The 52,302-nt window shown below is 72.7% G+C and carries 52 protein-coding genes, 1 tRNA gene and 1 pseudogene; 29 read left to right on the forward strand and 25 right to left on the reverse strand.

The window, feature by feature from the left end; all coding sequences use genetic code 11:
• Positions 1-180 precede the first annotated feature (180 nt).
• Positions 181-780, reverse strand: a complete 600-nt coding sequence (locus ACIHIX_RS12380) for a methyltransferase domain-containing protein (protein ID WP_329337275.1) — start codon at positions 778-780, stop codon at positions 181-183.
• 172 nt (positions 781-952) lie between these two features.
• On the opposite strand from ACIHIX_RS12380, the gene ACIHIX_RS12385 reads away from it, so the two are divergent.
• From ACIHIX_RS12385 to ACIHIX_RS12420, 8 genes are read left to right on the forward strand one after another with little or no spacing between them, the layout of a single operon-like run.
• Positions 953-1,210, forward strand: coding sequence for an acyl carrier protein (locus ACIHIX_RS12385; RefSeq protein ID WP_399953629.1), 258 nt, complete (start codon positions 953-955; stop codon positions 1,208-1,210).
• Positions 1,211-1,238: 28 nt separating this feature from the next.
• Positions 1,239-2,510 carry a beta-ketoacyl-[acyl-carrier-protein] synthase family protein gene (locus tag ACIHIX_RS12390; protein ID WP_399953632.1) on the forward strand — a complete coding sequence of 424 codons (1,272 nt, stop codon included), beginning with the start codon at positions 1,239-1,241 and terminating at the stop codon, positions 2,508-2,510.
• A 26-nt stretch (positions 2,511-2,536) separates the two neighbouring features.
• On the forward strand, positions 2,537-3,826 hold the full coding sequence (locus ACIHIX_RS12395; protein WP_399953803.1) for a ketosynthase chain-length factor: 1,290 nt from the start codon (positions 2,537-2,539) through the stop codon (positions 3,824-3,826).
• Positions 3,827-3,882: 56 nt separating this feature from the next.
• Positions 3,883-4,146 carry an acyl carrier protein gene (locus ACIHIX_RS12400; RefSeq protein WP_399953805.1) on the forward strand — a complete coding sequence of 88 codons (264 nt, stop codon included), beginning with the start codon at positions 3,883-3,885 and terminating at the stop codon, positions 4,144-4,146.
• Positions 4,143-4,937, forward strand: coding sequence for an SDR family NAD(P)-dependent oxidoreductase (locus ACIHIX_RS12405; protein WP_399953635.1), 795 nt, complete (start codon positions 4,143-4,145; stop codon positions 4,935-4,937). The genes ACIHIX_RS12400 and ACIHIX_RS12405 overlap by 4 nt, the downstream gene beginning before the upstream one ends.
• A gap of 18 nt (positions 4,938-4,955) precedes the next feature.
• The gene (locus tag ACIHIX_RS12410) at positions 4,956-5,948 is read left to right on the forward strand and encodes an SRPBCC family protein (protein ID WP_399953638.1); all 993 of its coding nucleotides are present in this window, start codon (positions 4,956-4,958) and stop codon (positions 5,946-5,948) included.
• Positions 5,945-6,880 (forward strand): MBL fold metallo-hydrolase, encoded by a 936-nt coding sequence (locus tag ACIHIX_RS12415; RefSeq protein ID WP_399953641.1) that lies wholly within the window; start codon positions 5,945-5,947, stop codon positions 6,878-6,880. Before ACIHIX_RS12410 ends, ACIHIX_RS12415 begins: the two co-directional genes overlap by 4 nt.
• The gene (locus tag ACIHIX_RS12420) at positions 6,868-7,560 is read left to right on the forward strand and encodes a 4'-phosphopantetheinyl transferase (RefSeq protein WP_399953644.1); all 693 of its coding nucleotides are present in this window, start codon (positions 6,868-6,870) and stop codon (positions 7,558-7,560) included. The genes ACIHIX_RS12415 and ACIHIX_RS12420 overlap by 13 nt, the downstream gene beginning before the upstream one ends.
• Positions 7,561-7,611: 51 nt before the next feature.
• On the opposite strand, the gene ACIHIX_RS12425 is transcribed toward ACIHIX_RS12420, so the two are convergent.
• Entirely contained in the window at positions 7,612-8,640 is a 1,029-nt protein-coding gene (locus tag ACIHIX_RS12425; RefSeq protein WP_399953647.1) for an acyltransferase domain-containing protein, read from the reverse strand.
• Between the two features lie 178 nt (positions 8,641-8,818).
• On the opposite strand from ACIHIX_RS12425, the gene ACIHIX_RS12430 reads away from it, so the two are divergent.
• From ACIHIX_RS12430 to ACIHIX_RS12440, 3 genes are read left to right on the forward strand one after another with little or no spacing between them, the layout of a single operon-like run.
• Positions 8,819-9,751, forward strand: a complete 933-nt coding sequence (locus ACIHIX_RS12430; protein ID WP_399953649.1) for a DUF6081 family protein — start codon at positions 8,819-8,821, stop codon at positions 9,749-9,751.
• A gap of 48 nt (positions 9,752-9,799) precedes the next feature.
• Positions 9,800-10,705, forward strand: coding sequence for a nitroreductase/quinone reductase family protein (locus ACIHIX_RS12435; RefSeq protein WP_399953652.1), 906 nt, complete (start codon positions 9,800-9,802; stop codon positions 10,703-10,705).
• 12 nt (positions 10,706-10,717) lie between these two features.
• Positions 10,718-11,782 (forward strand): aldo/keto reductase, encoded by a 1,065-nt coding sequence (locus ACIHIX_RS12440; RefSeq protein ID WP_399953808.1) that lies wholly within the window; start codon positions 10,718-10,720, stop codon positions 11,780-11,782.
• An 80-nt stretch (positions 11,783-11,862) separates the two neighbouring features.
• Here the strand turns inward: ACIHIX_RS12440 and ACIHIX_RS12445 are convergent, their stop codons facing one another.
• Complete coding sequence (locus tag ACIHIX_RS12445; protein ID WP_399953654.1) at positions 11,863-12,972, reverse strand: DUF6081 family protein; 1,110 nt, start codon at positions 12,970-12,972, stop codon at positions 11,863-11,865.
• Positions 12,973-13,192: 220 nt separating this feature from the next.
• Here ACIHIX_RS12445 and ACIHIX_RS12450 point away from each other — a divergent pair, with 220 nt between their 5' ends.
• From ACIHIX_RS12450 to ACIHIX_RS12465, 4 genes are all read left to right on the forward strand, one after another.
• Positions 13,193-14,125, forward strand: a complete 933-nt coding sequence (locus ACIHIX_RS12450) for a pseudouridine-5'-phosphate glycosidase (protein WP_399953657.1) — start codon at positions 13,193-13,195, stop codon at positions 14,123-14,125.
• Positions 14,126-14,350: 225 nt separating this feature from the next.
• Entirely contained in the window at positions 14,351-14,815 is a 465-nt protein-coding gene (locus ACIHIX_RS12455) for a hypothetical protein (RefSeq protein WP_399953660.1), read from the forward strand.
• A complete protein-coding gene (locus ACIHIX_RS12460) occupies positions 14,812-15,549 on the forward strand; it encodes an HAD family hydrolase (protein ID WP_399953663.1) in 738 nt (245 codons plus the stop codon). The genes ACIHIX_RS12455 and ACIHIX_RS12460 overlap by 4 nt, the downstream gene beginning before the upstream one ends.
• Complete coding sequence (locus ACIHIX_RS12465; RefSeq protein ID WP_399953666.1) at positions 15,549-16,547, forward strand: DUF6081 family protein; 999 nt, start codon at positions 15,549-15,551, stop codon at positions 16,545-16,547. The genes ACIHIX_RS12460 and ACIHIX_RS12465 overlap by 1 nt, the downstream gene beginning before the upstream one ends.
• 56 nt (positions 16,548-16,603) lie before the next feature.
• Here the strand turns inward: ACIHIX_RS12465 and ACIHIX_RS12470 are convergent, their stop codons facing one another.
• Both ACIHIX_RS12470 and ACIHIX_RS12475 read right to left on the reverse strand, forming a co-directional pair.
• Positions 16,604-17,791, reverse strand: coding sequence for an acyl-CoA dehydrogenase family protein (locus tag ACIHIX_RS12470; protein ID WP_399953669.1), 1,188 nt, complete (start codon positions 17,789-17,791; stop codon positions 16,604-16,606).
• 177 nt (positions 17,792-17,968) lie between these two features.
• A complete protein-coding gene (locus tag ACIHIX_RS12475; protein WP_399953672.1) occupies positions 17,969-19,510 on the reverse strand; it encodes an MFS transporter in 1,542 nt (513 codons plus the stop codon).
• Between the two features lie 103 nt (positions 19,511-19,613).
• Here ACIHIX_RS12475 and ACIHIX_RS12480 point away from each other — a divergent pair, with 103 nt between their 5' ends.
• The 3 genes from ACIHIX_RS12480 to ACIHIX_RS12490 all read left to right on the forward strand — a co-directional run bounded on the left by ACIHIX_RS12480 (position 19,614) and on the right by ACIHIX_RS12490 (position 21,609).
• A complete protein-coding gene (locus tag ACIHIX_RS12480) occupies positions 19,614-20,093 on the forward strand; it encodes a MarR family winged helix-turn-helix transcriptional regulator (RefSeq protein ID WP_399953675.1) in 480 nt (159 codons plus the stop codon).
• Positions 20,094-20,218: 125 nt separating this feature from the next.
• Positions 20,219-21,139, forward strand: a complete 921-nt coding sequence (locus ACIHIX_RS12485) for an SDR family oxidoreductase (RefSeq protein WP_399953678.1) — start codon at positions 20,219-20,221, stop codon at positions 21,137-21,139.
• Positions 21,136-21,609, forward strand: coding sequence for a nuclear transport factor 2 family protein (locus ACIHIX_RS12490; RefSeq protein WP_399953680.1), 474 nt, complete (start codon positions 21,136-21,138; stop codon positions 21,607-21,609). Before ACIHIX_RS12485 ends, ACIHIX_RS12490 begins: the two co-directional genes overlap by 4 nt.
• Before the next feature lie 64 nt (positions 21,610-21,673).
• Here the strand turns inward: ACIHIX_RS12490 and ACIHIX_RS12495 are convergent, their stop codons facing one another.
• The 3 genes from ACIHIX_RS12495 to ACIHIX_RS12505 all read right to left on the reverse strand — a co-directional run bounded on the left by ACIHIX_RS12495 (position 21,674) and on the right by ACIHIX_RS12505 (position 24,150).
• The gene (locus tag ACIHIX_RS12495; protein ID WP_399953683.1) at positions 21,674-22,636 is read right to left on the reverse strand and encodes a 3-hydroxyacyl-CoA dehydrogenase NAD-binding domain-containing protein; all 963 of its coding nucleotides are present in this window, start codon (positions 22,634-22,636) and stop codon (positions 21,674-21,676) included.
• Positions 22,633-23,418, reverse strand: a complete 786-nt coding sequence (locus ACIHIX_RS12500; RefSeq protein WP_329337302.1) for an AfsR/SARP family transcriptional regulator — start codon at positions 23,416-23,418, stop codon at positions 22,633-22,635. The genes ACIHIX_RS12495 and ACIHIX_RS12500 overlap by 4 nt, the downstream gene beginning before the upstream one ends.
• Before the next feature lie 126 nt (positions 23,419-23,544).
• On the reverse strand, positions 23,545-24,150 hold the full coding sequence (locus ACIHIX_RS12505) for a DNA-binding response regulator (protein ID WP_399953686.1): 606 nt from the start codon (positions 24,148-24,150) through the stop codon (positions 23,545-23,547).
• A gap of 331 nt (positions 24,151-24,481) precedes the next feature.
• On the opposite strand from ACIHIX_RS12505, the gene ACIHIX_RS12510 reads away from it, so the two are divergent.
• Together ACIHIX_RS12510 and ACIHIX_RS12515 are read left to right on the forward strand one after the other, a co-directional pair.
• Complete coding sequence (locus ACIHIX_RS12510; RefSeq protein ID WP_399953811.1) at positions 24,482-25,390, forward strand: beta-ketoacyl-ACP synthase 3; 909 nt, start codon at positions 24,482-24,484, stop codon at positions 25,388-25,390.
• Entirely contained in the window at positions 25,387-25,908 is a 522-nt protein-coding gene (locus ACIHIX_RS12515) for a flavin reductase family protein (RefSeq protein ID WP_399953689.1), read from the forward strand. The genes ACIHIX_RS12510 and ACIHIX_RS12515 overlap by 4 nt, the downstream gene beginning before the upstream one ends.
• Positions 25,909-26,213: 305 nt before the next feature.
• On the opposite strand, the gene ACIHIX_RS12520 is transcribed toward ACIHIX_RS12515, so the two are convergent.
• From ACIHIX_RS12520 to ACIHIX_RS12565, 10 genes are all read right to left on the reverse strand, one after another.
• On the reverse strand, positions 26,214-29,606 hold the full coding sequence (locus ACIHIX_RS12520; RefSeq protein WP_399953691.1) for a hypothetical protein: 3,393 nt from the start codon (positions 29,604-29,606) through the stop codon (positions 26,214-26,216).
• The gene (locus ACIHIX_RS12525) at positions 29,599-29,757 is read right to left on the reverse strand and encodes a hypothetical protein (protein WP_399953694.1); all 159 of its coding nucleotides are present in this window, start codon (positions 29,755-29,757) and stop codon (positions 29,599-29,601) included. Before ACIHIX_RS12525 ends, ACIHIX_RS12520 begins: the two co-directional genes overlap by 8 nt.
• 45 nt (positions 29,758-29,802) lie before the next feature.
• Positions 29,803-31,701 (reverse strand): carbamoyltransferase, encoded by a 1,899-nt coding sequence (locus tag ACIHIX_RS12530; RefSeq protein ID WP_399953697.1) that lies wholly within the window; start codon positions 31,699-31,701, stop codon positions 29,803-29,805.
• Positions 31,702-31,733: 32 nt separating this feature from the next.
• Positions 31,734-33,986, reverse strand: coding sequence for an iron-containing redox enzyme family protein (locus ACIHIX_RS12535; RefSeq protein WP_399953699.1), 2,253 nt, complete (start codon positions 33,984-33,986; stop codon positions 31,734-31,736).
• Positions 33,987-34,141: 155 nt separating this feature from the next.
• The gene (locus ACIHIX_RS12540) at positions 34,142-35,173 is read right to left on the reverse strand and encodes an IopA (RefSeq protein ID WP_399953702.1); all 1,032 of its coding nucleotides are present in this window, start codon (positions 35,171-35,173) and stop codon (positions 34,142-34,144) included.
• A 76-nt stretch (positions 35,174-35,249) separates the two neighbouring features.
• Positions 35,250-36,485, reverse strand: coding sequence for a sensor histidine kinase (locus ACIHIX_RS12545; protein ID WP_399953705.1), 1,236 nt, complete (start codon positions 36,483-36,485; stop codon positions 35,250-35,252).
• A 264-nt stretch (positions 36,486-36,749) separates the two neighbouring features.
• Positions 36,750-36,834: transfer RNA gene (locus ACIHIX_RS12550), tRNA-Ser, on the reverse strand.
• 56 nt (positions 36,835-36,890) lie between these two features.
• Positions 36,891-37,316: a tRNA adenosine(34) deaminase TadA gene (tadA, locus tag ACIHIX_RS12555; protein WP_399953814.1), complete on the reverse strand. Its 426-nt coding sequence runs from the start codon at positions 37,314-37,316 to the stop codon at positions 36,891-36,893.
• 56 nt (positions 37,317-37,372) lie between these two features.
• Positions 37,373-37,915, reverse strand: coding sequence for a hypothetical protein (locus ACIHIX_RS12560; RefSeq protein WP_399953817.1), 543 nt, complete (start codon positions 37,913-37,915; stop codon positions 37,373-37,375).
• 232 nt (positions 37,916-38,147) lie between these two features.
• A complete protein-coding gene (locus tag ACIHIX_RS12565; RefSeq protein WP_399953708.1) occupies positions 38,148-38,330 on the reverse strand; it encodes a hypothetical protein in 183 nt (60 codons plus the stop codon).
• A 128-nt stretch (positions 38,331-38,458) separates the two neighbouring features.
• On the opposite strand from ACIHIX_RS12565, the gene upp reads away from it, so the two are divergent.
• The gene (gene upp / locus ACIHIX_RS12570; RefSeq protein ID WP_399953710.1) at positions 38,459-39,094 is read left to right on the forward strand and encodes a uracil phosphoribosyltransferase; all 636 of its coding nucleotides are present in this window, start codon (positions 38,459-38,461) and stop codon (positions 39,092-39,094) included.
• 92 nt (positions 39,095-39,186) lie between these two features.
• Here the strand turns inward: upp and ACIHIX_RS12575 are convergent, their stop codons facing one another.
• Entirely contained in the window at positions 39,187-39,834 is a 648-nt protein-coding gene (locus ACIHIX_RS12575; protein ID WP_399953713.1) for a LytR C-terminal domain-containing protein, read from the reverse strand.
• Positions 39,835-39,932: 98 nt separating this feature from the next.
• Complete coding sequence (locus tag ACIHIX_RS12580; RefSeq protein WP_003999914.1) at positions 39,933-40,229, reverse strand: type II toxin-antitoxin system VapB family antitoxin; 297 nt, start codon at positions 40,227-40,229, stop codon at positions 39,933-39,935.
• A gap of 104 nt (positions 40,230-40,333) precedes the next feature.
• Here ACIHIX_RS12580 and ACIHIX_RS12585 point away from each other — a divergent pair, with 104 nt between their 5' ends.
• The gene (locus ACIHIX_RS12585; RefSeq protein WP_399953716.1) at positions 40,334-41,956 is read left to right on the forward strand and encodes a helicase HerA-like domain-containing protein; all 1,623 of its coding nucleotides are present in this window, start codon (positions 40,334-40,336) and stop codon (positions 41,954-41,956) included.
• A gap of 24 nt (positions 41,957-41,980) precedes the next feature.
• On the opposite strand, the gene ACIHIX_RS12590 is transcribed toward ACIHIX_RS12585, so the two are convergent.
• The 5 genes from ACIHIX_RS12590 to ACIHIX_RS12610 form a co-directional block, all read right to left on the reverse strand.
• Positions 41,981-42,106: a hypothetical protein gene (locus ACIHIX_RS12590; protein WP_399953719.1), complete on the reverse strand. Its 126-nt coding sequence runs from the start codon at positions 42,104-42,106 to the stop codon at positions 41,981-41,983.
• A 54-nt stretch (positions 42,107-42,160) separates the two neighbouring features.
• Positions 42,161-42,454 carry a hypothetical protein gene (locus ACIHIX_RS12595; protein WP_399953721.1) on the reverse strand — a complete coding sequence of 98 codons (294 nt, stop codon included), beginning with the start codon at positions 42,452-42,454 and terminating at the stop codon, positions 42,161-42,163.
• A gap of 69 nt (positions 42,455-42,523) precedes the next feature.
• On the reverse strand, positions 42,524-43,189 hold the full coding sequence (locus tag ACIHIX_RS12600; RefSeq protein WP_399953724.1) for an HdeD family acid-resistance protein: 666 nt from the start codon (positions 43,187-43,189) through the stop codon (positions 42,524-42,526).
• A gap of 54 nt (positions 43,190-43,243) precedes the next feature.
• Positions 43,244-43,846 carry an HhH-GPD-type base excision DNA repair protein gene (locus tag ACIHIX_RS12605; protein ID WP_399953726.1) on the reverse strand — a complete coding sequence of 201 codons (603 nt, stop codon included), beginning with the start codon at positions 43,844-43,846 and terminating at the stop codon, positions 43,244-43,246.
• A gap of 38 nt (positions 43,847-43,884) precedes the next feature.
• A complete protein-coding gene (locus ACIHIX_RS12610) occupies positions 43,885-44,589 on the reverse strand; it encodes a siderophore-interacting protein (protein WP_399953728.1) in 705 nt (234 codons plus the stop codon).
• A gap of 78 nt (positions 44,590-44,667) precedes the next feature.
• On the opposite strand from ACIHIX_RS12610, the gene ACIHIX_RS12615 reads away from it, so the two are divergent.
• From ACIHIX_RS12615 to ACIHIX_RS12645, 7 genes and pseudogenes are all read left to right on the forward strand, one after another.
• Entirely contained in the window at positions 44,668-46,740 is a 2,073-nt protein-coding gene (locus ACIHIX_RS12615; RefSeq protein WP_399953731.1) for a penicillin acylase family protein, read from the forward strand.
• Entirely contained in the window at positions 46,733-47,326 is a 594-nt protein-coding gene (locus ACIHIX_RS12620; protein ID WP_399953734.1) for a GNAT family N-acetyltransferase, read from the forward strand. The genes ACIHIX_RS12615 and ACIHIX_RS12620 overlap by 8 nt, the downstream gene beginning before the upstream one ends.
• Positions 47,323-47,790, forward strand: coding sequence for a cupin domain-containing protein (locus ACIHIX_RS12625; protein WP_399953737.1), 468 nt, complete (start codon positions 47,323-47,325; stop codon positions 47,788-47,790). The genes ACIHIX_RS12620 and ACIHIX_RS12625 overlap by 4 nt, the downstream gene beginning before the upstream one ends.
• Positions 47,787-48,545, forward strand: a complete 759-nt coding sequence (locus tag ACIHIX_RS12630; RefSeq protein WP_399953740.1) for an SDR family NAD(P)-dependent oxidoreductase — start codon at positions 47,787-47,789, stop codon at positions 48,543-48,545. Before ACIHIX_RS12625 ends, ACIHIX_RS12630 begins: the two co-directional genes overlap by 4 nt.
• A gap of 100 nt (positions 48,546-48,645) precedes the next feature.
• Positions 48,646-50,376 carry a copper resistance CopC/CopD family protein gene (locus ACIHIX_RS12635; protein ID WP_399953820.1) on the forward strand — a complete coding sequence of 577 codons (1,731 nt, stop codon included), beginning with the start codon at positions 48,646-48,648 and terminating at the stop codon, positions 50,374-50,376.
• A 230-nt stretch (positions 50,377-50,606) separates the two neighbouring features.
• Entirely contained in the window at positions 50,607-51,905 is a 1,299-nt protein-coding gene (locus ACIHIX_RS12640) for an ABC transporter substrate-binding protein (RefSeq protein ID WP_399953743.1), read from the forward strand.
• Positions 51,902-52,302, forward strand: a pseudogene (locus tag ACIHIX_RS12645) (sugar ABC transporter permease); the annotation flags it as partial. The gene ACIHIX_RS12640 and the pseudogene ACIHIX_RS12645, both read left to right, overlap by 4 nt.

Genomic DNA, 52,302 nt, shown 5'->3' on the forward strand with positions numbered 1-52,302 from the left:
CCCTGTTCTTTGCCGGGCCCGGGGGTGGTTGCCCCGGGGCCGGGGCGTAGTGGTGGGGGGGTGGGAAAACCGGGGGGGGGGGGGGGCGGGCCCGCCCCCCCCCCCCCGACGGCTGCCTCACCATGGCTGAGGCAGTGTGCCGCCCGCGGGTCACGCCTGCGGCACACGATCCAGGAGCGGCTAACCCGCCCGGCGGGCGAGGATGCCGACTGCGGCGCGGCCCATGGTGCGGCCCTGTATGTCGAGGGTGACGTCCTCGAAACCGGCCTTCACCAGCTCGTCGTGGAGCTGTTCCGGCGTGGTGTTCATGGTGTGCCGGTGGTGCACGATCACCAGACGGCCACCGGGACGCAGCACGCGTTGCAGCTCGGCGTAGGCCGCCGGGCGGTCCCACAGGGTCACGTTGTTCACGGAGAGTGCCGCCGACACGGACGCGTCGGGCAGACCGGTGGCATCGGCGGTGCCCTCCTTGATCGACGCGTGCCCGGTGGCGAGATGCAGGGCGCAGTGCTGCCGGGCCATGGAGCGCATCGTGGCCGAGGGGTCCACCCCGATCGCCCGGCCGCCCGGCGCGACCGCCTCGGCGGCCAGCGCGAGCCCGATGCCGGGCCCCGGGCCCACCTCAAGGACCTGGTCCCCGGGCTTGAGATCGGCCTGTTCGACCGCCCAGGCCTCCTGTTCGGCGTTTCCGCGCTGCATGATCGCGCCTCCGATGAGCCCCGGAATGCCGCTGGGGCGTCCGAAGATCGGGCCGAGGACCGCCAGTAGGAGCGAGTTCATTCGGTCGGCATTCCCGTCTCTGTGAGTGATGGTGCTGGTGGCCACAGAGCGTCGGAGCCGGGACTAGAGGATCACTGGAGAACTCTGCGTGATCGCCGGGCGTCCAGCGAGGCTCGACCGTTCGTCTAGCACCCCCGCCGACCTTGGCGGCCCGTCGAACGGAAGGGGAGTCATGAGCGGGTTCACCCTCACCGAGTTCCGCAAGGTCGTGGAGGCGTGTCTGGAGGGGGCGGATGCCGCCGCCCTCGACGAGTCCGCCGTGGACACCGACTTCGGCGACCTGGGATACGACTCCCTGGTCGTCTACGAGATCGCCATGCGGGTGCAGGACGAGTACCGGGTCACCATCCCGGACGAGGCCTTCGACGACCTGCGCACGCCGGCCGCCTTCATCGCCTACGTGGACGCCGGACTGCCGGCGGACCGATGACGGCCCTGCCCTGCGAGGAGCTGTTCCAGTGAGCCGAACCGTCGCCATCACCGGAATCGGCGTGATGGCCCCCAGCGGAGTGGGCCGCAAGGCGTTCTGGGATCTGCTGATCTCCGGACGCACCGCGACCCGCACGATCACCAGTTTCGACCCCGCCCGATTCCGCTCCCGGATGGCGGCGGAGGTCGACTTCACCGCCGAGCAGAGCACCCTCACCCCCCGCGAGCTGCGGCGCCTGGACCGGGCCGCGCAGCTCGCGGTGCTCAGCACCCGGGAGTGCCTGGAGGACAGCGGGATCGAGCTCGACACCCTCGACCCCGGCCGGATCGGCGTCAGCGTCGGCACCGCGGTCGGCGGGACGACCAGTCTGGAGCGCGAGTACCTGGTGCTCAGCGACAGCGGCCGGCTGTGGGAGGTCGACGGGAGCTATCTGTCGCCCCATCTGTACGACGCCTTCGTGCCCAGCTCGTTCGCCGCCGAGATCGCCCTGATGACGGGGGCGGAGGGTCCCGCGGCCGTCGTCTCGACGGGGTGCACCTCCGGCATCGACGCCGTGGGCCATGCGCGCGACCTCATCGTCGAGGGCACGGTCGACGTGATGATCGCCGGTGGCACGGACGCGCCCGTCTCCCCGATCGCGGTGGCCTGCTTCGACGCGATCAAGGCCACGTCCCCGCGCAACGACGACCCGGAGCACGCCTCCCGCCCCTTCGACCGCACCCGGGACGGCTTCGTCATCGCCGAGGGCGCCGCCATGCTCGTACTGGAGGAACTGGAACACGCGCGGGCCAGGGGCGCCCATGTGTACGCGGTCATCGACGGGCACGCCTCGCGGTGCAACGCCTTCCACATGACCGGGCTGAAGCCCGACGGACGGGAGATGGCCGACGCGATCACCAGCGCGCTCGACGAGGCGCGGCTCGCGCCGGAGGCCGTCGACTACGTCAACGCGCACGGGTCCGGCACCAAGCAGAACGACCGGCACGAGACGGCGGCCTTCAAGCTGGCGCTCGGCGAGCACGCGTACCGGACGCCGGTGAGCTCCATCAAGTCGATGGTCGGGCACTCGCTCGGCGCCATCGGCTCCATCGAGATCGCCGCCTGCGCGCTGGCGATCGAGTTCGGAGCCGTGCCGCCCACGGCGAACCTGCACGAGGCCGACCCCGAGTGCGACCTGGACTACGTCCCCCTGGAGGCGCGCCCGCGCGACCTCGGCACGGTCCTGACCGTCGGGAGCGGCTTCGGCGGGTTCCAGAGCGCCCTGGTGCTGTCGCGCGAGCCGCGGGGGGTGAGGGCGTGACCGCGGCCTCGGTGACCGGGGCCCCCGTGACCGGGCTCTCCCTCGGCACCGCCCCACCCGTCGTCACCGGAATCGGGGTCGTCGCGCCGAACGGGCTGGGCGTCCAGGAGTGGTGGGACGCGACCCTGCGCGGCGAGTCAGGCATCCGGCTGGTCCCGGGGTACGACGCCGCCCGCTATCCCTCGCCGCTGGCCGGCGTGGTCACCGGCCTCGACGCGGCCGCGATGCTGCCGGGGCGGCTGCTGCCGCAGACGGACCGGGTCACGCGGCTCGCGCTCGTCGCCGCGCAGTGGGCGTTCGAGGACTCGGGGGCCGATCCGGCGGCGCTGCCCGAGTACACGACCGGGGTGGCGACCTCGAACGCGACCGGCGGTTTCGAGTTCACCCACCGCGAGGTCCGCAAGCTGTGGACCGAGGGGCCGGGACGGGTCAGCGTCTACGAGTCGTTCGCCTGGTTCTACGCGGTGAACACCGGCCAGATATCCATCCGGCACGGACTGCGCGGCCCCGGCAGTGTGCTCGTCGCCGACCAGGCGGGTGGTCTGGACACCTTCGGCCAGGCCCGGCGGATGCTGGGCAAGGGCGCGGCCCTGGTGGTGTCGGGCGGGGTCGAGTCCGCCCTCGATCCCTGGGGGCTGCTCTCGCACCACTCCGGCGGGCGGCTCTCGGGGGTGCGCGACCCGGCCCGGGCGTATCTGCCGTTCGACGAGGCCGCCGCCGGGCACGTACCCGGGGAGGGCGGCGCGCTGCTCGTCGTCGAGAGCGCGAGCGCCGCCGCCGCGCGGGGCGCCCGGCAGGTGTACGGGCAGCTGGCCGGGCACGCCTCGACCTTCGACCCGCCGCCGGGCTCCGGCCGGCCGCCGGGGCTGGCCCGGGCCGCACGGCTCGCGCTCGCCCAGGCGGGGGTGGCACCGGCGGACGTCGACGTGGTCTTCGCCGACGCCGCGGCGCGGCCGGCGCTCGACGACGCCGAGGCCGCGGCCCTGGAGGAGTTGTTCGGCCCGTACGGCGTGCCCGTCACCGCGCCCAAGACCCTGACCGGACGGCTGACCGCGGGGGGTCCGCCGCTGGACGTCGTCGCCGCGCTGCTCACCCTGCGGCACGGACTGATCCCCCCGACCGCTCATGTGGAGCGCCCCGTCCCACGGCATCGGCTCGACCTCGTCCGCGGCGAGCCCCGCCCCGCCCGGGTGCGCACGGCCCTCGTCCTGGCCCGTGGCCACGGGGGCTTCAACTCGGCCCTGGTCGTCACCGCCCCGCCCGCCGCGCCGGACGCGGACCGCGGCTCACGAACAGAAGAGGAAGGCATCGCGTGAACGACATCGTCCTGCCGGAGCACTCCGGCCCCGAACTGCACCTCGACGGCCCGCGATTGCAGCTGGCCGATCTACGGAACGTCCTCGTCGAATGCGCCGGCGACCTGGACGACGTGGAACTCGGCGAAGCGGCGCTCGACCGGCTCTTCACCGATCTCGGCTACGACTCGCTCGCGATCCTGGAGACCGCCGCGGCGGTCGGGCAGCGCTACGGCGTCGAGCTGCGCGACGAGGACGTGGCCGAGGCCGTGACACCGCGGGCGTTTCTGCTGCTGGTCAACCGGACCCTGGCGACCGCGGCCCAGGGGACGCCGTCATGACCGGCACGCGGGCCGCCGAGCCCGGTCCCGCCCTGGTCACCGGTGCGACCCGGGGCATCGGCCGCTCCGTGGCGCTGACCCTCGCCCGCCGGGGGCACCCGGTGTTCCTGTGCGCGCGCGACGCGGATGCCGTCGCCGCGGAGGTCAAGCGCCTCACCGACCTCGGTCACACGGCCGCGGGTGCCGCCTGCGACGTGACCGACGCGGCCCAGGTGCGCGCCTGGGTCGGGGCCGCCGTGGACCGCTTCGGTCCGGTGCGGGTCCTGGTCAACAACGCCGGCCGCAGCGGTGGCGGGCCGACCGCCCAGTTGTCCGAGGACCTCTGGGACGACGTGATCGCCACCAATCTGAAGAGCGTCTTCCTGGTCACCCGCGAGGTGCTGACCACGGGCGGCATGACCGGCCTGAACAGCGGACGCGTCATCAGCATCGCCTCGACCGGCGGCAAGCAGGGCGTCGTCCTCGGCGCCCCGTACTCCGCCTCCAAGCACGGGGTGGTCGGGTTCACCAAGGCCCTCGGCCTCGAACTGGCCAAGACCGGCATCACCGTGAACGCCGTCTGCCCCGGCTATGTGGAGACGGAGATGGCGGCGGAGGTGCGCAAGGGCTACGCCGGTCTGTGGGAGACCGACGAGCAGACGGTCCTGGAGCGGTTCCAGGCGAAGATCCCGATCGGCCGCTACACGGAGCCCGAGGAGGTGGCCGCGTTCGTCGGCTTCCTCGTGGGCGACGAGGCGGCCGCCATCACCGCGCAGGCGCTCAACGTCTGCGGCGGGCTCGGAAACTACTGACACGGGGAGGGGTCGGCCGTGCCGATCGAATCGACCACCACAACGCCCGTTGCCACGACGGCTGCTGAGCACACGGCCCGGTACCCCGGGTCGGCCCGGCGCGGCTACGGGCTGATCGCCGACGTGACCCGCTGGCCGGTGCTCTTCCCGCCGTGTCTGGCGGCCGAGGTGCTGGAGAGCGACCGTGACTCGGAGCGGATCCGGCTGTGGGCCGTCGCCGGTTCCGAGATCCGTACCTGGACGTCCCTGCGCAAGCTGGACGAGGAGCGGCTGCGGATCGACTTCCGGCAGGAGGCGCCGGGACCGCCGCTGGAGTGGATGAGCGGGCACTGGCGGTTCGAGGAGCGTGCCGGGCGCACCGAGCTGGTCCTCGGACACGAGTGGATCCTGGAGCCCGGGGCGGAGAGCGCGCGGACGACGGTCGCCGAGGCGCTGGGCCGCAACAGCGAGGCCGAGGTCGCGGCCGTGGCCCGCTGGGCGGGGCGGGACGCAGGTCCGGAGGAGCTGCTGTTCACGGTCCGCGACGAGTACGTCGTACCCGGACCGCCGATCGCGGTGTACGACTTCCTGTACCGGGCCGACCTGTGGCCGCAGCGCGTCCCGCACGTCGCCGAGCTCGACCTCCAGGAGGACGAGACGGCGCTGGTCGGCGGTGCCCGGGTGCAGACGCTCGACATGCGGACCAGCGGCGCCGACGGCTCCGTGCACGGCACCCAGTCGGTGCGGCTCTGCTTTCCCGGCGAACGGCTCGTCTACAAGCAGACGACCGTGCCGCGCGGGCTGCTGGGGCACAGCGGTGCCTGGCTACTGGCGGAGGCGGAGTCGGGGGACGCCACCCGGGTGGTCAGCGTCCATCAGGCCGCCCTCGACCCGGACGCCCTCGACACCGTCTTCGGCGCAGGCACCACGCTCGCCGGGGCCCGGGACCGGGCGGCGGCACTGCTGGCCGGCAACAGCCGCCGCACCCTGGAGAGTTGCGGGACGTATCTGACGGCGGAGGCGCGGCGGTGAGCGCGTCCCGTACGGCGGCGTCCGCGTCCGCGGTCCTGGAGGAGATCGCGGACGGGGTCCACGCCTATGTGCAGGAGACCGGCGGCTGGTGCGTCAACAACGCGGGCGTGCTGCTCGACGAGGGCCGGGCGCCGGTCGTCGTGGACACCGTCGCGACCGAGGCACGGGCCCGCCGGTTCGGCGAAGCGGTGCGCCGGCTCGGCGGGGCGGCACCCCGGGTGCTGGTCAACACGCACTTCCACGGGGACCACACCTTCGGCAACGCGCTGGTCGGCGGCCCCGACACGGTGATCGTGGCGCATGAGCGGGCCCGGCAGGAGATGGCGGCGGCGGGCCTCGGGCTCACGGGTCTGTGGCCGGGGGTGGAGTGGGGCACGATCGAGCTCAGGCTGCCGGACACGACGTACGACCGCCGTATGGAGCTGCACATGGGCGGGCGTACGGTCCAGCTGCTGCACCCCGGACCTGCGCACACCACCGGGGACACGGTCGTGTGGCTCCCCGCCGACCGGGTGCTGTTCGCGGGGGACGTCGTCCTGCCCGGGTGCACGCCGTTCCTCCTCATGGGGTCCGTGCGCGGTTCCCTGCGGGCTCTCGCCGAGCTGCGCGCGCTGGCCCCGCGCGTCGTGGTCGGTGGGCACGGGCCGCTCGCCGGGCCCGAGGCGATCGACGAGACGGAGCGGTATCTGCGCTGGCTGCTGCGGACCGCCGAGGACGCGCGGGCGGCGGGCCTCGCACCGCTGGAGGCGGCACGCCAGCTCGGCACCCACCCGTTCCAGGACTGGACGGACCCCGAACGCCTGGTGGGAAACCTGCACCGCGCCTACGCGGAGGCGGCCGGCGGCCCGGAGAGCGAACCCCTGGACGTGGTGCGCGTCTTCGGCGAGATGGTCGAGTTCAACGACGGCAGACTGCCGACGTGCCACGCGTGACGGCCGGGACGCCGGTGCTGGGAGGACTGCTTCCCCGCTGGGCCTGTGTCGTCGAGATGTACGTCGACGTACCGGTCACGGCGTTGTACGACGAGGAGCGTCAGCTCCTCGCCCCGGCGGCGGTGGAGCGGCGCCGACGTGAGTTCGCCACCGGGCGGGTCTGCGCCCGGCAGGCCCTCACCGCCCTCGGGGTGCCGTCGTCCGGTCCGCTGCTGCGCGGGCCGGACGGCGCGCCGACCTGGCCCGACGGCGTGCGGGGCAGCATCACGCACTGCCCCGGCTACCGCGCCGCGGCGGTCGCGTCAGCCACCGACGCCCGGGCGTTGGGGATCGACGCCGAGCCGCCCGGACCGCTGTCGCCCACCGCGACGGCGGCACTGACCACGGCCGCCGAACGCGGGGCGCTTCCGTCGCCGCACGCCCAAGTCACCTGGGAGAAAGTCCTGTTCAGCGCGAAGGAAGCGGCGTACAAGGCATGGGCGCCGACGCTCGGACCGGGCCGCTCCCTCGCTCTGCGGGACGCGCGGGTGCGCCTGGTCCCGGTCACCGCGGACTCCGGTCGTGTGGAAGTCCGGCACGGGCGCGGGGAGTTGCCCCGACTGGAGGGTGCCTACCGGCTGACGTCGGACCTGATCGTGACGGCCGCCTATCTGCCGACCGATGCGGTCGCGGGCGACTGAGCGCCGCCGGGCGCAGTGCCGGCGCTCCTCCTGTCTGCGGTGCGCGACGGCTCATCGGTCCACACCGTCGAGCGCGGGCGAGCGAGGTGCCGCGTACGCCCTGACGGTCGCCGTCGCCCGGTCGAACGCCTCGACGTCCGCCGGGCCACCGGTGTGGGCGGCCGGGGCGAGCAGGGGCAGTACCTGTGAGGCGCCGCTGCGCACGGCGGGGTGGCGGCGGGCCGCGGCGCCGAGGGAGCGGTCGGGTGACGCGTCGAGCAGCAGCAGCCCCGGATCGGTGCCCGAGGCGTCGAGCAGCGAGGTGAGCGCGGGCCAGTACCGCACGGGCAGCGCGATCTGATCGCCCCAGAACGCCGGGTCGACGGCCTCGCTGTCGCGCAGGGGCCGTGCCGTACGGCAGGACACCAGCGTCGCGCGGGCGGGCGCCGGGCGCAGGGCCGCCACCTCCCGGGTGAAGCGCCGTGCCGTGGCCGACGCCGACGGGCTGTGGAAGGCGTGCCCGGAGCGCAACGGCAGCACGGTGCGGCCCGCGGCGGTCAGGGTCGCGCGGGCCCGCTCCAGCGCGTCGGACGGACCGGCGAGCACCGTCTGGCGGGGGCCGTTGACCGCGGCGACCGTCACCGGGCCGAGCCCGGCGGGCAGTTCGTCCTCGGCCGCCGCCACCGCGAGCATCCCGCCGAGGCCGTCGTCCCCGACGACCCGGGCCCGCGCCGCCGCGAGCCGGCCCAGATCGGTGGCGCGGAACACCCCGGCCAGCACGGCGGCGGCCAGCTCACCTGCGCTGTGCCCGAGCAGCAGCCCCGGTGGGCCCACGGTGGCGGCGACCGCCCGCCCGAGCGCGTACCCGACGCCGAGCAGGAGTGGCTGGGCGATCCGGGCGTCGTCGAGGTCCGGGTGGGGCGCGGACCGCAGCCAGTGCCGGGCGAGCCGGTCACCCTGCCCACCCTGTGCGGTGAGCGCGCCGAAGAATCCGTCCATGGTCGCGGTGAACTGCCGGTGCGCCCCGTACAGTCCCGCGGCCATGCGCTCGCGCTGACTGCCCTGTCCGGGGAGCAGCAGCACGGTCGTGGGGTGGCTCACGCGCGGTCTCCTTTCTCTTCCGCGGACGCGGCCTCGGCTCTCCACCGCGGACGCGGCCTCGTCGACCGGAGCCGCGACCCTGCCCGGGGTCTCTCGATCCGGAGTGGACGCGGGCTCGAGCGGATCTCGTGTCCGGGTGCCGACACTCGCGGCCCGCGACCCCGTCCCCGGAGGGACCATGGAGCTGTTCGACGACGATTTCCGCGCCGGCCTCGGCGCCGCCTGGGACGTGCCGCCGCTTCAGCCGGTGACCGTGCGGACCGCGGCCGACGGCCTGACGGTCACGCCGGCCGACACCGACCCGCTCACCGGCGAGCCCGCGTTCGCGCCTCCGGCCGAGGGGCGTGGGGCGGGCGGCCCCGGTGATCATCTCGCGTGGGTGGGGCTGGCCCGCGGACCGGGCGGCGCCCGGGGGTTCGAGGTGCCGGCCGACGGGACCGTGGAGTGCGCGGCGACCCTGTCGGCGCGCGTCCTGGGCGGAGCCCGGCATCCCTTCGGCGCCGCGGTTTCCGACCCGGACGGCGACGTCCGGCTCGCGACCGCGGCCCTCATCACCATGGACCCCGTCTCCCATGTGGTCTGCGACTTCCTGCTGACCAACACCGGCGTGCACGCCCTGTACGAGCGGGTGCCGTTCCCCGGTGAGCGGTACGCCGCGTTCTCGTACGCCGTCCCGGTGGCCTCCCGCACTCCCGACGCGTGGCACCGGCTTTCGATCCGGTACGAGGCGGGCGGCACCCGGGTGGTGTGGTGCGTCGAGGGTGTGGAGGTCTTCCGGGTGGACCGCCCGGGGCTGCGGCCCGCGGACCGCGGTGGGCTGTTGCTGGACCACGGTGGGCAGGACGGTGAGCCGGTGCGGCTGGGCCGGATGGTTCCGGCGCTCGGGCTGCTCACCCTGCTGGACGGCGCGGGCCCCGACGGCCGGGGTCTGGTCCGCCCGGCCGCGGGGAGCGGGACCTGGTTCGACCCGCGCGTCGGGGCGCCCCGGGAGCAGGAGTTCGTGGGCGACGACGACCTGCTGAAGCAGTCGGCGTGGCGGCCCGGAGCCGTGCTCGGGGCGCGCCGGGTGACGGTGCGGGCCGAGGTTGACAGCGGGGTACGGGGATCCTAGATTCAGGTTGGATTTGCTTTCAAAGCAAAATAAAATGCGGAGACTCTCATGACTGAAGAGCAGGCAGACAGCGGTCTGAGCTGGAACGAGCGGGTCATCCAGGAGTTCCGGGCGAACAACGGCCGGGTGGGCGGGATGTTCGAGGGCGCCCCCATGGTGGTGCTGACCACGATGGGCCGGAAGACCGGGAAGCCCCATGTGAACCCCGCGATCTACTACAAGGACGGCGACCGCTACCTGGTCTTCGCCTCCAACGCCGGACGCGGGAAGAACCCCGACTGGTACCACAACCTGCTGGACAGCCCCCAGGTGACGATGGAGATCGGCACGGAGGAGGGCGCCGTCCGGCCGTACGCCACCCGCGCCCAGGTCCTGGAGGGCGAGGAGCGCGACCGGTACTGGGAGTTGCAGTGCTCCCTCGACCCGGCGTTCCGGGAGTACGAGGAGAAGGCGGGCCGTGCCATCCCGGTGGTCGCCCTGCACCCGCTCGACCTCGGTGTGATCACCGACCGCAGCCGGATGATCGGCACCCAGCTCCTCAAGCACCACGCCGACCTCAGGGCCGAGCTCGCACGGGTGCGCGCGGCCGTCGACGAGACGCTCACCGCCGGCGGCGCCGACCCCGGGTCCATGGCGGACCTCTCGGAACAGCTGCGCAAGCACTGCCTGACGTACTGCTACGGGCTCCAGATGCACCACATCCGTGAGGACGGCTCCTTCTCCGCCTTCGAGAAGCGCTTCCCGCACCTCGTCCCGGCGATCACCCGGCTGCGCGAGGAGCACAAGGTGGTGGAGGCCGCGCTGGCCGAGTTCGAGGAGCTGCTCGACAAGGGCGGTTTCCAGAACCCGGACGACGTGGCGCGGCTGCGCGCGGAGCTGGACCGGGTGGTCGGCGGCCTGGAGGACCACTTCCGCTACGAGGAAGAGACCCTGCTGCCGGCGCTGGAGGTCTGAGCGATGACCGAGATGCGCTACCGGGTGCTCGGCAAGACGGGCTTACGTGTCTCCGAACTCGCCCTGGGCACCATGACGTTCGGCGACGACTGGGCGCTGCCCGAGGGACGCGCCGGCCGGCTCCTCGACCTGTTCGCCGAGGCCGGCGGCAATGTGATCGACACCTCCAACGAGTACGGGCGCGGCAGCGCCGAGTCCACGCTGGGCGAGCTGCTGACCGGCCGCCGCGACTCCTTCCTGCTCACCACGAAGTACACCCTCCAGATCCGCCCCGGCGATGTGAACGCCGCGGGCAACCACCGCAAGAACCTCGTGGTCTCGCTGGAGGACAGCCTGCGCCGGCTGCGCACCGACCACCTCGACATCCTCTGGGTGCACGCCCGCGACACCCTCACCCCGGTCGCCGAGGTCATGCGGGCCCTGGACGACCAGGTGCGGGCGGGCAAAGTCCTCTACGTCGGCGTCTCCAACTGGCCGGCCTGGGAGATCGCCCAGGCCAACACCCTCGCGGAAGCGCGGGGTTGGAGCCCCTTCGCCGCCATGCAGGTGCACTACAACCTGCTGGACCGCGCCGTCGAGAACGAGTTCCTGCCGATGGCCCACGCCTTCGACCTCCCCGCGTTCGTCTGGGGACCGCTCGCCGACGGCCGCCTCACCGGCAAGTACCTCAGGGGCGAGGAGGGCCGTCTCGACAAGGTCGCGTGGGGCAGGGCCCGCGGCGCCGGTGACGACGTGGTGCGTGAAGTGGTGCGGATCGCCGAGGAGTTGGACCGGCCGCCCGCCCAGGTCGCCCTCGCCTGGCTGCGCTCGCGTCCCGGCACCGTGATCCCGGTGATCGGCGCCACGACCGAGGAGCAGCTGCGGCAGAACCTCGGCAGCGTGGATCTCCAGCTCGGCGCCGGGCACCTGGCCGACCTGGACAAGGCCACCGCGGCGCCCGCCGGTTACCCCCATCTTTTCCTGCGCTTCCCGGCGATGACCCGCATGATCTACGGCGAGCACTGGGAGCGCGTGGACGACCGCCGGACGACGACCCGGCGCGCGGTCACCGACGACCTCTTCTCGACCCGGGAGTGACCGCCCCCACCAGTACGCGCAGCGCCCGGCCGGGATCTCCCGACCGGGCGCTGTCCGTCGTACTCAGCTCGATCGCGCACTCACTCCGACGTCGTGATGCTGAACGACCGCACCTTCAGGGTCACGCCCTGCCCCCACAGCCGGTTGCTCTGAAGGCTCTTGTCGTCGTGGAACTTCTGCGGCGCAGGGGCGCCCTTGGCCGGGTCGTAGTAGAAGTCCGGGCTGTCCTCCAGCCGCACCAGCCCCGCCTTGTCCCGGTCGTTGGCGCCACCGCCGCCGTCCAGGAGGTTGCCGGTCGCGATGCCGCACTGCACGGAGGTGGCCGTCACCTGCTCGTCGGGACCGCTGTGCTCGATGCGCAGGTACTTGCGGTCGAAGGCATGGGTGCCGATCTTGTCCGTCGACAGCACGGTCTTGCCGTTCACCAGCCAGCTGACCCGCTTGCCGCCCTGGTCGTAGCGGATCCGCAGCTTCACCGGCTGGCCCGCGGTCCGCTTGAACACCGGCACCGAGTAGTGGAACGCGGCGTACTCGCCGCTCTCCACCGGGAGGCGCTCGTAGACGGCGTGCACCTCGTGGTTGGTCACGGAGAAGTTGGCCACCGTGTGGGAGGCGTGGTCGACGGTGATCACGGTGGCGCTGGCCAGCCGCGGGTCGGACTGCGGGTCGCTCACCGCCTTGCCGAAGGGCTGCTGCTCGATGCCCTCGGCCTTGACGGTGACGTCCGCGTTGCAGTTCCAGGACCCGGTCGCGGGGACCGGGAAGCCGTTCGCGGAGGACACCCGGGGCTGGGCCACCCACTTGAGGTGGTCGCCGGTGCCGCCGCCGAAACCGGACGCGTTCTGGTCGGAGGTCGCGGCGAACGCGGGCCGGCCGGTGCGCGGGTTGCGGCCCGTCGGTACGACGGTGATGCCCTGGGCGTTGGAGGTGATGACGCCGTCACCCTGCGCCAGCTTGCCCTCGGGGGTGTTGGCCGAGCCGAGCAGCCAGGTCTGCTGCGCGTCGAAGCCCTTGCTGAAGTCGTCCGCGAACAGGACCTTCTCGGAGTGCGAGGCCCCGGTCCGCTCGGCGGCACCGGCGCCCGGGGTGAGCGTGAGGGCCGAGCACACGGTGGCCGCGGCCACCAGGGTCACGGCGGTGCGGCGGGAGCGGACCAGGGGACGGGTGCTGTGACCAGCCGCTGCGGGCATGGGGTCTCCTTCGTACATCGGTACGTCGACTGCGTGCGTCGGTACGTCGACCGTCGTCAGCGCGGACCCGGTCGGACCGCGCGGCAGCACCGTGCTCACCACCCCTCGATTTCCACTCGAAGCCCACCCGTGCCCGCGACGCCGGATCGAGCGGTCTTCGAGCCGCCGCTCCCACGCTGTGCGCGCAACCGGACAGATCCCCGACGCCAAGGGCAGGCACATGAAGATCCCCGAGGAACTCCTCCAGGTCTCCGAGGAAGTGGCCACCGCGCTCGCGGAAGAGCGGCCGGTGGTCGCCCTGGAGTCCTCCCTCATCACCGCGGCCCCCACCCTCGAACTCCCGCTGGCCATCGAGAAGTCCGTCCGCGACACGGGCGCCGTACCGGCGACGACCGGCGTGGCCGACGGGCGCCTCCTGGTCGGCATGGACGCCGATCAGATCGAGCGGATCCGCAGCGCCGAGCACGTCCAGAAGCTGAGCGCGCGTGACCTCGGCGCCGCCGTGGCGGGTGGCGGGGTCGGCGCCACCACCGTCGCCGGCACGATCGTCATCGCCGAGCGGGCCGGCATCGAGGTCTTCGCCACCGCGGGCATCGGCGGCGTGCACCGCGGCGCCACCCGCACGCTCGACATCTCGCCCGACCTCCTCCAGTTCACCCGCACCCGGATGGCCGTCGTCTCGGCCGGGGCCAAGAGCATCCTGGACGCCCGGCTGACCGCCGAGTACCTGGAGACCGCCGGTGTCCCCGTCCTCGGTTACGGCACCCCCTGGCTGCCCCGCTTCTACGTCCGGGGCGACGACATCCCGGTCACCCGGGTCGACGACCTGACCACGGCCGCCCGCGCCGCCCGCACCCACTGGCAGCTCAACGGACGCGGTACGGTCCTGCTCGCCGTCCCGGTGGACGACGCGGAGGCGGTCGACGGAGACCTGGTCGAGGAGGCCATCGCGGACGCGCTGGCCGAGGCCGAGCGCACCGGGGTCACCGGCAACAAGGTCAGCCCGTTCCTGATGCGCGCGGTCTCCCGCGCCACCGGCGGCCGCACCACCAGCGCCGGCCGCTCCATCCTCCTCGGCACCGCACGCATCGCCGGTGAACTGTCCGTCGCCCTCACCGCGGAACGCGCCAAGGCCACGGGGGAGGAACGGTGAGCGGGGGCGTGGGAGCTGGCCGCGTGGAAGCTGGCGGCAATGGGGTCGGCGGCGTGGTGGCCGGCGGCGCTGGGGCTGGCGGCGCGGGAGCTCGCGGCGCGGGGGCTGGTGGCGCTGGAGTCGGCCGCGTGGAAGTTGGCGGCAATGGGGTCGGCGGCGTGGTGGCCAGCGGCATGGTGGCCGGCGGCGCTGGGACTGGCGGCGTGGGAGCTGGCCGTGTGGAAGTTGGCGGCAATGGGGGCGGCGGCGTGGTGGCCGGCGGCGCTGGGGCTGGCGGCGCGGGAGCTCGCGGCGCGGGGGCTGGTGGCGCTGGAGTCGGCCGTGTGGAAGTTGGCGGCAATGGGGGCGGCGGCGTGGTGTCCGGCGGTGTGGTGGCCGGCGGCGCTGGGACTGGCGGCGTGGGAGCTGGCCGTGTGGAAGTTGGCGGCAATGGGAGCGGCGGCGCTGGGGTTGGCGGCGTGGTGTCCGGCGGCGTGGTGGCCGGCGGCGCGGGAGCTCGCGGCGCGGGGACTGGCGGCGCTGGAGTCGGCCGCGTGGAAGTTGGCGGCAATGGGGTCGGCGGCGCGGTGTCCGGCGGTGTGGTGGCCGGCGGCGCCGGGACTGGTGGCGTGGGAGCTGGCGGCAAGGAGAGCGGCGGCGCTGGGGCTGGCGGCGGGGTGGCCGGCGGCGCTGTCGCCGGTGGTGTGGTGAGCGGTAGCACTGTGGCCGGTGGTGTGGTGAGCGGGGGTGTGCCGGTCACCGGGCTCGTGCTGGATCTCGACGGGACGTTGGCCGACACCCCCAGGGCCATCACCGCGATCATGCTGAAAATCCTCGCCGACCGGGGCGCCCCGGCGGACGAGGCGGACGTCCGGCCGCTGGTCGGGCGGCCCCTGGAACAGAACTTCGCCCAGCTGCTCGGCCAGGCGCCCGACGGCCCCGAGATCGCCTCGGCGCTCGCCGCCTACCGTGAGCTCTTCCGCGCCCACCTGGAGGCGACCGGCCCGGCCGAACTGGCCTGCGCGGGCGTCGTCGAAGGGCTGCGCGCCGCGCGCTCCGCGGGGCTGCGGCTCGGCGTCGCCACCTCCAAACCGCGCCGGGCCGCCGACCGGGTCCTCGGCCTGATGGGGGTCGCCGGGCTGTTCGACGTCGTGGCCGGCGACGACAGCGTGCGGCACGGCAAACCCGACCCCGAGATGGCCCTCCTCGTCGCCGACGGACTCGGGCTGCCCCCGGCCCGCTGCGTGGTCGTGGGGGACGGGGTCGCCGACATGGAGATGGCCCGCGCCGCCGGGATGCGGCCGATCGGGGTCTCCTACGGGGTCGCCACCCCCGCCGAACTCCGCGCGGCGGGCGCCGAGGTGGTCGTGGACTCCTTCGCCGCCGTGCTCGCGCTCGTGACCGGGTCCGCAGCGGACCGCACCACCGACGACAGGGAGTTGTGATGACCCAGCCGACCACCGACCGCGCCACCGTCCTGTGGCGGGACGACTTCCGGGAGGGCGTACGGGCCGAGGGCCCCGACGCGCCCTGGCGGTTCGTCCAGGCCTCGGCCGACCTCATCGCGAACGACGCCGTGATCACTACCGGTCCCGACGGGCTGCGTCTGGTCGCGCGCGGCCGTCATCCCCGTACCGGCGAACCGGCCTTCACCCGCACCGTCCCGCGGGAGACCGGAGAGCCCGGGTCCATCCCCGGCTTCGCCGACCACGCCAAGTGGATCGCCTACGTCAACCGCCAGTCCACGGCCGGTTTCCAGGGGTTCGACACGGAGCCCGGACGAATCCTGTCCGTCGAGGCCGTGATCTCGGGCCGCTCCTACGGCACCGCGGACCACCCCTTCGGGGACGCGGTCGCCGACCCGGACGACGACATCCGGCTCGCCGCCTCGATGCTCAACACCATCGACCCCGAGACCTCCGTGGCGTTCGACTTCCTGCTCACCAACAAGCACGTGTACGCCTTCTACGGCCGCACCAACTTCTCCCGCCGCCACCTCGGCGCCTACGGCTCCTTCGCCAACACCGTCCCGCTCGCCCCGCGTTCCCCGGGCGACCGGCACCGGGTGCGGATCTCCCACGACCGGTCGGCCGGCACGGTGAGCTGGGTCCTGGACGGCGAGACCGTGCTGACGGTGGACCGGATCGGGCACCCCCTGGACCGTGCGACCCTCACCCTCGACGAGGGCGGCCGGCTCACCGAGGTGGAACCGCGTCAACTGAGCTTCGGCATGGGCCTGATGAGCCTGCTGGACGGCTCCTGGCCCACCGGCCGTGGCCTGGTCAGGCTCTCCCGAGCCACCACCTACTACCGGCCGGACCAGGGAGCGCCGGCCGAGCAGCGCTTCGTCGACGAGGACAGCGCCGAGAGCAGCAGGCTCTTCGGCCAGGGCGCCGAACTCCGCATCGCCGACTACGTGGTGACGAGCAGCCCCTCCGTCTGATCACGCACCTGAGTGAGGGGCCGCCTCGATCGAGGCGGCCCCTCACGCACGCTCGGTCAGGACAGATCGCCGAGCGGCACCGCGAGCCGGGCCGAGCCGAACCGTCGGGCGGCCGGCTCCCACTTGAGGACGGCGTGCCCGGCCGCCGTGCTGGCGTCACGCCAGAACCGCTGCAACTCGGCGCCGAGCGACTGACCGCCGGTGCCGCCGGTGCGCTGAAGCCGGCCCACGGCGTCGAGCAGCAGATCGACGGCGGCGACATGGTCGCGCTGGGCACGGGCCCCGGTCAGCTCCGTGCCCAGCAGCCCGCGGTCGGCGTCGCGGGCGGCCCGGGTCAGCAGCAGCTCGGCCGCGTCCGTCCACGCGGAACTGTGCGCCAGGTCGAGCTCGGCCGACACCGAGGGCGGCTGGGTGGACGGCGCCGCCGCCCGCTTGTGCGCCGTCGTCCGCGTCCAGGCGTCGAGGGCGCCGCGGACGGCACCGAGCACCGGTGCCGCGAAGGTCAGACCGCTGACGTTCTTGTGCGGCACCTCAAGACAGGCGGGGCCCGCGCCACCCGGGTCGCGCCCGGTGGCCAACTGCCGCTGGAGGAAGGTGTGGCCCTCCGGTACGAAGACCTCGTCCAGGACGACGGTGTCGCTGCCGGTCCCGCGCATACCGACCGTGTCCCATGTCCGCTCGATGCCGTACGCGGCCCGCGGGACCAGCAGGAAGCGCACCTGTGAGCGGCCCGAGGGCAGCGGGACCTGCGCGGCGAGCAGCGCGAAGTCGGAGAAGTGCACGCCGCTCACGTAGGGCCAGCGTCCGCTGAGGATCCAGCCGCCCGAGGCCATGCGCGCCGCGCCGCCGGGGACCAGGGCGCCGACGACGAGGGCGTCAGGGCCCTGCGCCCACACCGTGTCCCGGCCCTCCTCCGGCAGGAACGCGGCCATCCGGGAGAGCGAGGCGAGGATGGCGGCGCACCAGCCCGCCGAGGGATCGCGGCGCGACACCTCGGTCACGGCCGTCAGGTAGTCCTCGAAACCCCCCTCGTGCCCACCCCACTTCGCGGGGACGAAGTGCCGCGCGAACCCGGCCTCGCGCAGCGCGTCGGCCACCTCGGGATGGAGCACCTTCTCGCGCTCCGCGTACGCCGCGTGCCGCGCCGCCAGCTCGGGCAGCCGGTCCGTGAGCTCGGACAGAGGGGCCGGGCGCGGCCCGTTCGGGCGCTGGAGCGGCGCCTGGTACGTCGTTGTCTCCGACACGGAGTCCTCCCCGCGGTCGAGCCGCCACGCTGCTGCGACGGCAAGGGAGGGCAGCGTGGGCGCCCAGGGTCGAAGCTGCCTCGACGGTGGCTGGACGAGCCTCCCGGCCGCCGGACGACGTACGGCCGTCTCTCCGGTGCGGGAGAGACGGCCGTACGGTCGTGCGGGCGCCGCGGCTCAGTCGGTCGTGCGCCGGGAGGCCAGGGAACCGGACGTCGCGTCGTCGTCCGTACCGCTCGTCTCCTCCTCGTCGGCCGGGCCCGCCTGCCGCGGCGGCTTGGCGTTGCCCGCGGCGGCGAACATCAGGCGGCCCGGAGGCAGGATGAGCGCGGCCGGGGAGGCCAGCAGATAGAGGATGACGACGGTCAGCAGCCCGGCCCCGGCGGCGTCCACGGCCTTGCCGTCGTCGTCCAGGGACCCGAAGAAGACCGTGCCCACCACGGCGATGCCGACGGCCACCCCGACCTGGATCGCGGTGTTGACCAGCGCTGCGGCGGAACCGGCCAGCCGGCCCGGGGTCTTGGCCAGCACCGTGGCGATGAGCACTCCGGAGGTCATGGAGACGCCGAGGCCCGTGACGAGCATCCCGGGCACCAGCTGCCAGGAGTGCAGGTCCTCACCGGCGGAGCGCACGGCGAGCAGGTTGCCGGCCATGCCGATCGCCGCGAGCAGCGAGCCGACGACGGCGACGGGCCTGCCGTAGGGCCGGATCTTCGGCGCGAACGGGCTGAAGAGCCCGACGCCGACGGCGAACGGAACCATGGTCAGCGCGGTGTGCAGGGGGCTGTAGCCGAGCCCGGACTGCAGATGGACCGTGATCACCAGGGTGTAGCCGGTGCCGGCGAAGAAGAGCACGGCCACCGAGAGGCCGCCCATGGGCGCCCGCTCCCGCAGCAGCCCGGGGTCGATGAGCGGGGCGTGACCGCGCCGGACGACGGTCTTCTCGTACCGCCCGAAGAGCCACAGCAGGACGGGGCAGGCGGCCATCAGGACCCAGGTCCACCACGGCCAGCCCATGGTGCGACCCTCCACCAGCGGGTAGAGCAGGGCCAGCACGGCGAGGGTGGCGATGGCGAGGCCGCGGACGTCGGTGGTGGCGGCGTGCTGCGCGCGGGAGTCGCGGCACAGGACGAACGTGCCGATCAGGGCGGCGATGCCGATGGGGACGTTGATGAAGAAGATCGGCCGCCAGTCGAGCCCGAACAGGTCGGCGTCGAGGATCACACCGCCGATGAGCGGGCCCGCCACGCCGCCGACCGAGAAGTTGAGGCCGAAGAGGGTGGCGGCCTTGTGCTGCTCCTCCGGGGGGAACTCGACCCGGAGCATCGCCAGCACCTGCGGCACCATCATCGCCGCGGACGCGCCCTGGGCGACACGGGCGGCGACCAGCATCTCGGCGTTGACGGCGAGGCCGGTGAGCGCGGAGGTCACCACGAACGCGGCGAGGCCGCCCTGGAAGACACGTAACCGCCCGAAGCGGTCGCCGAGACGGCCCGCGGTGATCATTCCGGCCGCGAAGGCCATGACGTACCCGGCCACCGCCCATTCGAGCTGGGTGCTGGAGGCGTCCAGGTCGCGGCGGAGGGAGGGGAGCGCGACGTTGATCACCGTGGTGTCGACCAGGTCCATGAACGCCGCGGACAGCGTGACGACGAACGCCGCCCAGCGCCGTGGGTTGTACGAGGTCGTGTCCGGTGCGGGTGGGGCGGAGAACGACATCGGCCGTCCCTTTCCTGATCAGTCCCCGAGCGAGGGTGTCCGGTATCGTGGAGAACGGAGAGATGATTTGCTTTGAAAGCAAAGGTATTGGGGGTTGTGGCTGATGTCAACGCAGCGCGGTGACGAGGAGATGAGCCGGGACGACGCCGTCCGCGCGATGCTCGTCCTGATGCCCCGCGTGGCCCAGCGGCTGAAGAAGACGACCGTCCCCGAGCGGCTGAGGTCGCTCAACCTCGCCCCCCGGCATCTGTCGCTCCTGTCGCACCTGGTCTTCGACGGCCCCGCCCTGGTGAACGAACTGGCCGCCCGGCTCCAGGTGGCGCCGACGACGGTGAGCCTGATGGTCGCGGACCTCAGTCGCCAGGGCGTGGTCGAGCGCAAGCCGGACCCGGCCGACCGGCGGCGCACGATCGTCTCCATCTCGGACGACCCCGAGACCCAGGAGGCGATCAACGGCTGGCTGGCCCGCGGCGCCAGCTCCTGGGGCAAGGCCCTCGAACCGCTGACCCCGCGGGAACGGGCGGTGTTCGTACGGACCATGGAGGCGTACGAGCGCGGCGCGTCCGGCGAGCCGGAGAGCTGACGCCCCCTCCCGGAGGGGTACCGGGCCCGGCCTGAGTGGTCCTGGAGTGTTCTTCGAGTGGGGCCTGGTGTGTTGCGCGTCGGCGGCGGGCAACTCCGCCCGCCGCGCACTCCGGGAGGATGCGCATGCCCGAGACCGTGCTGGTCACCGGTGCCACCGGAACGGTGGGACGCCGCCTCGTCGCGGCGCTGAGCGGCCAGGGGGGCCAGGGAAGCAAGGGGAGCCACGGCGGTCGGCGGTTCACCGTCCGCGCCCTGGTCCGTGACCCCGGGCGCGCCGGGCCGCCCGAAGGCGCGGACGCGACCGTTTCCGGCGACCTGACCGACTCCGCCGCGATGGCCGAGGCGCTGCACGGCGTCTCCACCGCCTTCGTCGTCCTGGCCGCCGACGCCGGGGACGCGTTCGCGCAGGCCGCGGAGAAGACCGAGACGCTCCGTCATCTGGTCGTCGTCTCCGCGGACGCGCCCCCCGACTCCGCGCACCGCGGGCCGCTCTTCGCCCGCCATGTGCTCGGCGAGGCGCGGATGACCGCCACCGGGGTGCCGGTCACCGTGCTCAGACCCGCCCCGTTCGCGACCCAGGCGCTCGGCTGGGCCGCGGATCTGGCTGCCGGGGACACCGTGCACGTCGTCCACCCGGACCTCGCCGTCCCGGTGATCGACCCGAGGGACGTCGCCGAGGCGGCCGCCGCCGCGCTGCGGGGCGCTCCACCGGACGGGTCCCGGGTGCTGAGGCTCTCGGGGCCGCAGATCCTCGACGTCCCCGAGCGGGTGCGCGTCCTCGGGGAGGTGCTCGGCCGCGAGCTGAGCGTGGCACGGGTGGAGCCCGACGTCTGGGTGGACCGGGTCGCCCCGTTCCTGCCCGAGGCCTACGCCCGTGGCCTGCTGGACGTGGAGCGCTACCTCCACGAGCGCCGACTGCCCGTCGTACCGACCGTGCGGGAGCTCACCGGCCGGGCGCCCCGCTCCTTCCGCACCTGGGCCGAGGACCACGCAGCGGCATTCGGTGCCCCCGGCCGGGGGCCGTCATCCAAGGAGACCTCATGAGCACCGCAGCCCGCCCCACCCCCTCGACCTCCGTCCGGCAGACAGCCCAGTCGGGGCTCTACGCGGAGGTCCAGCTCTTCTACGCCCGTCAGGTCCACCACCTCGACGCCGTCCGCGCCGAGGAGTTCGCGGCCACCTTCGCCGAGGACGCGCTGTTCGCGCACTCCCCGGACGAGCCCGCGGTGCGCGGCCGGGCCGACATCGCCAGGGAGGTACGGGCGTACAACGAGCGGCGCTTCCGGACCGACCCGGTGCAGCGCCGGCACTGGTTCACCATGCTCGACGTACGGGAGCAGGACGACGGCTCCGTCCACACCGAGTACTACGCCCTGATCGGCACCACCCGGCCGGGCGAGCCGCGTCCCGTGATCGCGCCGAGCTGCCTGGTGCGCGATGTGCTCGTCCGTGAGGACGGCGAACTGCGCACGCTGAAGCGCGAGGTGACGCAGGACCAGGAGATCGCGGGCTGAGCGACGGGGGCGACACGAAGGGCCGGGGCGCGCGCTCGCCCCGGCCCTCATCGCTGCCTGGGCCTCAGGCCCCCGGGCCGTCGCTCTCCACCGGCCCGGACTCCCGCACCGCCGCGATCACGGCGTTCTGCCCCCGGTCGCGCCAGGCGGCGAGCCGCTGGTAGTCGTACCCGCCGAACGCCTCGTCGGCCTGGTCGAGGAGGGTCTCCTTCAGGTCCTCGTCGACCGAGGGGTTGCCGAGCCCGGCCCAGCTCCGTTCCAGGCCGTCGCCCAGGTGCGCCATCAGATGACGCAGACCGCCCTCGCCGCCGCCCAGGTGGAACGCCCGGAAGGGGCCGGTGACCGCCCACCGGGAGCCGAGGGACGCGGTGACGATCTCGTCCAACTCGCCCACCGTGACGACCCCTTCGCGCACCAGGTGGATGCTCTCGCGCAGCAGCGCCGACTGCAGCCGGTTGGCGACGAACCCGGGCACGGCGCGGCGCAGCAGCACCGGTGTCTTGCCCAGCGCGCGGTAGAACTCCATGACCGCCTCGACCCGAGTCGGCTCGGCCTCCTCGGCGGCCACGACCTCCACCAGCGGCACGATGTGCGGCGGATTGAACGGATGCCCCACGATCACCCGCCCCGGCTTGTCGAGCGTGGCACCCAGGTCGGCCGGGAGCAGCGTGGACGTCGAGGACAGCAGCAGGGCGTCCGGCGCGGCTTCGGCGACCGCGCGGAACACGTCCTGCTTCAGCGCCAGGTTCTCCAGCACGTTCTCCTGGACGACCTGGGCACCCTCGGCGGCCTGTGCGGGGCTGCCCCAGAAGGTGAGCCGCGCGGCCAGTTGTTCGGGGGGCAGCCGGCCACCGGGCAACGAACGGGCGTACAGCGGAAGGGCGCGTGTGACCTGTTCCTCGGCGTCCGGGCGGGTGCTGCTGATCCGGACGTCGAGCCCGGCGGCGGCGAACAGCGCCGTCCAGCCGAGGGCGATGGTCCCGGTGCCGAGGACGGCGACCGTGCGGGGGTTCTCGAAACCGGTCATGCCGCACTCCGCTCGTCGTCGCGGCCGGAACTGAGGATCTCCTGGTGCAGCCGCTGGATCCGGGTGCACGGCTCCACGCCGAGCTCCCGCATCAGCGTGCCGCGCAGTTGCTGGAAGGCCTCCAGTGCCCGCCAGGTGTGGCCGGACCGGTGCAGGGCGGTCATCAGCAGCGCCCAGATGTTCTCGCTGAGCGGGTTGTGGGCGGCGACGGTCACCAGCTCCGCGAGGATCTCCCCGTGCCGTCCCATCCGCAGGTCGGCCGACAGGCACAACTCCAGGGCCCGGGTGCGGGCTTCGTCCATCGCGAGGATCTCGATGTCCAGGATGCGACCGGCCGGTACGTCGGCCAGAGCCGGGCCGCGCCACATGTCCAGCGCCTGCCGCAGCAGGGCGGAGGCCTCGGCCGGTGCTCTGCGCTCCAGCGCGAGGGCGCCCGCCGCGGCCTTCTCGTGGAACCGCGCCATGTCGGACCGGCCGGGCTCGGCGCCCAGCTGATAACTGCCGAACCGGGTGATGAGAACGTCTTTCGCGGTGAGCGGCGAGCCCGCCGGGAGCGCCTTCCTGATGAGCCGCCGTAATTGCATGACATAGGTCTGCAAGGTGGTCTGTGCGCTGCGGGGTATGTGCTCACCCCACAGTTCCTCCATGAGCGTCGGGATCGGGACGAGATGTCCCGACCGCAGGGCGAGAAGTGCCAGGAGCTGACGGGGTTTTCCGGCGCTGGGCACCAGTGATGTGCCGGCCAGGCGTACGTGCAGCGGACCCATTACCTCGATATCCATGACTCGGCCTTCGCTCGGAAATCAGGACGGCCTCGAGTCTGGCACGAGCAATTCGCGGTTCCCAGTGATCCCTTCATGACTCGACGGGATATTTTCATGCCCGCGTCGGGGAATACTGACAAGGCGTCAGATAAGCCCGTCCTCCCGCGCCATCCGGATGGCGTCGACGCGATTCCGGGCGTTCAACTTGCTGACGATCGCGGTGAGATAGTTGCGCACCGTGCCCGCCGACAGATGGAGCTGGGCGGCGATGTGCCCCGCGTCGTGCCCGTCCGCCGCGCGCGCCAGCACCTCGGTCTCGCGCGGGGTGAGGATTCCGGAACCCAGGGTGAGCGCCTCCAGCGTCATGTCCTGGTCGTAGACCCGCTGCCCCGTCATGACGTCACGCACCGCCGCCGCGAGCCGGTCGGGCGGCGCGTCCTTGAGTAGCAGCCCCTCCAGCCCGGCGTCCAGGGCCCGGCGCACCACCGCGGGCCGTGCCGTGCTGGTCAGGATGAGGGTGCGGCACTCCGGCAGGGTCGCGCGCAGCTGCGCGGCGGCGGTCAGGCCGTCGGTGCCGGGCAGGCCCACGTCGATGAGGGCGACATCGGGGCGGGTCCGTCGGGCGGTGGGCACGATCTCGTCACCGTGGCCGATCTCGGCCACCACCGTGAAGTCCGGTTCGAGGTTCAGCAGGGCGACCAGCGCCCCGCGGACCATGTGCGCGTCCTCCGCGATCAGTAGACGTACCACGTCCACGGCCTCCCCCGAGCTGCCCTTGGTCGTCGGCTGAAAAGAGCCTTGCCCAACAATACGGCTGGTACTGACGTTGCCACAGACAACTATCAGCCAATCAAGCAAGTATGTGGTCGGGGTCGAGTCGCACTCGAGAAGTGCTCCACCGGGCGCGGTGAGGGTGCGCCGTGTTCTTTTCTCACTCCTGCGGAGTTTTCCTCGTCAGCACGGCGAAGTGGAGAAGGCGTTGACAAGAACGACAGGTATCAGTGTTTCCGATACGCCGCACCCGCGCACGAGTTCATACGGCAGGATTCTCGGCGTCGGCGGCTATCGCCCTCGCACGGTGATCGACAATGCGGAGTTGTGCCGGACGCTCGACTCCACGCCCGAGTGGATCGAAACCCGCTCCGGTATTCGGGAGCGACGCTTCGCGGCCCCTGACGAAACGCTGGAGCAGATGGCCGTGGCGGCGTCGGGCAAGGCGCTCGCCCAGGCCGGGATCGGCCCGGAGGACCTTGATTTCGTCCTGATCGCCACGATGACGAACCTGCGGCACGCCCCGCCGCTGTCGGCCCGCATCGCACGCTCCCTCGGGGCCGACCGGGCCGCCGCGCTGGACACCTCGGCCGCGTGCTCCGGTTTCTGCCACACGCTGGCGATCGCCTCGGACATGGTGAGCGCGGGCAGCGCCCGCCATGTCCTGGTGATCGGCGCGGACCGGATGACGGACATCGTGCAGCGCACCGACCGGGGCAGCGCGTTCCTGTTCGCCGACGGCGCGGGCGCGGTGGTGGTGGGACCCTCGGACGAGCCCGGGTTCGGCCCCGTCGTACGGCGCACGGACAGCCGGTACGTCGACTCGGTCTGGATGACGGCCCCTTGGTCCGAGGGCGGTGAGCGGCCGTGGCTGCGCATCGACGGCCGGCGGATCTTCCGCTGGGCGATGGACGAGGTGGCGCCGGCCGCCGAGGAGATGCTGCGGGTCGCCGGCGTCACCCCCGACCGGCTCGGCACCTTCGTCCCGCACCAGGCGAACGTGCGGATGATCGAGCTGATGGCGGACCGGCTCGGCCTCGGCCCGGAGACGGTCGTGGCCAGGGACGTCGTCCACACCGGCAACACCTCCGCCGCGTCGGTACCGCTCGCGCTCGACGCCGTGCTCGCCGAGGGGCGGGTGGGCCGGGGCGACACCGCCCTGCTGATCGGCTTCGGCGCGGGGCTGAGCTTCGCCGGGCAGGTGGTGGTGCTGCCATGACCGAGCAGACCACCGGCGTTCCGCGTTCCGTGCCGGCGGAGGCGTTCCGGGCGGCCATGGCCTGTCACGCGGCCGGCGTGGCGGTCGTCACCACCAGGGACGCGACGGGGCGCCCCTGGGGACTGACGGTCACCTCGTTCAGCTCGGTGTCCCTGGAGCCGCCCCTGGTTGTGGCGTGCGTGGCCCGTCGCGCGGGTGGCTACCGGGCGTTCGCGGACTGCACGCGGTTCGTGGTGAGCCTGCTGGACGAGGAACAGGAGGAGGTCGCCGCGCGGTTCGCCCGCAGCGGCGCGGACAAGTTCGACCCGCACGAACACGACACCGCCACCCCCGGCATGCCCCCCGCGGTGCCGGGAGCCCTGTGCCGCCTCGACTGCCGCGTCCACGCCCGCCACCCGGCGGGCGACCACCTGCTCCTGGTGGGCCGCGTCACCGAGGCCCACCACCGCGAGGGCACCCCCCTCATCCACCACCGCCGAACCTTCCACACCCTGCACTCGGACCCGGTGCGGTCCTGAGAACAGCGAGGACCAGGCCGTCCGCGGGCCGCCCGCGGACGGCTTCGCGCGGGCCGGCAGTTCAGCCGCGGGGCCGTACCTACCGCATCAGGGCCCGGTCGGGGGGGGGGGGGACCATTTCCGGTGCTACGACCCCCCCCCCCGCCCGCGTGAAGGTGTTGTTGGGGGCGGCCCGGGCGGGCAAGGGGTGGTCGGGCGTCGGGGGGGGCGCTCTGGCGCCCGGGGGGCCCTCCCCCCCCCCACCGGGCCCGGGCGGGGGGCCCGCGTAACTAGCCGTGGCCCCCCCCCCCCCGACCGGGCCCTGATCAGTGTGTCGTGCGGGACTGCCGGGACTGCCAGTGCTGGAGCGGGCGGAGCCGGGTGCGTTCGCGCGGGCGTCGCAGGGCGTCGATGCCCTGGACGGCGGCGGCCAGGTCCCGGACCGTGGTGAGACAGGGCACTCCCTGCGCGAAGGCGGCGGCCAGGACCCCCTGGCCCTCGGCGGGGTCGTCCCCCCGGTGGTGCGTGACGACGACCAGGTCGATCTGCTCGTCGCGGACCAGCCGGGCAGCAAGCGTCCGGTCGATCGTGTGGAGGGCGCCGGCCTTGACGCCGTTACGTCGAAGCAGGCTCACCAGACCGCCGGTGGCCAGCAACTCGAAGCCCAGGACGGCCAGTTCACGCGCCGGGAAGACCACCGAGCGCCGGTCGCGATCGGCGATGGCCAGCAGGACCCGGCCCTTGGTGGGCAACGGGCCACCGACGGCCGCCCGGGACTTGGCGTAGCCGACACCGAAGGACTCCCCGACCCCCATGGCCTCCGCGCCGCGCATCACGTCCCCGATACCGGCAGTGTCCTTGCCGCGGCCTGCGTCCCGGATTCCGGCGGCTTCTCCCTCGCCTCTAGCATCCCCGATGCCGACAACGGCCCTGGCGCGGCTCGCGTCCTGGATGTCGGCGGCGTCCTCGTCGCCTTTCGCCTTCCGGGTGTCGGCAGTGTCCTTGCTGCGGCGTGTGTCCTGGATGCTGGCGGCTTCTCCCTCGCCTCTCGCCTCCTCGATGCGGACAGCGCCTCTGGCGCGGCTCGCGTCCTGGATTCCGGCGGCGTGCCCGTCGCCTCTCGCCTTCCGGGTGCCGGCAGTGTCCTTGCCGCGGCCTGCGTCCCGGATATCGGCGGCTTCTCCCTCGCCTCTAGCCTCCTCGATGCGGACAGCGCCTCTGGCGCGGCTCGCGTCCTGGATGTCGGCGGCGTCCTCGTCGCCTCTCGCCTCCCGGATGCTGGCAGTGTCCTTGCTGCGGCTCGCGTCCCGGATGCCGGCGGCGTCTCCGTCGCCTCTCGCCTCCCCGATGCCGACAACGCCCCTGCCGCGGCGCACACCCCGGATGCCGGCTGCGTCCTTGCCGCGGCCTGCGTCCCGGATGTCGGCGGCGTCCCCGTCTCCCCTCGTATCCCCGCCACCGGCAGCCTCCCCGCGTCCCGCCTCCGTCCCGCCACCGGCAGCCTCCCCGCTGTCCGCCTCCGTCCCGCTGCCCGTCGTCACCCCGGTCCCGGGCAGGGTCTGGGCGACGGCGACCGGGGCGCCCGGGGGGAGGGTGGTGCCGTCGCCGGTGGTGGGCAGCAGGCCCTCGGCCCGCAGCTCCGCCACGGAGGCGCCGAGCGCGATGCGAGCGGCGGCCCGCGCGAGCGGCACGCCGGTCGCCTGCGTGGTGAAGGGCACGGTCCCGGAGACCCGGGGTTCGGCGCCGCGCACATGGAGCACCCCACCGGCCAGAGCGCATCGCACGGTGAGCGCGCCGCGCACCCCGAGCGCCCCGGCGAGCACCCGGGTGGCCGCACGCACCCGTTCGATGTCATGGCCGCCGAGCGTGACGGCCGGCAGGACGTGCACCGCACCGGCGTCCGACACGTCGACCCACCCGAGCCGTTCCAGCACCCCGCCCAGATAGACCTCCTCCCCGTCGAACAGCGCGTCCACGACGACCTCGACGGCATCACGCACCACCTGCCCGATCACCACGGGCCACGCACCACCGACGCTTCCGGGCCCGCCGAGCAGAGAGGCCAACGCCTCCGCGTCCGGCACGAGTTCCTGCCTCCCGTCCCCGCCGGCCCACCGCACCGTCACTGGATACTCGACGGCCTCGGCGGCGGCCCGGGCCTCGGCCGGTGAGGACGCCGTCGCGTACCGCACCGCGGTCAGCCCGGCGCTACGCACGAGGTCCTGGAACGTGTCGTGCCCCTCGGTGGCGAGGACCGCGGACGGCGGGGCGCCGAGGACCCGTACGCCCTGGTCCGCCAGGTCCCGCGCGAGCCGCGTCGCGTCCGCGCCGCCGAACTGCACGCACACCCCGGCGACCGGGCCGCCGCGTCGCTCGGCGTGCACCACCTCCAGGACGGCCTCGGTGGTGAGGGGGGCGCAGTAGAACCGGTCGGCGGCCCGCTCGTCCCAGTCCGCAGACGGGGGCATCGGCGCGCGGCCGACCACGACGGTCTCGTGCCGCGCCGCGCGCAGGGCGGCCGACGCGCCGTCGTTCCGCCCCAGGACGATCACCACGGGTTTCGTACGCCCGGCCGTCGGCCCCTGCCCGTCGCGGCACCGGCCCGGCCCGAGCACCGGTGGCACCGAGCGCACACCGAGGGCGTACCGGATCTCCCGGACGACGTCCTCGCGCAGCCCGCGGAGCTCACCGATCCGGTGGTCACGAAACCCGTGTCGTTTGGCCTCGTCCATGAGTTCCCCGGTCAGCTCGGGCGCGCAGGCCACCTCGTCCGCCACTTTCCGGATCACGGCGAGCTGCTCGGCGAGCCAGGGATCGGTCCCGATGCGGCCGCCGTCGATCACGTCGGACGCGATGCGGGCCAGTGCCTCGTGCAGGGCCCCGGTGAAGGTGTGGCCGACGGCCAGGGCCTCCGCTCCCGAGGGGGCGACCGCGCGAACGGCGACATGGCCGGGTGCGGGGCGGGAGCGTACCGACGTCTCGTCGAGCGTGCGGCCGACGGCCAGTTCGGCGCAGATCCCCGCCATCGGCAGCCCGGTGGCGCACGCCACCAGCGCCGCCTCGCGCGCACCCCGCGGGTCCACGTCGAGGACGGTCACGCCGCGGCTCTCGGGCCGTACCGCGCACCACAGGGTGCAGCCCCCGGCGCCCGCGCCGATCTCGCGGACCACGGACCGGCCGACGTCGCGCAGCATGTCGTACACCCGCGTGGTCGGTGTCCTGGCGGGCGCCACGGTGATCGTGCCGCCGCCCGGCAGGTCGAAGGTCTCGAAGGTGCAGACGACCTCGGTGGCGCCGTTCCTGTCGCGCAGCAACTGGAGCCCGTATCTGCGCCCCTCGGGAACGGCCCTCGCCCGGTCCACCCCCGCCCCTACAGCCTCCGCGGCCCGGTGGAGCGCTCCGGCGTCGGCGCCGAGCAGCCGGACGCCGTACCGGTCGAGCGTGCCCGCCTCGTGCAGGGCCACGGCCGTGTCGAGGGCGGCGCGCCCGTGGAGGGCCGGCAGCAGCGCGTCGGGGCGCTCCCTGGCGATGACGTTCTCGACGGACTCGGGGGTGAGGGGTTCGACGTAGGTGGCGTCGGCGAACTCCGGGTCGGTGGTGACCGTCCCGGGGTCGGGATCGACGAGGACGACCCGCAGCCCCAGCTCCGTCAGCGCCCGGCACGCCTGCGGGCCGGCCCCGAGCACCAGGACCGACCGCACGGTGCCGTGCTCAGGCACGAGGCCCGCTCCAATAGGTACGGGCGTCCGGTCGCAGCGCGCGGTTCAGGGGATCGCGCAGCAGCCGGGCGGCCAGGCCGGCCGGCAGGACGACGAAGAGATAGGCGACGGCGAGCAGCGCCAGGACGCAGGCGCGGCGAAGCGCATCCATGATGAGGCCTCTCAGCAGGGGGAGTTCGGTCCACGAGTGCGGGGATCAGTCCAGCGGGATCAGTTCGCGCCAGTTGTCGTTCTCCGGCCAGGCCGGCTGCTGCGCCTTCTCGATCAGGAAGCCGCCGATGGCCAGGGTGTCGATGTTGGTGCGCATGAAGCAGCGGTAGGCGTCCTCCGGGGTCGCCACGATGGGTTCGCCCCGCACGTTGAACGACGTGTTGACGAGGACGGGGCACCCGGTGAGCCGGTCGAACTCGGTCAACAGCCGGTGGAACGCGGGGTCTTGCTCCGCGTCGACCGTCTGCACCCGGGCCGAGCGGTCGACATGGGTGACCGCGGGCACGGTGGACCGGGGAACCTTCAGCAACTCCAGCCCGGAGACCTGCCCGGACGCCGGCCCGGAGGCCTGTTCGGACGCCGGCCCGGAACTCTCCCCTGGGTCCCGCTCGGCGAGTTGCTGCTGCGCCGCGATCCGGGCGACGATCAGCATGTACGGGCTGGGCTGCCCCAACTCGAAGTACTCCTTGGCCCGTTCGGCCAGCACCGCGGGTGCGAACGGCCGGAACGACTCACGGAACTTGATCTTCTGGTTCATCGCGGACTGCATCGCCGGATCCCGTGGGTCGCCGAGGATGGACCGGGAGCCGAGCGCCCGCGGCCCGAACTCCATCCGCCCCTGGAACCAGCCCACGACCTTGCCCTCGGCGAGCTGCCCGGCCACCGCGCGGCTGAGCTCCTCGGGGCCGAGCCGGCGGTGCGGGATGGCGGAGGCGTCCAGATAGGCCTGGATCCGGTCGTCGTCGAACCGGGGGCCGAGGCGGGAGGCGCGCATCGCGTCGCGGCCTGTACGGGTGTGGCTCCGGGCCCGCGCCGGTCCCCGCTGGGCCAGCAGCGCGGCCCCGAGGGCACCGCCCGCGTCACCGGCCGCCGGCTGGACCCACAGTTCGTCGAAGATCCCGGCCTCGGCGAGCTTGCCGTTGGCGACGCAGTTGAGTGCGACCCCGCCCGCCAGGCACAGCCGGCTCTCCCGGGTGAGCCGGCGCGCCGTCCGCGCCAGCTTCAGCATGATCTCCTCGGTGACGGCCTGCACGGACGCGGCCAGGTCGAACTCCCGCTGGGTGAGCGGGCTCTCCGGCTCCCGGCGCGGACCGCCGAACAGCTCCTCGAAGCCGCGCCCCGTCATGACCTGGCCGTACTGGAAGGCGAACCGGCGCAGGTCGAGGCGGAACGAGCCGTCGTCCTTGATGTCGACCAGATGCTCCCGGATCAGGTCGGCGTGGACGGGTCGCCCGTAGGGGGCGAGGCCCATGAGCTTGTACTCGCCCGAGTCGACCTTGAAGCCGCAGAAATAGGTGAACGCCGAGTAGAGCATCCCGAGGGAGTGCGGGAAGGACAGCTCGGCGACCGGCACGACCTCCCCGGCCACGCCGTGCCAGATCGACGTGGTCGTCCACTCGCCCACCCCGTCGACGCACAGGACGGCCGCGGTCTCGTAGGGACTGGGCAGATAGGCGGACGCGGCGTGCGACTCGTGGTGCCCGAAGGCCCTGATCTCGGGGACGGGACCGGCGAACAGCGCGCCCAGCCGCTCCCGGACCGTGTCCGGCGCGCGCCGCTTCCAGCTCAGCCAGTCGGGCATCACCTCCCGGAACGAGCTCCAGGAACGCGGCGCCGTACCGAGGTAAGTCGCCAGCACCCGACGGAACTTGAGGTCCGAGCGCTCGTAGTACGCGACGGCGTCGAGGTCGGCGAGGGCGAGACCCGCCTCGTCCAGGCAGTAGCGGACGGCGAGTTCGGGGAAGGACGGGTCGTGGCGGCGTCGGCTGAACCGCTCCTCCTGAGCGGCGGCGACGATCCCGCCGCCGTCGACCACGGCAGCCGCGCTGTCGTGGTAGTACGCGGACAGACCCAGGACGGTGGTGACGGGGGCATCAGATGCCATGGACCGAACTCCTCGGTGTCAGTGGAGGCGGGTCAGTGGGAGGCGGGCGCGAGGCGTGCGGGGGGCGGGGTGCGGCGTACGGTGCGCAGCGCGGCGTACAGTGCGGCGGCCCGGCCGGCGGGCGGGTTGAGTGAGCGCTGGCCGACCCGGACGCGCTCCCAGACCTCGGCCTCTCCGCCGGGGCCGGGGCGTGCGGGCAGTTCGTTGAGATGGCTGTCGATCGCGTCGGCCGCCCATGCCGAATGACCGGTGGCCACGTTGTCGATCGTGTTGTGGAGATCGACGAACTGGGTGCTGAAACCGTGGTGCCGCAACGCCACCCGGGCATCGCGGTAGCTGCCGCCGACCCCGGACAGCTCCATCGCCAGGTTGAGCCCGAGGATCTCCGGCATGAACTCCTCCGGGAACCGGGAGACGCTCAGCCAGAACACCGGCATGGCGAAGGCCTCGTCGCGCAGTTGGGGCCAGGCGATGAACTCGGGCGAGGCGGTGGGGGGCAGGTCGATTCCCATCTGGCGCAGCAACGCACGGTAGATCCGGGGGTGGTTGAGCTCCGGCTCCCCGTTGCCCAGCTCGTCCCAGTAGGTGCGGAACAGGAAGTGTCCGGCGCGGGACGCGGCGAGCCGGTAGTCCGTGAACCCCTGCAGCCAGCCGCCGTCGATCATGATGAGGGGCGCCAACTGAAGCGTGGAGTCGATGAGTTCGTCACGACTGGGCAGGGCCACCTGCTCCTCGTCGAAGCCCTCGGCATGCTGGTCGTGGGCCCGGGCCAGCCAGGGACGCAGCCCGTTCTCCCGGTCCCAGCGCTCGGGCAGGGCCCCCTTCGCCGGCCGGTTGAGGGCGTAGCGGGAGCGGGCCAGCCAACGGGTCGCGTAGGCGTGCGCGAACGCGCGCAGCCCGGGCGAGTCGGCACGGCTCAGGAGCAGCGGATACGCCTTACGCGCGGCCCGGGGCGTAAGGGCGGGCCGCCGCACCGAGCCCGGCCCGCGCACCCCGGGTGCCACTCCCTGGGCCGATTCGCGCGCCCCGGGTGCCACCGTCGAGGCCGACGCCACCGCCCGGGACACCCCGCCCCGCCCGGGCCAGTCCGCCTGGGCCCGATGCAGCCCGGCCTGACGGCTCGCGGCATCCGGTGCGTCGGGACGCAGCACGGACCCCGTTTCGGGAAGCCCCCGTATCCACCGCCGCAGCACGGCGAGCTCTTCCTCGGTGAAGATCCGGAACATGGGCCCCTCGGGGCCGATGAGCCGCCCCAGCAGCGGACTGGACTCCGGCTTCCCGGGGCGTACGAGCCGACTGCGGGCCAGCGCCGCGAGGAAGGGCGCGGGACCGGCGTCGACATCGGCGAACCACTCCGACAGCGGGCGCCCCTCCAGCCGGAAACCGGAGTGGTAGACCGCCGCCTGCCGCGCCCGGGTGTGGATGAGCCTCCAGACCCCGTAATCGGGGTGCAGGGACAGCGCGGTCTCCTGCCGCAGCCGCTCACTCCACTCCCGCACCTCACGCAAAGCCCAGCGGAACCCCTCAAGCACCCCACCCGCGGGCCCGGCCGCCGCCAACTGCGCCCGTACGGCGGCCCAGGACAGCTCACGCCCGGGCGCCCCGCCGGCGGCGCGGGCCGCGCCCAGGTCGAGCGTCTCGTACGTCTCGTCCTTGGCGTCCGTGGCTCGCAGCGCGGCGGCGAGGGGCGGCGGCACGCCGAGGTGGCGCAGGCACAGGTCGGCGCCGAGGAGCTGGCAGCGGTAGGTGTCGGGCAGCCGGCTCATCGTCAGCAGCAGAGCGGGGAGCCGGAAGCTGAATCCGTCGACGGACTCGCTGCCCGCGAGCAGCACACCGGGCACCTCCTCCGCGACACCGTGGCGCCGCAGCAGTTCACGGAAGTCGCTGCCGCGGTCGGCCAGCGGCAGCCCGACCCCGACGTCCGCGGCGTACAGGGTCAGGGTCCGCAGGACGGGTTCCGTCTCCGAGTTGCCGGGCCCCGACAGCCATTGCAGCCAGGCCCCGGCACTGAGCGCGAACGGCGCGCAGTTGCGCAGCACCCGGCGGACGGCCTCGTCGAGATCCTCCCCCGCGTCAGGGAGCACCGCGGCGAAGGCGTCGCTCTCCGCGGTGCTCCACCGGGCGGCTTCCGCGCACAGCGCGAGCAGCTCCCGTTCGGCGGCTTCGGGGGCGTGGTGGGCGTGGACGTCGGTGGACGGAAGGCCCCGGCCGTCCTGCGGGGTGAGCGGATCGGGGGCGCCGGGAGAGAGGGCGCGCAGATACAGCGTGCGGTAGCGGGAGGACATGACGCAGCGGCACCTTCCCTCAGAACATCGGGTAGATGGTGTTGTCCTTGCGGCGCCTGCGGCGGTTCCTGCGCTGCTTGAACAGGGCGGCGAGCTTGCGGAACACAGTGATCACCTCACGGTGGGAGACAGGGAGAGCCGGCGGAAGCGAGGGCTCAGGCGAGGGTGAACTCGGCGCGCAGAAGGTCGGCCACGACCCGTGAACCGTCGTCCGTGTGGTGCGTCTGGTCCACGAACAGCCACGCGTCCCGCTCCGGCGAAGCCCCCAGCGCCTCGTTGACGTCGAGGAAGGGCACACCGTGCTGCTTGCAGACGGCGGCGAGCCGCTGGGCGTAGGCGGCGTGCACGGCCGGGTCGAGGATCTGCTGGAACAGGTTCCACATCTGCGCGCGCTGGCTGTAGTTCTCCTCGATGAGCAGCCGTTCCTGCTCGGTGAGGCGCTTGCCGCTCCACGAGGCCGTGGCCTGGAGGGCGAACAGCACCCGGGCCCCGGTGGGGGCGGCGAGTTCGACGAGCCGGGCGAGGTCCCGTCCGGTCGTCCGGGCCGCGATGTCGATCCGCTGCTCGGGATCGGCCAGCGACCGGTCCTCCTGCCGGGCTTCCCCGCCCAGCCGCCGGGCCGCCTGGGCCAGCCGCCCCTGGGCCCACCCGGGCTGTTTGCCGCCCTGTCCGAGCGCGGGCACGCCGAGCTGCCGGAAGAACTCGCCGGAGAAGAAGAACTGCCCGTATCCGCTGTCCGCGGCGGGCAGCCCGCCGACCACGAGGTCGTTGAGGCCGGAGTAGACGACGATGTCCCGTACGGCGGGCAGTTCCCCCCGGTGCATCAGGAAGAGCAGGGTCTCCTGCGTGGAGTTGAAGGCGGGCGCGGCGAGGTTGAGCCAGGGCCGGGCCCCCGGCGCCCGGGAGAGCAGGGACGGAATGGTGTGCGCGTCGTCCGTCGCCCCGAGCCCGAAGGCGGGCGAGGCCCCCAGCATCAGGCTCACCGGACCCTCGGGCAGCTCGCCCTTGAGCGAGAACGCCCCCCGCGCCGAGACCGAGTGCCGAAAGCCTCCGGCGTCGGTATTGATCACGGGGGAGCGGAAGCCGGGCCGGTTGAAGAACATGACGTACGGCGTCCAGCAGATGTCGCCGGTGGCGAACTCCTCGTAGTGGCGCATGTGCGGAGTCAGTCGTTTCTGCTGTTCCACTGGTTCCCCTCCGAGCAGACGGTGAGCCTTGACCGGCGGCCGGCCCGGAGTGGAGTCCGGCCCGGCCGCCCGGGGCTCAGCGACCGTGCTCGGGCCCGCTAGAGAGGTGCTCGAAGGTCGTCGGAGAACTGGCGACGGTCACCGGGGGCGCGGCGGGCGGCCGCAGGGCGGGGACGCGGACGACGAGGACGAACCAGCCGTCGACGCTCTCGGTGCGCAGGCTGCCGCCGACCTGCCCGGCGCGCGCGGCCATGTGTTCGAGCCCGCTGCCCCCGTGCTGGGACTCGGCGGCGACCTGGGGGCCATCGGCGGCGGGACCGCTCACCCCGTCGTTGGCCACGGTGAGTTCGAGCTGGCGCAGTTGTCCGTCGCACGTCGTCGCCAGGGTGATCCGGCACCGGGCGGCCCGGCTGTGCCGCAGCATGTTGGTGACCGCCTCGCGCAGCACCACCGCGAGCACATTGCCGACGCGCGGTTCGATGTGCCGGAAGTCGCCCTCGGTCGTCATCTCGATGCCCGCCGAGTCGAGCACCCGCTCGCTGAGCTCGACCTCGTCGAGCAGCCGCAGGGAACGCCTGCCGTGCACCACGGTGCGTACGTCGGCGAGGGCGGCGCGGGTGATCGCCAGTGACTCGGACAGTTCCTGGCGCGCCTGGGCGTCGTCCTTGCCGATCAGCCGGTTCGCCAGCTCGGTCTTCAGGGTGATGGCGGACAGGCTGTAGCTGAAAAGGTCGTGCAGGTCCTGGGTGAACCGCACGCGTTCCCGGGAGACCGCGACCCAGGCGGACTCCTCGCGCCGCCGGTGCAGTTCGGTGACGAGATCGACCAGCCGGCTCAGCGCGGTGGTGATCAGACCGATGGACGCACAGGACAGCACCATGAAGGCGGCGGTGAAGAGGTCGTCCCCGGTACCGAGCGCGGTGAGAAGTACGGCCACGTTGATCACGCCGAACAGCGCGTACGCCAGCTTGGCGCGCAGCAGCACGGTGCAGGCGCCGGCGAGGAAGCCGGCCAGGGCGCCCGACTGGTGGCCGAGGAAGAACACCGGGGAGAGGGAGAGCAGGGCCTGGAGGGCCAGCGTCCAGGGGAAGCGCCGGTTGACGACCTGGAGGCGGCCGCGGGCCGAGGGCGAGCAGTGCGCCATCTGCAGGACGTAGCAGCAACTCACGACGGCGGAGGCGAGGGTGAGCCCCTCGGGGGTGTGCGAGACCTTGATCAGGTTTGCCACGCCGATGACGGCGAAACCGGCCAGGATGACCGACATGAGGGTCATGGCGTACTTGGGCGGCATCACCGCTGTGGACCGACGCACCGATCCTTGGCGGCTGAGGGTCTGGACGACCGCGGTATCGCGGAGATCCGTATCCGGAGGCGACGTGGCGGCAGATCTGTCGAGGGGGACGTTCCTAACAGCACGTGGGGGGCCTCGCGTTTCTGGTGTGAGGAGTGCGGTGCGGACACGCCACTTACTTTTGCCCAAGCCGGAGACATGACAAACGGAATTCGACCGCCCGGTGTGCTTCTCACACGCAACAGCCCCCGACCCGTTTTCCCGGGTCGGGGGCTGTTCCTCAAGCGGTAGCGGAGGGATTTGAACCCTCGGTGACTTGCGCCACACTCGCTTTCGAGGCGAGCTCCTTCGGCCGCTCGGACACGCTACCGAGGGAGACCTTACAGCAAGGTGGGGCATGGTTTGAAATCGGTATCGGGGGCGCTCTCAGCGCTCCCGGAAGAACGCGGTGAGCAGGCTCGCGCACTCCTCGGCGAGGACGCCCTCGATCACCTCGGGCCGGTGGTTGAGCCGCCGGTCGCGGACGACGTCCCAGAGGGAACCGGCCGCGCCGGCCTTCTCGTCCCGGGCGCCGTAGACGACCCGGTCCACCCGGGACTGCACGAGCGCGCCCGCGCACATCGTGCACGGTTCGAGGGTGACGACCAGCGTGCAGCCGGTCAGCCGCCACTCGCCGAGCCGGACGGCCGCCCGGCGGATCGCGAGGACCTCCGCGTGGGCGGTCGGATCACCGACCGCCTCGCGTTCGTTGTGCCCGGCGCCGAGGACGGTGGTGCCGTCCGGGGCCAGTACGACGGCCCCGACCGGCACATCGGGCCCGGCCTTCCCGGCCTCGTCCAGGGCGAGCCGCATCGCGGCCCGCCACCGGTCGCGCACCGGGTCCGGGGGACCCCCTGAGGTCTCCCCGGTCAGCGGACGGTCTCCAGGACCTCCGAGGCGCCCAGCGCGTCGGCGATCTCGGTGAGCGCGTCGTCCGACAGGGACTTCAGCTCCTTCTCGCTGACGCCCAGGTCGTCGAGGATGCGGGGGTCGCCGACCGGGCCGTGCGGCACGGCCTCGGCGGAGCCGCCGCCCTCAGTGTCGTCGCTGTCGTTGTCGTCGTCCTCGTCCTCGCCGTCCTCGGTGCCGTCGAGGTCGAGGGAGTCCAGGTCGGCGTCGTCGTCGCCGGGCTCCCTTCCGAGCAGTTCGTCGGTGAGCAGGATCTCGCCGTAACTGCTGCGGGCAGCGGCGGCGGCGTCCGAGACGTAGATACGAGGGTCGTCCTCGCCGTCGATGCGGACGACGCCGAACCAGGCGTCCTCCTGCTCGATGAGCACCAGCACCGTGTCGTCCTCGGGCGAGGCTTCACGGGCCAGTTCGGCCAGATCCGACAGGGTCTCCACATCGTCGAGCTCTGTGTCGCTCGCTTCCCACCCGTCTTCGGTGCGCGCGAGCAGTGCGGCGAAGTACACCGTGACTCTCCCACTGGTCATAGGCGTGCCGGTTGGGGGTCCCCCCGGCGGAGGTCTGCGGGCGGGGAGGCATTGGCTCCGAGCCCCACCCACTCGGAATCGTGGCAGAAACGGAGCGCTCAGGGGACGTCTTCGGCTCCCTGTGTCCGCCCGTTTTGATCGTCCACCAGCGGGATCGTACGCGGCTGGCGGTGCGGCGCACGCATCAGGCGGTCCAAGAACGCCCCAAGCCCTACCAGCGGAAGGTGCGCATGCGCATGGCGTGGCGCAGCCGTGCGGCCTTGGCGCGCCGGGGCTGGACACGGTCCCGCAGCTCCCGGGCCTCGGCGAGATCGCGCAGGAACTGGGCGCGCCGCCTGCGGCGCGCGGCGTCGGTCTCCTGTTGTGGGTCCTGCTCCGGCACAGGCACTGGCATAGGCACACCACCCCGTCACGTCCCTCCCACTTTCCCTCTGTCGGGGGGTTTGATGCCAGCGCACGGGTGAAGCGGGGTTTGTCGTTGCCGGGACGCCGGGCAGGGCGGGCCCGGTTACTGTTGTGGACATGCGTCTCCACGTCGTCGACCACCCCCTGGTCGCCCACAAACTCACCACGCTGCGCGACCAGCGCACCGACTCCGCGACCTTCCGCCGTCTCGCCGACGAGTTGGTCACCCTCCTCGCCTACGAGGCCACGCGCGACGTGCGCACGGAGCAGGTCGACATCAACACGCCGGTCTCCCGGACCACCGGCGTGAAGCTGTCCTACCCGCGCCCCCTGGTGGTGCCGATCCTCCGCGCCGGCCTCGGCATGCTCGACGGCATGGTCCGCCTGCTGCCGACCGCCGAGGTGGGCTTCCTCGGCATGATCCGCAACGAGGAGACGCTGGAGGCGTCCACGTACGCCACGCGCATGCCGGAAGACCTCTCCGGCCGCCAGGTGTACGTCCTCGACCCGATGCTGGCCACGGGCGGGACGCTGGTCGCCGCCATCCGTGAGCTCATCAAGCGCGGCGCGGACGATGTGACGGCCGTGGTGCTGCTCGCCGCGCCCGAGGGCGTGGAGCTGATGGAACGCGAGTTGGCGGGGACGCCTGTGACCGTGGTGACGGCAGCGGTCGACGACCACCTCAACGAGCACGGCTACATCGTCCCGGGCCTGGGAGACGCGGGCGACCGCCTCTACGGCGCCGCTGAGTAGAACGCCCCGAAGGGGCGCGGGGAACGGCGCGACCTGCCACCACAGGCCCGCAGTCGCGCAACAACCGCACCCCTACGGTGAAAGGGCGTCTCTCAACACGCCTTCTTCGAGGAACCAGGCGCAGGCTGCGGCTTCCCCAGCGCGGCCAGCGCCTTGTCCGCGTCCGCCTTCTTCGCCAGCGCCTTGAACCCGGTGCCGATGATCAGATCGACATCGCCACCCTTACGCCCGTCAGCCCGCGTCTCGGCACCGGCCAACTGCGTGCCCAGTACCGGCAACGACGTGCCCATGGCCGACGTACGCCCCAGCAACAGCCCCGCGCCCTTGACCTTCTTGTCGAACTCCGCGGACGCGTTGCCCACATCGCCGATCTTGAAGCCGCGCTTCTTCAGCTCGTCCGCCGTCTTCTTGGCGAGCCCCGCGCGGGGCGTGGCGTTGAAGACGTTGACGGTGATCTGCGCGGGCCTGGGATGGGCCGACGAGGACGTGGACGCCGAGGCCGACGGCGAGGCGGAGGTCGCGCAGTCCGCCTTGGGCCCCGCCGCGGACGCCTTGTCGTCGTTGCCGGTGAAGATGCCGATGAGCTGCAACGTGCCCCAGCCGACGAGGCCGAGAGCGGCGACGGAGGCGACCAGCGCCAGCACGAGTCTGCCGCGCCGCCTGGGCCGGCGCATGCGTGGGTATTTGTCCCCCGTGATCCGGTACTTGCCGCCCATGCCTGGGGGAGTCAGCATGCTCATGGGCGCAGCGTAGTGCGCCGGGGCGGCGATGCCTACTAAATGATCATTGGATCCGGGTCAGTGAACCCGAAAGGGCCAACCCTCTACAGGACGGCCACTCAATCCAGCTCAAGTACACGCGCGTGCAGCACCTGGCGCTGCTGGAGCGCCGCCCGTACCGCGCGGTGCAGGCCGTCCTCGAGGTACAGGTCGCCCTGCCACTTCACGACATGCGCGAAGAGGTCGCCGTAGAACGTCGAGTCCTCGGCGAGCAGGGTTTCCAGGTCGAGTTGGCCCTTGGTCGTCACCAACTGATCGAGGCGGACCGGGCGCGGCGCGACGTCCGCCCACTGCCGGGTGCTTTCCCGGCCGTGGTCGGGGTACGGCCGGCCGTTTCCGATGCGCTTGAAGATCACACGGAAAGCCTACCGGTCAAGACCTTCCGGGCGCAGCCATGGCGACGGAGTGTGATGCTGGAAAAGATGCCGTAAACGGGGGCAAACCGGAACAGGTGCCTGAGATGAGTGACAGCGAGACCATGCCGCCGGCCACCGCTCCCGAGGCGCCGGGCAGTGCCCCCGCGCTTCCGAAGGAGGCCTTGGAGATCGCCTCCGGGTACGCCTTCGCCGGGCCCGCCCTGGATCTCGGCGCCCTGTTGTGGGACGGGGTGTGTCTGCCGGACGCGCAGGTCAGGATCCCGCTGCCGATGCTGAACCGGCACGGACTGGTCGCGGGCGCCACCGGCACCGGCAAGACCAAGACGCTCCAGCTGATCGCCGAGCAGCTCTCCGCGCAGGGCGTGCCGGTGTTCCTGGCCGACATCAAGGGTGACGTGTCCGGGATCTCGGCCCCGGGGCAGCCGAACGACAAGGTCCGCAGCCGCTCGCAGGAGGTCCATCAGGAGTGGAAGGCGACCGGTTTCCCGGCCGAGTTCTACGCCCTCGGCGGCATCGGTCACGGCATCCCGGTACGGGCGACGGTCACCGACTTCGGCCCGCTCCTGCTCGCCAAGGTGCTCCAGCTCAACCGGACCCAGGAGCAGTCCCTCGGCCTGATCTTCCACTACGCCGACACCAAGGGCCTCGAACTCGTCGACCTGAAGGACCTCAGGGCCGTCGTCACCTTCCTGACCTCCGACGAGGGCAGGCCCGAGCTCAAGAACATCGGCGGCCTCTCCACCACCACGGCCGGTGTGATCCTGCGGTCCCTCACCGCCTTCGAGGCGCAGGGCATGGCCGACTTCTTCGGCGAGCCCGCGTTCGACACCGCCGACCTGATGCACACGGCGTCCGACGGGCGCGGCCTGGTCTCCGTCCTCGAACTGGCCGCCGTACAGGACAGACCCGCGCTGTTCTCGACGTTCCTGATGTGGCTGCTGGCCGACCTCTTCCATGATCTGCCCGAGGTCGGGGACGCCGAGAAGCCCAAGCTCGTCTTCTTCTTCGACGAGGCGCATCTGCTCTTCAACGACGCGTCGAAGGCGTTCCTCGACGCCATCACGCAGACCGTCCGGCTGATTCGCTCGAAAGGGGTCGGCGTCTTCTTCGTGACGCAGACCCCGAAGGACGTACCCGGCGACGTCCTCGCCCAGCTCGGCAACCGTGTCCAGCACGCGCTGCGGGCGTTCACACCGGACGACCAGAAGGCGCTGAAGGCGACGGTGAAGACGTTCCCCAACTCGGCGTACGACCTGGAGGAGCTGCTCACCGGGCTGGGCACGGGTGAGGCCGTGGTGACCGTCCTGAGCGAGAAGGGCGCCCCGACCCCGGTCGCGGCGACCCGCCTGCGCGCCCCCGAGTCCCTGATGGGCCCGATCGAGCCCGCCGCCCTCGACGAGGCGGTCAGGTCCTCGCCGCTGCACGGACGTTACGCACAGGCTGTGGACAGAGAGTCGGCGTACGAGAAGCTGAACACCTCCGGCGGGGCGAAGGGCCCGGACGAGATGACGGCAGCTCCCAAGGCGACTACTGAGGCGACCCCCAAGGCCACAACGAAGGCCACAACGAAGGCCAAGGAGGACCCCTCCGTCGTCGAACAGGTCGTCGGCAGCGGCATGTTCAAGTCCCTCGCGCGCTCCGTCGGCACACAGATCGGCCGTGAGATCACCCGCTCGCTCTTCGGTACGGCCCGGCGGAAGCGGTAGGTCCGCGTCCGCCGGGCGCGCGGCTCAGCGGCCCTGCTGCTCCTGCGGGGGCTGCTGTGGCTGCTGTTCCCGATCCTGCGGCTTCGGTGTGTTGCGGGCGGCCTCGGCGCGCAGCAGGGCGCGCAGGACGGCGTACGGGTCGACGGGCATGGTGGTGGTGCTCCTTGTGTTCGTTGCTGAAACGGCCTCTGACGCGAGGGCCGGTCAGCAGCGCAGGACCACCGTGCGCAGGGTGAGCAGGGTGTACGACGGGTGCGGCGGCGCCGGGAGCGGCGCGCCGTCCGGAACGACCGGGGCCGGGAGTGTTACCCGGGGCGCGGGACGCAGCGGGGCGACGGGATGCTGGGAGGCCGGCCGCAGGACCGTGTCGAGGACGTCGTACTCGGCGGCCTCACTCGCCGCGACCGGCACGGCGGCGTGCGCCCCCGCGTGGGCGCCGGGCACGAGCAGCGCGAGCAGCAGGACGATGGCGCGGAGCCAGGCGCGGGTGCTGCTCATGATTGCTGGTCTGCCCCGGGGCGTACGAGGTTCATCGCGTCGCCCGTCAGATCCGCCCGCACGGGTTACTCAGACGGTGTGCGGCACCTGCCGGGCCCGCCCGCGCATCCGTACCGCCGTGACGATCTCGACGATCCCCACGACGACCAGCCAGATCCCGCCGACCACGGTGAGGACGGCGACCGACTCGAAGGGGGAGTCGATGAGGACGATCCCGGCGATGAAGGTGACGATCCCGAGGAAGACCTGCCAGCCGCGGGCCGGCATCGAGGGGTCTGAGGCGGCGGCCAGGGTCTGGGTGATGCCGCGGATCAGCCAGCCGATGCCGATCCACAGGGCGAGCAGCAGGAGCGACTGCATGGGGCCGCGGAAGCAGAACAGGCCCAGCAGGATCGACAGGGCGCCGCTGATGAAGGCGAGCACGCGCAGCCCGGTGGTCTTGTGCGTGCCGAAGGCGGAGACGAGCTGGAAGATCCCGCTGACGACGAGGTAGACGCCGAAGAGGAGGCCGGTGGCGCGGAGTGTGGAGCCCGGCCAGACCAGCACCAGGACACCCAGGACGAGGGAGGCGAGCCCGGTGACCAGGACCACCTGCCAGGCCGCCCTGGACAGCGCGTGGAGGGGTCCTTCGAAGGGCGGTTCGGGCTCATGGCCGCCCCGCGGGGCATGCTGCGCGTGAACCTTGCGGTCGTCGTACTCCGGGCCCCAGGAGGAGCCGCTCGGTGCCTCGGTCATGGTTCATGCTCGGACCGTGTACGACGGTGCCGCGAGGCGGATGAGCCGTTCGGCTCAGTTCTTCGCGGCCTTCGCGGCCTTCGCGGCCTTGGCCGCCGCCTTCATCTCCTGCTTGTGCGCCCGCACCTTGGACAGGGATTCAGGGCCCGTGATGTCGGCGACCGAACGGAAGGACTTCGCCTCGCCGTAGGCGCCCGCGGCCTCCCGCCAGCCCTTCGGAGTGACGCCCAGCTGCTTGCCGAGCAGGGCGAGGAAGATCTGGGCCTTCTGCTTGCCGAAGCCGGGCAGTTCCTCCAGTCGGCGGAGCAGTTCGCGGCCGTCGGTCACGCCCTTCCAGACCAGTTCGGCGTTGCCGTCGTAGTGCTCGACCAGGTACTGGCACAGCTGTTGGACCCGCTTGGCCATGGAGCCCGGGTAGCGGTGGACCGCCGGCTTGTCGGAGAGGACGGCCGCGAAGGCCTCCGGGTCCTGGGCGGCGATCTCGTGGGCGTCGAGGTCGTCGGTGCCGAGCCGGTCGGCGATCGTCCGGGGCCCCTTGAACGCCCACTCCATCGGGACCTGCTGGTCCAGCAGCATCCCGACGAGCGCGGCGAGCGGGGAGCGCCCGAGGAGCTCGTCGGCCTCGGGGTCCTGGGCGAGGTGCAGGGTGACGTCCATGCCCCCGATCATGCCGTCCGACCCGCCGAGCCGCTCGGTCAGGCCGCCCGCCAGTACCCCAGCGCGTGCAGGCGCTCCCTGGGAACGCCGAGGTCCTTGCGCACGTAGGAGGACAGGGTGCGGGTCGTCCTGGTGTCGCAGGCGATCCAGACGTACGCGTCCGGGTGGGCCCGCAGGAGGTCCGGGAGGTCGGTCTTCACCTGGGTGACCAGGTCGTCGCCGGTCCGGACGTCGTGGCGGGACGCGTCCGTGCGGAAAGGGAGGCCGTCGGGGGCGCCCTCGAACCAGATCGTCGCCGGGGACGAGTCGAGCGCCGCCAGCAGGGAGTTGATCGCGGGCAGCGAGGCCGGGTCGCCGATCGCGAAGACATGCGTCGGGGCGGGGTCGGGGTGGGTGAACGCCGTGCCGTGGACCGTGGCCTCGATGGTGTCGCCCGGCGCTGCCGCGCGGGCCCAGTCGCTCGCCACGCCCTCGTGGAGCGCGAACTCCAGGCTGAAGGTGCCGGCCGCCGGGTCCGGGTCGACGAGCGTGTACGCCCGCTGGTGCGGCTTGCCCGCGGCGGAGAACCACAGCCGCACCCACATCGTCGGGTGCACCCCGGTCGCGGCGAGCAGCCCGCCGTCGGTGAGGTGGAGCCGCCGGTAGTGCGGGGTGACGTCCTCGGCGCCGGTCACCGTGAGGACGAAGTCCTTCGCGCGCAGCAGTCTGAGGACCGCGCCCTCCCAGCCGTGCCCCTGCCCCATCGCCTCTTCACCCCTCGCGTACGATTCCACCACGACCTACTTAGGTGAGCCTAACCTAAAGCACAGGAGACCCCCAGCGTGAGCGCCGAGATCTACCGAGATGCCTGGGGTGTCCCGCATCTGCGCGCCGACAGCGTGCGTGAACTCGCCCGTGCCCAGGGCCGGGTCACCGCCCGCGACCGCGCCTGGCAGCTGGAGGTCGAACGGCGCCGCGCCGACGGCACCTCGGCGGCTCTCCTCGGCGTCGACGCCCTCCCCTGGGACCGCTTCGTCCGGCGCGCCCGCGTCGACGACACCGCCCGACGCTGCTTCGCCGACCTCTCGGCGAAAGACCCCGAAACGGCCGACTGGGTCCAGGCGTACGTCGGCGGCGTCAACGAGGGTCTGGCCGAGACGACCCTCCCCCTCGGCACCCCCGGCCGCTGGGAGCCCTGGACCCCGCTCGGCGTCTGGCTCGCCACCCACATCCTCTTCGCGGGCTTCCCGGCGAAGCTCTGGCGCGAGCAGGCCGTCCGGCATCTCGGCGAGGAGGCCGTCGGCCTGTTCGCCATCGACGGTCCCGGCACCTCCGGCAGCAACGGCTGGCTGGTGAGCGGCGAGCGGACCGCGACCGGACAGGCCGTCATCGCCGGCGACCCGCACCGCTTCATCGAGGACCCCGGCGTCTACCAGCAGATCCACCTCTCCTGCCCGGAGTTCGACGTCGTCGGCCTCGCCGTCCCCGGCGTCCCCGGCATCGCCCACTTCGGCCACACCGGCACGGTCGCCTGGGCCATCACCAACGCCATGGCCGACTACCAGGACCTGTACAGCGAGAAACTGCGCCGCACCGGCGCCGGCGTCGAGGCCCTCGACCCGGACGGGAGCTGGCGGCGCGCCGCCCGGCACACCGAGACCGTCGAGGTCGCCGGTGAGGAACCGGCGGAGGTCGAGATCATCGAGACCGCGCGCGGGCCGGTGATCGCCGGTGGCCCGGAGGGCCTCGACGACGGATCCGAGGGGAGCGACGACGGCACCCCGCTCGCCCTCAGCCTGCGCACCCCGCCCCGGGTCACCGGCGACCTGGGCTTCGGCACCCTGCTGCCCCTGCTGCGCGCCCGCCGGGTCGCCGACATCGACCGGGCCTTCGACCACTGGGCCGAGCCGGTCAACGTCGTGCAGGCCGCCGACACCGAGGGCGGGCTGCTGCACCGGGTCGCGGGCCGGGTGCCGGTACGGTCCACGGCCAACCGCACCCGGATCGTGCCCGCCTGGGAGGCCGGGCACGAATGGACCGGCTGGCACGAGATGCCGTACGGCGAACTCACCGACGGCGCCGCCGTGATGGCCAACCAGCGCGGCCCGGCCGCCCCGCTCGGCGTCGAGTTCGCCCCGCCGCACCGGGCGAACCGCATCGCCGCGCTGCTCGCGGAGAAGGAGAAGTGGACGGCCGCCGACATGCCGGCCATCCACATGGACACCCATCTCGCCTCCGCCGCGCCCCTGTTGGACCACCTGGCGGCCCTCGAAGACCTCAGCCCCGAGGCCGCCGAGGTCAGGGACACCCTCCTCGGCTGGAACCGCCACATGGACGCGGGCAGTCCGGGCGCCGCCCTCTACTCGGCGGTGCGCGGCGCGGTCGTACGCCGGCTCGCGGCGCACCCCGCGTTCGCCGCGCTCACCACCGCGCCCGCCTACCCCGAGGTCCTCCTCCCCTGGCTCGGCCTCGTCCCGCGCATCGGCTACGCCCTCGAACACCTGCTGCGCGCCGAGGAGCTGTACGGCGTCGACCGGCCCGCGGAGGTCCGGGCGGCCGTCGAGGAGGTGGCCGTGGGAAACCCGGTCAAGACCTGGGGCGAGACCCACCGTCTGTTCCCCTGGCGGGCGTTGCCCGACCCGTCGTACGACGAACCGGGGCTCTCCGGCGACCACGACTGTGTGCTCTGCACCTCGGCCGTCCCCGGGCTGACCGACCTGGCCGCGCGCGGGCCCGCCGCCCGTTACGTCTGGGACCTCGCCCGGCGTGAGGACAGCCGCTGGGTGGTGCCGTTCGGCGCCTCCGGGGTGCCCGGCTCACCCCATCACCGTGATCAACTGCCCCTGTGGCTCGGCGGCGACCTCGTCCCGGTCGTCACCGACTTCGAACAGCTCAGCAAGGAGAGCGATGTCTGACCTCCACGTCCACACGCAGGACGTCGACGACTTCGGCACCGTCCGTATCCGGGTGCTCGACGCCAAGGCCGACGCCGAGTTGGTGCACGGCTGGGTCAGCGAGGAGCGCGCCGCCTTCTGGGGCATGAACGGTCTCACCGAGGACCAGGTCGCCGAGATCTACGCCCACCTGGACACCCTCGACACCCATCACGCCTACCTCCTGGAGAAGGACGGCGAGCCGGTCGGGCTGCTCCAGACGTACGAACCCGAGGCCGACCGGGTCAGCGAGTGTTACACCGTGGAGCCCGGCGACATCGGCGTCCATCTGCTCCTCGCGCCCGCCGGAACCGACGGCGCTCGGGCCGGCTGGTCCTCCGCGCTGCTCGGCGCCGTCGCCGCGTACGTCCTGGTCGGCCTCGACCGGCGGCGGGTCGTCGTCGATCCCGACGTGCGCAACGAGAAGGCGATCGCCCGCTTCCTGCGCCAGGGGTTCGTGGCCGGGGAGCGGGTGGTGCTGCCGGAGATCGACATCCCGGACGTGTACCTCCCCGAGAAGCACGCCCAACTCGCCTTCCTGCGCCGGGAGGTAGCCTTCCCCGGGTGACCCCGGATGACCTCGTCGCCCACTACGGACTGGAACCGATCCCGCGCGAAGGGGGTCTGTTCCGCCGTACGTGGGAAGGCCCCGAGCGGGCCGACGGCCGCCCCGAGGGCACCGCCATAGTCGCCCTCCTCACCGCGGCGGACTTCTCCGCCCTGCACCGCCTGCCCGCCGACGAGACCTGGCACCACTACCTCGGCGACCCGCTGGAACTCCTCCTCCTCGCCCCCGACGGCACCTCACGCACCGCGGTCCTGGGCCCGGACGTCCTCGCCGGTCAGCACGTCCAGCTCACCGTCCCGGCCGGCACCTGGATGGGCGGCCGGACCCTCGGCGCCTGGACGTTCTTCGGGTGCACGATGGCCCCCGGGTTCACCTACGAGGGGTACGAGCACGGCGACTTGACGGGCCTCGTGGCGCGTTACCCCGCCGAGGCCGCCCGGATCGCGCGACTGTGCCGTCCATGAGACTCCTCGAAGGACAGGTCGCCCTGGTCACCGGCGCGGGCGGCGGCATCGGCCGCGGCATCGCCCTGCGCTTCGCCGAACGGGGCGCGGCGGCCGTCGCGGTCCACTGCCGTACATCGGTGGCGGCGGCGGAGGAAGTGGCGGAGCGGGTACGGGAGTCGGGCGCCCGTGCCGTCGTGCTGCGGGCCGATCTGCGGGACGAGGACGCGTGCCACCGGCTGGTGCGCGAGGCCGCCGAGTGGGGCGGCGGGCGCCTTGACGCGCTGGTCAACAACGCCGGTGTGCAGCCCGTCCGGACGCTGGCCGGGATGAGCGCGGACGAGTGGCGGGAGGTCGTGGACGCCAATCTGTCCAGCGCGTTCGCGTGCACGCAGGCCGCGGCCGAGGTCATGGGCGAGGGCGGGTCCGTCACCCACATCGCCTCCATCGAGGCGCACCGTCCCGCCGCCGGGCACGCCCACTACTCCGCCGCCAAGGCCGCCGTCGTCATGCACGCCCGGTCCGCCGCCCTGGAGTACGGCCCGCTCGGCATCCGCGTCAACAGCGTCTCGCCCGGCCTGATCGACCGGGAGGGGCTCGCCGGCGACTGGCCGCAGGGAGTGGCACGGTGGCTGGACAAGGCGCCCCTGGGACGGCTGGGCCGGCCCGAGGACATCGGCGACGCCTGCGTCTTCCTCGCCTCCCCGCTCGCCTCCTGGATCACCGGACAGGATCTGGTCGTCGACGGAGGAGTGTCGGCTCGGCCGACCTGGTGAGTGTTCCGGCCCGCGCGTACGTACATGTTCCGGAGCGGCGGGACGGAGTGCGGACGTGGAGCGTGACGGTGGCCGAGGTCGGCGGCGGTTTCAAGGGCTGGTGCTGCTGGGCACCGTGCTGGTCCTGCTCCTCTTCGGCGGCGCGGGACCCGCGTCCGCCCACGCCGCCCTCCGCGCCACCGACCCCGAGGACGGAGCCGTCCTCAAGTCGGCCCCCCGCCAGCTCACCCTGACCTTCACCGAGTCCGTCGGTCTGCTCGACGACTCCTTCCGCGTCCTGGACCCGAAGAACCAGCGGGTCCGCACCGGCGAGGCCGAGCATGTGCCGGGCCGTTCCGACACGGCCCGGGTGACCCTGCCGGCCAAGGGGCTCGGCGAGGGCACCTTCACCGTGGCCTGGCGGGTGGTCTCGGCGGACAGCCACCCCGTGTCGGGCGCGTTCACGTTTTCCGTGGGCAAGCCCTCGGCCACCACGGCGTCCGTGGACCCCGGCCCGGTCGAGAACCCGACGACGGCCGCCCTCTACAACATCGCCCGCTACCTGGCCTATCTCGCCGCGGCGCTGCTCATCGGCACGGCGGTGTTCCTCGCCGTCTGCCGTCCGGCGGACGCGACCGTCCTGCCCCGGCTGCTGTGGGCGGGCTGGTGGACGCTCACCGGGTCGACCGTCGCCCTGCTGCTGCTCAGGTCGGCCTACGAGACCGGGACGGCCCCGACCCTCGACGGCTTCGGCCGGACGCTGACGACCCGCCCCGGCCAGGTGTTGCTGGCCCGGCTGGCGCTGCTCGCGCTGACGGCGCTGTATCTGCGCTGGGTACGCAGGGCGTGGAGTGCCAAGGGCACCCGGATCGTCGGCGGTGTCCTCGCCGTCGCCCTGGCCCTGACCTGGGCCGCCGGTGAGCACGCCTCGGCCGGTATCCAGGTGCCGGTGGCGATGGCCTCCTCCGTGCTGCACGTCCTCGCGATGGCGGCCTGGCTGGGCGGCCTCACCGCCCTGATCACCACCCTGTACCGGGCGTCGGTGGTCGAGGCCGGCACGGTCGCCCGCTTCTCCCGGCTCGCCTTCGCCTGTGTGACCGTCCTGGTCGTGACCGGCGTGTACCAGTCCTGGCGCGGCCTCGGCTCCTGGGCGGCGCTGACCGGGACCTCGTACGGCCGTCTGCTGCTCTTCAAGCTCACGGCGGTGGTCGTGCTGCTCGGGGCGGCCGGGCTGTCGCGGCAGTGGGCGGCACGGCTGGTGACGGTGGACGCCGAGAGCGTCGTACGCGCATCGGAACGGGTGCCGGAGCCGGTGGGCGGGCCCGCGCTGCCCCTGCCGGAGAGGACCGCGCAGGAGCCCGGTGACGGCGGCTACCGGCGGGGGCTGCGGCGGTCGGTCGCCGTCGAGGTCACCGTGGGGGTCGTCGTGCTGATGCTGACGACCGTGCTGACCGGCACGCTGCCCGGGCGGGCGGCGGAGGAGGCGAGCGCCGTGGCCCCGGCCGGCGGGCTGCCCGTCGCCTCGGTCATCAACGTGCCCTTCGACATGGGCGCCGCCGGGCGCGGGACCGTGCAGATCACCCTCGACCCGGGGCAGGTCGGCCAGAACCAGATCCAGGCCGTGGTGTTCGGCGCCGACGGCGGCTTCGCGACCGTCCCCGAGCTGCGGCTGACCTTCACGCTCCCGTCCCAGGACATCGGCCCCCTCGACGCCCGGCTCAGCGACCGCGGCGGCTACTGGGGCACGAACGACTTCAGCCTGCCCCTCGCCGGCACCTGGACCATGCGGACCACCGTGCGGATCTCCGAGACCGACCAGGTCAGCGAGACGGACTCGGTCGAGATCAGGTAGCGGGCCCGGAGGGTCCGTTCGACGGGTCGAAGGCCATTCGGGCCTTCGGCCCGATCTTGTATGTGTCGGTCACGTTTCCACAAAGGTGCCATTCCACTCTTGACGCATGACAGGACATACGGCTGTCATTACGCAACCGTGTTCGGTCAAGTTGATTTCTGGTCGTTTACGACGGACTTCAGCATTCCCCTTCGCCCTGCCTGGCCGAACCCTGCCCACAGGAGCCGTTCATGTCCGACCTCCACCTCCCCTCGCCCAGCCGCCGCACCCTGCTGCGCGGCATAGGCGGCGCCGCCGTACTCGGCGCCGGCATCCCCCTGCTCAGCGCCTGCGGCGGCAGCGGCGCGGCCGCCGACCCGAAGACCGTCAGCCTCGGGTCCAACGGCTCCGACGCGGTGCCGAAGAAGGCGTACGCCGAGATCTACGCGGCCTTCAAGAAGCAGTCCGGGATCACGGTCGACGTGAACACCAAGGACCACAACACCTTCCAGGAGCAGATCAACGCCTACCTCCAGGGCACGCCGGACGACGTGTTCAACTGGTTCGCCGGGTACCGCATGCAGTTCTTCGCGGCCAAGGGCCTCGCCACCCCGCTCGACGACGTGTGGGCGAAGATCGGGGACAACTTCCCCGAGGCGATGAAGAAGCTCAGCAAGGGCGCGGACGGCAAGTACTACTTCGTCCCGCTGGACACCTACCCGTGGGCGGTCTTCTACCGCAAGAGCGTCTTCCAGAAGCACGGCTACACGGTCCCCACCCAGTGGGACGAGTTCGTCGCGCTGTGCAAGCAGATGAAGAAGGACGGCCTGGTCCCGATCGCCTTCGGCGACAAGGACGCCTGGCCCGCCCTCGGCACCTTCGACCAGCTCAACTTCCGTACCAACGGCTACGACTTCCATGTCGACCTGATGGCCGGAAAGGCATCCTGGACCGACGCCAAGGTCCGCAAGGCGTTCGACCTGTGGGCCGAGATCCTCCCCTACCACCAGGACGGCGCCGTCGGCCGCACCTGGCAGGACGCCGCCCAGAGCATGCTCTCCGGCAAGGCCGGCATGTATCTGCTGGGCTCCTTCGTGGGCCAGCAGGCCACCGACAAGACCATCGCGGACGACCTCGACTTCTTCGCCTTCCCGGAGATCAGCCCCGAGTTCGGGCAGGACACCGTCGAGGCGCCGACCGACGGCTTCATGATGAGCAAGAGCCCGAAGAACCACGCGGGCGCCGTCAAGCTCCTGGAGTTCCTCGGCACTCCGGAGGCCGAGGCCATCTACCTCAAGGCCGACTCCAGCGTGGTCGCCGCCGCCGGCACCGCGGACACCTCCTCGTACACCGCCCTGCAGAAGAAGGCGTACGACATGATCAGCGGCGCGAAGAGCCTCACGCAGTTCATGGACCGCGACAGCCGCCCCGACTTCACCTCGACGGTGATGCAGCCCGCGCTCCAGAAGTTCATCCGGGACCCCAAGGGCATCGACGGCATCCTGTCCTCGGTCGAGCGCCAGAAGAAGACGATCTTCGCCTCCTCATGACGACCGGCACCGAGACCACCGAGACCCCCAAGGCGACGCCCCTCGCGTCGCCTTCGGGCGTTGCCCCGCGCAAGAGGCCGACGGGCCACCGCCGCCTCCTCACCCGCCGCGACCGGATCACCCTCGGTCTGATGGCGGGCGTGCCGACGATCCTGCATGTCGCCCTGGTGTGGCTGACGGCTCTGGCGTCGATCGCTTTGGCGTTCACGACCTGGGACGGCATTGGGTTCGACTCGATCAAGTGGGTCGGCCTGGACAACTTCCGTGAACTGTTCACCACCAACCCGCAGTTCTGGCCCGCTGTCCAGCACAACGTGATCTGGTTCGTGGTGCTGATCCTGCTGCCCACCCCGTTCGGCCTGTTCCTGGCCGTGCAGCTGGACAAGAAGATCCGGTT

This window comes from Streptomyces sp. NPDC051913 (assembly GCF_044593635.1).
GTDB lineage: Bacteria > Actinomycetota > Actinomycetes > Streptomycetales > Streptomycetaceae > Streptomyces.

Coding starts and splice junctions, on each gene's coding strand:
- ACIHIX_RS12590 (WP_399953719.1), bottom strand. CDS start 42,106: ATGCCCGTCGACCCGTACGCCGTCCTGCGCGCCCTGCTGCGCGCCGAG.
- ACIHIX_RS12595 (WP_399953721.1), bottom strand. CDS start 42,454: ATGAGCAGCACCCGCGCCTGGCTCCGCGCCATCGTCCTGCTGCTCGCG.
- ACIHIX_RS12380 (WP_329337275.1), bottom strand. CDS start 780: ATGAACTCGCTCCTACTGGCGGTCCTCGGCCCGATCTTCGGACGCCCC.
- ACIHIX_RS12515 (WP_399953689.1), top strand. CDS start 25,387: ATGACCGAGCAGACCACCGGCGTTCCGCGTTCCGTGCCGGCGGAGGCG.
- tadA (WP_399953814.1), bottom strand. CDS start 37,316: ATGCGGCTCGCCCTGGACGAGGCCGGGAAGGCCGGGCCCGATGTGCCG.
- ACIHIX_RS12600 (WP_399953724.1), bottom strand. CDS start 43,189: ATGACCGAGGCACCGAGCGGCTCCTCCTGGGGCCCGGAGTACGACGAC.
- ACIHIX_RS12565 (WP_399953708.1), bottom strand. CDS start 38,330: ATGCCAGTGCCTGTGCCGGAGCAGGACCCACAACAGGAGACCGACGCC.
- ACIHIX_RS12480 (WP_399953675.1), top strand. CDS start 19,614: ATGTCAACGCAGCGCGGTGACGAGGAGATGAGCCGGGACGACGCCGTC.
- ACIHIX_RS12530 (WP_399953697.1), bottom strand. CDS start 31,701: ATGGCATCTGATGCCCCCGTCACCACCGTCCTGGGTCTGTCCGCGTAC.
- ACIHIX_RS12430 (WP_399953649.1), top strand. CDS start 8,819: ATGGAGCTGTTCGACGACGATTTCCGCGCCGGCCTCGGCGCCGCCTGG.
- ACIHIX_RS12585 (WP_399953716.1), top strand. CDS start 40,334: ATGAGTGACAGCGAGACCATGCCGCCGGCCACCGCTCCCGAGGCGCCG.
- upp (WP_399953710.1), top strand. CDS start 38,459: ATGCGTCTCCACGTCGTCGACCACCCCCTGGTCGCCCACAAACTCACC.
- ACIHIX_RS12485 (WP_399953678.1), top strand. CDS start 20,219: ATGCCCGAGACCGTGCTGGTCACCGGTGCCACCGGAACGGTGGGACGC.
- ACIHIX_RS12525 (WP_399953694.1), bottom strand. CDS start 29,757: ATGGATGCGCTTCGCCGCGCCTGCGTCCTGGCGCTGCTCGCCGTCGCC.
- ACIHIX_RS12620 (WP_399953734.1), top strand. CDS start 46,733: ATGTCTGACCTCCACGTCCACACGCAGGACGTCGACGACTTCGGCACC.
- ACIHIX_RS12500 (WP_329337302.1), bottom strand. CDS start 23,418: ATGGATATCGAGGTAATGGGTCCGCTGCACGTACGCCTGGCCGGCACA.
- ACIHIX_RS12435 (WP_399953652.1), top strand. CDS start 9,800: ATGACTGAAGAGCAGGCAGACAGCGGTCTGAGCTGGAACGAGCGGGTC.
- ACIHIX_RS12495 (WP_399953683.1), bottom strand. CDS start 22,636: ATGACCGGTTTCGAGAACCCCCGCACGGTCGCCGTCCTCGGCACCGGG.
- ACIHIX_RS12575 (WP_399953713.1), bottom strand. CDS start 39,834: ATGAGCATGCTGACTCCCCCAGGCATGGGCGGCAAGTACCGGATCACG.
- ACIHIX_RS12440 (WP_399953808.1), top strand. CDS start 10,718: ATGCGCTACCGGGTGCTCGGCAAGACGGGCTTACGTGTCTCCGAACTC.
- ACIHIX_RS12445 (WP_399953654.1), bottom strand. CDS start 12,972: ATGCCCGCAGCGGCTGGTCACAGCACCCGTCCCCTGGTCCGCTCCCGC.
- ACIHIX_RS12610 (WP_399953728.1), bottom strand. CDS start 44,589: ATGGGGCAGGGGCACGGCTGGGAGGGCGCGGTCCTCAGACTGCTGCGC.
- ACIHIX_RS12640 (WP_399953743.1), top strand. CDS start 50,607: ATGTCCGACCTCCACCTCCCCTCGCCCAGCCGCCGCACCCTGCTGCGC.
- ACIHIX_RS12385 (WP_399953629.1), top strand. CDS start 953: ATGAGCGGGTTCACCCTCACCGAGTTCCGCAAGGTCGTGGAGGCGTGT.
- ACIHIX_RS12405 (WP_399953635.1), top strand. CDS start 4,143: ATGACCGGCACGCGGGCCGCCGAGCCCGGTCCCGCCCTGGTCACCGGT.
- ACIHIX_RS12465 (WP_399953666.1), top strand. CDS start 15,549: ATGACCCAGCCGACCACCGACCGCGCCACCGTCCTGTGGCGGGACGAC.
- ACIHIX_RS12450 (WP_399953657.1), top strand. CDS start 13,193: ATGAAGATCCCCGAGGAACTCCTCCAGGTCTCCGAGGAAGTGGCCACC.
- ACIHIX_RS12630 (WP_399953740.1), top strand. CDS start 47,787: ATGAGACTCCTCGAAGGACAGGTCGCCCTGGTCACCGGCGCGGGCGGC.
- ACIHIX_RS12605 (WP_399953726.1), bottom strand. CDS start 43,846: ATGGACGTCACCCTGCACCTCGCCCAGGACCCCGAGGCCGACGAGCTC.
- ACIHIX_RS12475 (WP_399953672.1), bottom strand. CDS start 19,510: ATGTCGTTCTCCGCCCCACCCGCACCGGACACGACCTCGTACAACCCA.
- ACIHIX_RS12490 (WP_399953680.1), top strand. CDS start 21,136: ATGAGCACCGCAGCCCGCCCCACCCCCTCGACCTCCGTCCGGCAGACA.
- ACIHIX_RS12535 (WP_399953699.1), bottom strand. CDS start 33,986: ATGTCCTCCCGCTACCGCACGCTGTATCTGCGCGCCCTCTCTCCCGGC.